The organism is Paenibacillus sp. MER 180, assembly GCF_023713665.1.
Classification (GTDB): domain Bacteria; phylum Bacillota; class Bacilli; order Paenibacillales; family Paenibacillaceae; genus Paenibacillus_B; species Paenibacillus_B suaedae.
The window spans coordinates 57,672-115,342 of the sequence record NZ_JAMAVT010000016.1; the positions used below are offsets into that span (position 1 = coordinate 57,672).

Annotated in this window: 54 protein-coding genes, 1 pseudogene and 2 riboswitches (2 of these 57 cut by a window edge); of the genes and pseudogenes, 25 read left to right on the top strand and 30 right to left on the bottom strand. The window is 47.3% G+C overall.

The window, feature by feature from the left end; all coding sequences use genetic code 11:
* Both M3661_RS22750 and M3661_RS22755 read right to left on the bottom strand, forming a co-directional pair.
* On the bottom strand, window positions 1-563 hold the 5' portion of the coding sequence (locus M3661_RS22750; protein WP_251488849.1) for a polysaccharide biosynthesis protein. Its footprint begins 469 nt before the window's first position; the window shows 563 of its 1,032 coding nt (coding positions 1-563); the start codon lies at window positions 561-563; the stop codon falls past the left edge of the window.
* A 220-nt stretch (window positions 564-783) separates the two neighbouring features.
* Window positions 784-1,152 (bottom strand): hypothetical protein, encoded by a 369-nt coding sequence (locus M3661_RS22755; protein WP_251488852.1) that lies wholly within the window; start codon window positions 1,150-1,152, stop codon window positions 784-786.
* Between the two features lie 202 nt (window positions 1,153-1,354).
* On the opposite strand from M3661_RS22755, the gene pepV reads away from it, so the two are divergent.
* Complete coding sequence (gene pepV, locus M3661_RS22760; protein WP_251488854.1) at window positions 1,355-2,785, top strand: dipeptidase PepV; 1,431 nt, start codon at window positions 1,355-1,357, stop codon at window positions 2,783-2,785.
* A 68-nt stretch (window positions 2,786-2,853) separates the two neighbouring features.
* Here the strand turns inward: pepV and M3661_RS22765 are convergent, their stop codons facing one another.
* Window positions 2,854-3,219, bottom strand: a complete 366-nt coding sequence (locus M3661_RS22765) for a YybH family protein (protein ID WP_251488857.1) — start codon at window positions 3,217-3,219, stop codon at window positions 2,854-2,856.
* Window positions 3,220-3,477: 258 nt separating this feature from the next.
* Window positions 3,478-4,941, bottom strand: a complete 1,464-nt coding sequence (locus M3661_RS22770; RefSeq protein ID WP_251488860.1) for a PAS domain S-box protein — start codon at window positions 4,939-4,941, stop codon at window positions 3,478-3,480.
* Between the two features lie 688 nt (window positions 4,942-5,629).
* On the opposite strand from M3661_RS22770, the pseudogene M3661_RS31075 reads away from it, so the two are divergent.
* Window positions 5,630-5,883 (top strand): annotated as a pseudogene (locus M3661_RS31075) (IS30 family transposase); the annotation flags it as partial.
* Between the two features lie 102 nt (window positions 5,884-5,985).
* On the opposite strand, the gene M3661_RS22775 reads toward M3661_RS31075, so the two are convergent.
* From M3661_RS22775 to M3661_RS22790, 4 genes are read right to left on the bottom strand one after another with little or no spacing between them, the layout of a single operon-like run.
* Window positions 5,986-6,738 carry an iron ABC transporter ATP-binding protein gene (locus M3661_RS22775; protein WP_065292817.1) on the bottom strand — a complete coding sequence of 251 codons (753 nt, stop codon included), beginning with the start codon at window positions 6,736-6,738 and terminating at the stop codon, window positions 5,986-5,988.
* The gene (locus tag M3661_RS22780; protein WP_065292816.1) at window positions 6,735-7,799 is read right to left on the bottom strand and encodes an iron chelate uptake ABC transporter family permease subunit; all 1,065 of its coding nucleotides are present in this window, start codon (window positions 7,797-7,799) and stop codon (window positions 6,735-6,737) included. The genes M3661_RS22775 and M3661_RS22780 overlap by 4 nt, the downstream gene beginning before the upstream one ends.
* Entirely contained in the window at window positions 7,796-8,806 is a 1,011-nt protein-coding gene (locus M3661_RS22785; RefSeq protein WP_094183184.1) for an ABC transporter permease, read from the bottom strand. Before M3661_RS22785 ends, M3661_RS22780 begins: the two co-directional genes overlap by 4 nt.
* A gap of 34 nt (window positions 8,807-8,840) precedes the next feature.
* Window positions 8,841-9,854 (bottom strand): siderophore ABC transporter substrate-binding protein, encoded by a 1,014-nt coding sequence (locus tag M3661_RS22790; protein ID WP_251488863.1) that lies wholly within the window; start codon window positions 9,852-9,854, stop codon window positions 8,841-8,843.
* Between the two features lie 247 nt (window positions 9,855-10,101).
* Between M3661_RS22790 and M3661_RS22795 the strand changes: the two genes are divergently transcribed.
* Window positions 10,102-10,656 (top strand): endonuclease/exonuclease/phosphatase family protein, encoded by a 555-nt coding sequence (locus tag M3661_RS22795; protein ID WP_483874665.1) that lies wholly within the window; start codon window positions 10,102-10,104, stop codon window positions 10,654-10,656.
* A 212-nt stretch (window positions 10,657-10,868) separates the two neighbouring features.
* On the opposite strand, the gene M3661_RS22800 is transcribed toward M3661_RS22795, so the two are convergent.
* From M3661_RS22800 to M3661_RS22820, 5 genes are all read right to left on the bottom strand, one after another.
* Window positions 10,869-11,603 carry a MerR family transcriptional regulator gene (locus M3661_RS22800; protein WP_251488870.1) on the bottom strand — a complete coding sequence of 245 codons (735 nt, stop codon included), beginning with the start codon at window positions 11,601-11,603 and terminating at the stop codon, window positions 10,869-10,871.
* Between the two features lie 19 nt (window positions 11,604-11,622).
* Window positions 11,623-11,937: a DUF4870 domain-containing protein gene (locus tag M3661_RS22805; protein WP_065292813.1), complete on the bottom strand. Its 315-nt coding sequence runs from the start codon at window positions 11,935-11,937 to the stop codon at window positions 11,623-11,625.
* Window positions 11,938-12,446: 509 nt separating this feature from the next.
* Window positions 12,447-13,286, bottom strand: a complete 840-nt coding sequence (locus M3661_RS22810) for a DNA alkylation repair protein (protein WP_251488873.1) — start codon at window positions 13,284-13,286, stop codon at window positions 12,447-12,449.
* Between the two features lie 213 nt (window positions 13,287-13,499).
* On the bottom strand, window positions 13,500-14,429 hold the full coding sequence (locus M3661_RS22815; protein ID WP_065292812.1) for a manganese-dependent inorganic pyrophosphatase: 930 nt from the start codon (window positions 14,427-14,429) through the stop codon (window positions 13,500-13,502).
* A 117-nt stretch (window positions 14,430-14,546) separates the two neighbouring features.
* Complete coding sequence (locus tag M3661_RS22820) at window positions 14,547-15,179, bottom strand: NAD(P)-dependent oxidoreductase (RefSeq protein ID WP_251488876.1); 633 nt, start codon at window positions 15,177-15,179, stop codon at window positions 14,547-14,549.
* A 263-nt stretch (window positions 15,180-15,442) separates the two neighbouring features.
* Between M3661_RS22820 and M3661_RS22825 the strand changes: the two genes are divergently transcribed.
* The 7 genes from M3661_RS22825 to M3661_RS22855 all read left to right on the top strand — a co-directional run bounded on the left by M3661_RS22825 (window position 15,443) and on the right by M3661_RS22855 (window position 22,308).
* Window positions 15,443-16,537: an ABC transporter substrate-binding protein gene (locus tag M3661_RS22825; RefSeq protein WP_251488879.1), complete on the top strand. Its 1,095-nt coding sequence runs from the start codon at window positions 15,443-15,445 to the stop codon at window positions 16,535-16,537.
* A complete protein-coding gene (locus tag M3661_RS22830) occupies window positions 16,527-17,387 on the top strand; it encodes an alkaline phosphatase family protein (protein ID WP_251488882.1) in 861 nt (286 codons plus the stop codon). Before M3661_RS22825 ends, M3661_RS22830 begins: the two co-directional genes overlap by 11 nt.
* A gap of 331 nt (window positions 17,388-17,718) precedes the next feature.
* The gene (locus M3661_RS22835; RefSeq protein WP_251488884.1) at window positions 17,719-18,564 is read left to right on the top strand and encodes an ABC transporter permease; all 846 of its coding nucleotides are present in this window, start codon (window positions 17,719-17,721) and stop codon (window positions 18,562-18,564) included.
* Window positions 18,561-19,418 carry an ABC transporter permease gene (locus tag M3661_RS22840; RefSeq protein ID WP_251488887.1) on the top strand — a complete coding sequence of 286 codons (858 nt, stop codon included), beginning with the start codon at window positions 18,561-18,563 and terminating at the stop codon, window positions 19,416-19,418. The genes M3661_RS22835 and M3661_RS22840 overlap by 4 nt, the downstream gene beginning before the upstream one ends.
* Entirely contained in the window at window positions 19,419-20,435 is a 1,017-nt protein-coding gene (locus M3661_RS22845; protein ID WP_251488890.1) for an ABC transporter ATP-binding protein, read from the top strand.
* Window positions 20,419-21,204: a DeoR/GlpR family DNA-binding transcription regulator gene (locus tag M3661_RS22850; RefSeq protein WP_251488893.1), complete on the top strand. Its 786-nt coding sequence runs from the start codon at window positions 20,419-20,421 to the stop codon at window positions 21,202-21,204. The genes M3661_RS22845 and M3661_RS22850 overlap by 17 nt, the downstream gene beginning before the upstream one ends.
* An 87-nt stretch (window positions 21,205-21,291) precedes the next feature.
* Complete coding sequence (locus M3661_RS22855; protein WP_251488896.1) at window positions 21,292-22,308, top strand: histidinol phosphate phosphatase domain-containing protein; 1,017 nt, start codon at window positions 21,292-21,294, stop codon at window positions 22,306-22,308.
* 88 nt (window positions 22,309-22,396) lie between these two features.
* Here M3661_RS22855 and M3661_RS22860 read toward each other — a convergent pair whose 3' ends face one another.
* Window positions 22,397-23,323, bottom strand: a complete 927-nt coding sequence (locus M3661_RS22860; RefSeq protein WP_251488899.1) for a MerR family transcriptional regulator — start codon at window positions 23,321-23,323, stop codon at window positions 22,397-22,399.
* 200 nt (window positions 23,324-23,523) lie between these two features.
* A riboswitch (TPP riboswitch) is annotated at window positions 23,524-23,626 on the top strand.
* A gap of 128 nt (window positions 23,627-23,754) precedes the next feature.
* Between M3661_RS22860 and tenA the strand changes: the two genes are divergently transcribed.
* From tenA to M3661_RS22885, 5 genes are all read left to right on the top strand, one after another.
* Window positions 23,755-24,456, top strand: a complete 702-nt coding sequence (gene tenA / locus M3661_RS22865) for a thiaminase II (protein ID WP_036591583.1) — start codon at window positions 23,755-23,757, stop codon at window positions 24,454-24,456.
* Window positions 24,453-25,298: a hydroxyethylthiazole kinase gene (gene thiM / locus M3661_RS22870; RefSeq protein WP_251488902.1), complete on the top strand. Its 846-nt coding sequence runs from the start codon at window positions 24,453-24,455 to the stop codon at window positions 25,296-25,298. Before tenA ends, thiM begins: the two co-directional genes overlap by 4 nt.
* Window positions 25,298-26,113: a bifunctional hydroxymethylpyrimidine kinase/phosphomethylpyrimidine kinase gene (gene thiD / locus M3661_RS22875; protein WP_251488965.1), complete on the top strand. Its 816-nt coding sequence runs from the start codon at window positions 25,298-25,300 to the stop codon at window positions 26,111-26,113. The genes thiM and thiD overlap by 1 nt, the downstream gene beginning before the upstream one ends.
* The gene (gene thiE, locus M3661_RS22880; RefSeq protein WP_251488905.1) at window positions 26,110-26,823 is read left to right on the top strand and encodes a thiamine phosphate synthase; all 714 of its coding nucleotides are present in this window, start codon (window positions 26,110-26,112) and stop codon (window positions 26,821-26,823) included. Before thiD ends, thiE begins: the two co-directional genes overlap by 4 nt.
* A gap of 127 nt (window positions 26,824-26,950) precedes the next feature.
* Entirely contained in the window at window positions 26,951-27,955 is a 1,005-nt protein-coding gene (locus M3661_RS22885) for a linear amide C-N hydrolase (protein WP_251488908.1), read from the top strand.
* Between the two features lie 81 nt (window positions 27,956-28,036).
* Here M3661_RS22885 and M3661_RS22890 read toward each other — a convergent pair whose 3' ends face one another.
* From M3661_RS22890 to thrS, 4 genes are all read right to left on the bottom strand, one after another.
* A complete protein-coding gene (locus tag M3661_RS22890; RefSeq protein WP_251488911.1) occupies window positions 28,037-28,762 on the bottom strand; it encodes a polysaccharide deacetylase family protein in 726 nt (241 codons plus the stop codon).
* A gap of 4 nt (window positions 28,763-28,766) precedes the next feature.
* Window positions 28,767-29,354, bottom strand: coding sequence for a YkoP family protein (locus M3661_RS22895; RefSeq protein WP_251488913.1), 588 nt, complete (start codon window positions 29,352-29,354; stop codon window positions 28,767-28,769).
* A 263-nt stretch (window positions 29,355-29,617) separates the two neighbouring features.
* A complete protein-coding gene (locus tag M3661_RS22900) occupies window positions 29,618-30,556 on the bottom strand; it encodes a GNAT family N-acetyltransferase (protein WP_251488915.1) in 939 nt (312 codons plus the stop codon).
* 47 nt (window positions 30,557-30,603) lie between these two features.
* Entirely contained in the window at window positions 30,604-32,517 is a 1,914-nt protein-coding gene (gene thrS, locus M3661_RS22905; RefSeq protein WP_251488917.1) for a threonine--tRNA ligase, read from the bottom strand.
* A 577-nt stretch (window positions 32,518-33,094) separates the two neighbouring features.
* Here thrS and M3661_RS22910 point away from each other — a divergent pair.
* From M3661_RS22910 to M3661_RS22920, 3 genes are all read left to right on the top strand, one after another.
* Window positions 33,095-34,543 carry an FAD-dependent oxidoreductase gene (locus M3661_RS22910; protein ID WP_251488919.1) on the top strand — a complete coding sequence of 483 codons (1,449 nt, stop codon included), beginning with the start codon at window positions 33,095-33,097 and terminating at the stop codon, window positions 34,541-34,543.
* Window positions 34,544-34,751: 208 nt separating this feature from the next.
* A complete protein-coding gene (locus tag M3661_RS22915) occupies window positions 34,752-35,273 on the top strand; it encodes a TetR/AcrR family transcriptional regulator (RefSeq protein ID WP_251488921.1) in 522 nt (173 codons plus the stop codon).
* A 106-nt stretch (window positions 35,274-35,379) separates the two neighbouring features.
* Entirely contained in the window at window positions 35,380-36,552 is a 1,173-nt protein-coding gene (locus M3661_RS22920; RefSeq protein WP_251488923.1) for a YhgE/Pip domain-containing protein, read from the top strand.
* 112 nt (window positions 36,553-36,664) lie between these two features.
* Here the strand turns inward: M3661_RS22920 and M3661_RS22925 are convergent, their stop codons facing one another.
* The 4 genes from M3661_RS22925 to M3661_RS22940 form a co-directional block, all read right to left on the bottom strand.
* Window positions 36,665-37,762 carry an iron-containing alcohol dehydrogenase family protein gene (locus tag M3661_RS22925; protein ID WP_251488926.1) on the bottom strand — a complete coding sequence of 366 codons (1,098 nt, stop codon included), beginning with the start codon at window positions 37,760-37,762 and terminating at the stop codon, window positions 36,665-36,667.
* Window positions 37,763-37,767: 5 nt separating this feature from the next.
* Entirely contained in the window at window positions 37,768-38,613 is an 846-nt protein-coding gene (locus tag M3661_RS22930) for a MetQ/NlpA family ABC transporter substrate-binding protein (protein WP_251488929.1), read from the bottom strand.
* 140 nt (window positions 38,614-38,753) lie between these two features.
* Window positions 38,754-39,419 (bottom strand): methionine ABC transporter permease, encoded by a 666-nt coding sequence (locus M3661_RS22935; RefSeq protein WP_072727524.1) that lies wholly within the window; start codon window positions 39,417-39,419, stop codon window positions 38,754-38,756.
* Window positions 39,409-40,422 carry a methionine ABC transporter ATP-binding protein gene (locus M3661_RS22940; RefSeq protein ID WP_251488933.1) on the bottom strand — a complete coding sequence of 338 codons (1,014 nt, stop codon included), beginning with the start codon at window positions 40,420-40,422 and terminating at the stop codon, window positions 39,409-39,411. The genes M3661_RS22935 and M3661_RS22940 overlap by 11 nt, the downstream gene beginning before the upstream one ends.
* A 95-nt stretch (window positions 40,423-40,517) precedes the next feature.
* A riboswitch (SAM riboswitch) is annotated at window positions 40,518-40,625 on the bottom strand.
* 648 nt (window positions 40,626-41,273) lie between these two features.
* Here M3661_RS22940 and gnd point away from each other — a divergent pair.
* The 4 genes from gnd to gntK all read left to right on the top strand — a co-directional run bounded on the left by gnd (window position 41,274) and on the right by gntK (window position 46,063).
* Complete coding sequence (gene gnd / locus M3661_RS22945) at window positions 41,274-42,173, top strand: phosphogluconate dehydrogenase (NAD(+)-dependent, decarboxylating) (protein ID WP_021259604.1); 900 nt, start codon at window positions 41,274-41,276, stop codon at window positions 42,171-42,173.
* Between the two features lie 140 nt (window positions 42,174-42,313).
* On the top strand, window positions 42,314-42,991 hold the full coding sequence (locus M3661_RS22950) for a GntR family transcriptional regulator (protein WP_028532157.1): 678 nt from the start codon (window positions 42,314-42,316) through the stop codon (window positions 42,989-42,991).
* A 128-nt stretch (window positions 42,992-43,119) separates the two neighbouring features.
* Window positions 43,120-44,481, top strand: coding sequence for a GntP family permease (locus M3661_RS22955; RefSeq protein ID WP_251488935.1), 1,362 nt, complete (start codon window positions 43,120-43,122; stop codon window positions 44,479-44,481).
* A gap of 34 nt (window positions 44,482-44,515) precedes the next feature.
* The gene (gene gntK / locus M3661_RS22960; protein ID WP_251488938.1) at window positions 44,516-46,063 is read left to right on the top strand and encodes a gluconokinase; all 1,548 of its coding nucleotides are present in this window, start codon (window positions 44,516-44,518) and stop codon (window positions 46,061-46,063) included.
* A 94-nt stretch (window positions 46,064-46,157) separates the two neighbouring features.
* On the opposite strand, the gene fabF is transcribed toward gntK, so the two are convergent.
* A complete protein-coding gene (gene fabF, locus M3661_RS22965) occupies window positions 46,158-47,393 on the bottom strand; it encodes a beta-ketoacyl-ACP synthase II (protein WP_251488940.1) in 1,236 nt (411 codons plus the stop codon).
* 219 nt (window positions 47,394-47,612) lie between these two features.
* On the opposite strand from fabF, the gene M3661_RS22970 reads away from it, so the two are divergent.
* The 3 genes from M3661_RS22970 (at window position 47,613) to M3661_RS22980 (ending at window position 49,858) form a co-directional block, all read left to right on the top strand.
* The gene (locus M3661_RS22970; protein WP_251488942.1) at window positions 47,613-48,026 is read left to right on the top strand and encodes a class I SAM-dependent methyltransferase; all 414 of its coding nucleotides are present in this window, start codon (window positions 47,613-47,615) and stop codon (window positions 48,024-48,026) included.
* Between the two features lie 185 nt (window positions 48,027-48,211).
* Window positions 48,212-49,072: a helix-turn-helix transcriptional regulator gene (locus tag M3661_RS22975; RefSeq protein ID WP_251488946.1), complete on the top strand. Its 861-nt coding sequence runs from the start codon at window positions 48,212-48,214 to the stop codon at window positions 49,070-49,072.
* A 360-nt stretch (window positions 49,073-49,432) separates the two neighbouring features.
* Window positions 49,433-49,858 carry a hypothetical protein gene (locus M3661_RS22980; protein WP_065290105.1) on the top strand — a complete coding sequence of 142 codons (426 nt, stop codon included), beginning with the start codon at window positions 49,433-49,435 and terminating at the stop codon, window positions 49,856-49,858.
* Between the two features lie 277 nt (window positions 49,859-50,135).
* Here the strand turns inward: M3661_RS22980 and M3661_RS22985 are convergent, their stop codons facing one another.
* The 7 genes from M3661_RS22985 to M3661_RS23015 form a co-directional block, all read right to left on the bottom strand.
* Window positions 50,136-51,029, bottom strand: coding sequence for a DUF2268 domain-containing putative Zn-dependent protease (locus M3661_RS22985; RefSeq protein WP_065290104.1), 894 nt, complete (start codon window positions 51,027-51,029; stop codon window positions 50,136-50,138).
* A 122-nt stretch (window positions 51,030-51,151) separates the two neighbouring features.
* Window positions 51,152-52,291, bottom strand: coding sequence for a Ger(x)C family spore germination protein (locus tag M3661_RS22990; protein ID WP_065290103.1), 1,140 nt, complete (start codon window positions 52,289-52,291; stop codon window positions 51,152-51,154).
* On the bottom strand, window positions 52,288-53,397 hold the full coding sequence (locus tag M3661_RS22995) for a GerAB/ArcD/ProY family transporter (RefSeq protein ID WP_251488949.1): 1,110 nt from the start codon (window positions 53,395-53,397) through the stop codon (window positions 52,288-52,290). The genes M3661_RS22990 and M3661_RS22995 overlap by 4 nt, the downstream gene beginning before the upstream one ends.
* A gap of 19 nt (window positions 53,398-53,416) precedes the next feature.
* Window positions 53,417-54,871: a spore germination protein gene (locus M3661_RS23000; RefSeq protein WP_065290101.1), complete on the bottom strand. Its 1,455-nt coding sequence runs from the start codon at window positions 54,869-54,871 to the stop codon at window positions 53,417-53,419.
* Between the two features lie 171 nt (window positions 54,872-55,042).
* Window positions 55,043-56,692 carry a methyl-accepting chemotaxis protein gene (locus tag M3661_RS23005; protein ID WP_251488951.1) on the bottom strand — a complete coding sequence of 550 codons (1,650 nt, stop codon included), beginning with the start codon at window positions 56,690-56,692 and terminating at the stop codon, window positions 55,043-55,045.
* 168 nt (window positions 56,693-56,860) lie between these two features.
* Window positions 56,861-57,220: a hypothetical protein gene (locus M3661_RS23010; RefSeq protein WP_021254824.1), complete on the bottom strand. Its 360-nt coding sequence runs from the start codon at window positions 57,218-57,220 to the stop codon at window positions 56,861-56,863.
* A gap of 243 nt (window positions 57,221-57,463) precedes the next feature.
* Window positions 57,464-57,671, bottom strand: the 3' portion of a protein-coding gene (locus tag M3661_RS23015; protein WP_251488967.1) for a non-ribosomal peptide synthetase. Its footprint extends 6,524 nt past the window's final position; 208 of the gene's 6,732 nt are visible here — the last part of the coding sequence; its start codon lies off the right edge, out of view; its stop codon occupies window positions 57,464-57,466.

Below are 57,671 nucleotides of genomic sequence, written 5' to 3' on the forward strand. Positions count from 1 at the left end.
ATACTAACAAGCTTCTTATTCTTGATCTGATCCAGCAGTACATGAGGTACACTCCCGTGTGTTCCTAGAACATTACTGCTGCGAACAGCGATAAATCTCGTGGATTCGCTTACGATGTTGGCGTTCATTATTATATTCTCACCCATCGCTTTCGTCATTCCAAAGCAGCTCGTAGGCTCCACGGCTTGATCCGTCGATGCAAATATAACCGCCTTAACCCGATTCGCAATAGCGGCCTCAATCACATATTGTGTACCAACCACATTCGTCTTCAACGCTTCTTGCGGATGCTCCTCACAAAAGGATACATGTGTGAGCGCAGCGAGATGGAAGATATAGTCGACCCCTTGGCATGCCTGATGGAGGGAGTCTTGATCGCGCACATCGCCAATCCAGAACGCCAGTCTTGCATCCTCAAATTTGCGGCTCATAATGAACTGGCTCGTCTCATTGCGCGAATAAACGATGATGCGAGCAGGACGATGCAGCAATAATTGTTCAACGAGGGCATAGCCCAATGAACCGGTTCCGCCTGTTACTAGAATCGTAGCATTAGCTAACACGCCGTTCCCTCCTATAGACATAGGTTGCTGGTGCAAAATGAAGATTATACTACTTATAAAATGCACCCATAGATAGAAGGGATTGGACAAACGATAGGTAGGCATCGAAAATAGGCCGCCTTATCCCTACCCGAGGGCAAAGCAGCCTTCCCTTCCTTATCGTCATGCATATGTACAATCCATCTTCTCAAAGTTAATCGGTGTCTTGTCTGTCGGTTCTCTATTGCGTCATATACGCATCTATAAGTGCAATTCCTTCCTCTATATTGAAACACAACTTCAACTTCACGCCCTCTCCAATGTCCCGGTCACGATTTATTTCCTCCATCAAGTTGTTCAGAACCCCTCGCACCGATTGAACACTGTTCTTATCCCACTCCTTCACTTGACGCACAATAGTCGACATGTGATCGATCCATTTCATATAACGGTTCGCCGCCTCTACCTCTATCCCTTGAAGTGGGAGATAAATCGAGCGGATCTTGCGTGATATCTGTTCAAACAGCAGAGCTACTGGTTGAGCTGAACGATAGTCTGGAAGGATGGCTGGACTTCGATATAAGCCCATCCACCACAGAGCCCTCAGCACCAATATAAACATCCGTGAACATATTCTGGGTGATACTGAACCCTACAATCTCTGCGATTCGCCAGCTCCCTGTATGTTGTTACTGGACTTCACCTGTTATAATTATGCCAAGGCGGCAATCATATGTTCATGGATGAGCGTCGCATATACACGACCACTATTAACACATGTTCAATTTTCAATACAAAAGGAGTGCGGCTTGATGAACTGGATGGAAGAAGTATTGAAGCGCAAGGACGATCTGCTGCAGGATCTGAAGGGATTGCTCAGCATCGAAAGTGTGAAGGATGCCAGCACGAGCGAACCTGGCAAGCCTATGGGGCAAAATGTAGCTCGCGCGCTTGATTATGTGCTGGACATGTCCCGTCGCGACGGATACCGTGTGACGAACCTGGACGGATATGTAGGCTACGCCGAATATGGCGAATCGACGAGTGGCGAATATGTCGCAGCACTATGCCATGTTGACGTCGTCCCTGCAACCGGACATTGGACAACCCCGCCATTCTCCCCTGACATTCGTGAGGGCAAGCTGTTCGCGCGTGGCGCCATTGATGATAAAGGGCCTACACTTGCAGCTTATTACGGCTTGAAGATTGTGAAAGAACTCGGCTTGCCATTGAAGCACAATGTGCGCGTTATCTTCGGTGCAGATGAAGAGAGCGGGATGGAATGCATGAAGACCTATACGAAGCGTGAGAAAATGCCGCTATACGGCTTCGCTCCAGATGCCGACTTCCCCATTACACATGCGGAGAAGGGTCAAATCAATACCCGCTTCCTGCTGAAGCCAGACGATTCTGCTTCCGGGCGTCAAGAGGGGCAGCTAGAGCTCGTATCCTTCCATGGCGGCGGTGTTGAGAACATGGTGCCGGAATCTGCAACAGCAACGATCTCTGGTGAGTCTGCTGCTCTTGCAGAATTGGCAGCCAAGTTCGAGAGCTATTACACAGAGCAGCAATTGAAAGGTTCTTCCGAAGTGAATGGCAATCAAATGACGCTCAGCCTCAAAGGGAAATCCGCCCATGGCATGGAGCCTCATCAAGGCATCAATGCTGCATTGAAGCTGTTCGGATTTTTGCGTTCGTTCTCCTTCCAAGCCGATGCTGACCGCTACATTCGCTGCGTCGATGCTTATTTGACGGACGATCACTTGGGCAGCAAGCTGGGCATTGCGTATGAGGATGACATTACAGGGCCATTAACCGTCAATGCAGGTATTTTCGAATTCGGAGCGGACAAGCAGCCATTCTTCCATCTGAACATTCGCTTCCCAGTCACACAGGATCTACCGACGATTCTGGATACATTGGCAGCGAAGATGGATGCATTCGGCTTCCTCGTAGAGGAGCCTGACTTGAAGGAGCCGCATCATGTCGATGCAGAGCATCCAATGATCAAGGTGCTGCAGAAGATTTATGCGGAGGAAACACAGCTTGAGCCTACCTTGCTGACAACAGGCGGCGGTACATACGCTGCATTCATGGAATATGGAGTCGCATTCGGCGCCTTATTCCCAGGAAGAGAAGAGATGGCTCACCGCGTAGACGAATACATCGAGATCGAGGATTTGTTGAAAGCAACTGCGATTTATGCCCGCGCCATTTATGAATTGGCGAACTTGGACGCATAACAATAACAGAGGTGTCATCCTGCTGAATACCATCAGCGGATGACACCTTTTCTACGTAAAAGACATTCTTATTTCAGTGCACTCAAATGTTCATGCACAAGCTTCCATTCGCCACTGGTTTGCTTGAACACATTGGTCGCTCTTCCGCTCCCTGCTGCCTGCTTTCCTTGATAAAGGCCGCTCCACTGATACGTGTACAAACAGACAGCCGTCTGTCCGTCCACGGCGATCCACTCCACATCTGTCGCACAATAGACTTCATCCTGAATCACGTCCCACGCATGTTCGAAATACGCCCTAATCTCAGCCATCGTTGAGCAGGTACGATCAGAGAACCAGTAGACTGCACCATCATCCAAACATGCTTGCACATTTGTGAATTGATGCGTATTTGTCGCTTTGATGTAACGTTCCAATGCTTGCTTATGACCCATTGTACTGTTCACCTCTCATATATCTCATCCCAATATTTTCAATAACCAATTCGCTAGAATCCATCCAGAATCCTTGTCTCCATCTCAATCGCCAGCTTCCATGCACCTGCTTCAAATGATTGGAACCCTCGACTGCTTGTGGTAAGGTTACGTTAGGAAAATATCGCAACATTCTGGGAGTCCTTAGATTCGATGATTGCAAATACAACAAAGCGATAATGCGCAATAAGGTTACAATAGCAGCAAGGGGAGAAGCTGTTACAGAGCGTCTTCCCCATCCTTGACTTGGACAAGCGGTAATCGAATGATGAATGTGGTTCCTACACCAATCACACTATCCACCTCAATGGAGCCGCCATGCTTATCAATAATATTGTAGCTCACCATCAGTCCTAGCCCTGTCCCCGTATCCTTCGTCGTATAGAAAGGCTGACCCAGTCTGCTCACTTTATCTGCTGGAATCCCACAGCCTTCATCCTGTATGGATATAGCCGCATAGTCGCCCTCCAGCTTGGCTCGTACATAAATATTGCCTCCCCCTGACATCGCTTCGATTGCGTTTTTGATCAAATTAATGAACACCTGCTTAATCTGATTCGGTTCACAATCCACCCAAAGCGCCTCTTCCGATAAATCGGTTACAATATTGCTGTTCTTCAAAGTGGATTGCACACTCATAAAGGCGATGATTTGTTCCATGAGATGGATCAGATCTGTCCTTCGACTATTCACCACATTTGGCTTCGCGAGAATGAGCAGCTCATTGGCAATTACTTCGATGCTCTTCAGCTCGGATTCCACGATATCGAAATACTGCTCCTTATCTGTCTTCATCGTACGCATCAGCTTCAGGAAGCCGTTAATCGACGTCAGTGGATTCCGAATTTCATGCGCAATGCCGGCAGCAAGCTGCCCCACGATGGACAACTTCTCGGACTGCAGCATTCGCTCCTCTTCTTTGCTCCGATCGGTTATATCTTGATAGACCCCTATAGTCGCCTTCTCCCCATGAAATGTCGTGGGCAGCGAGAAACCTTCAACCCGCTTCATCTCTCCGTTTGCACATCGGATATCATATTTTACTGGCCCGAGCTTAATACCCTCCCGATACTTGCGTCTTCGCTCATACACAAGGTTGTGATTCGTAGGCTCAACAATATCAAGCACTGGCTTGCCAAGAATGCCGGCTGCTTCATCCGCACAAATTAAATTAATCGAGGCACGATTCATATAATGTATAATTCCATTATGCGTCACGATGACAGCGAGGGGCAGCATTTCCAATAACGATTGGAAGGAATCCTCCTTCTCCTTCAGGATCGCTTCCGTCTGCAGATGCACTCGTTCTGTCTGTTTGCATACCGTAATATTTTGAAATTGAGAAAAAAAGAAAAGCGGCTTGCCGCTCTTATCCAGGACAAGCGATACGGTAAGCAGCATCCATATCACTTCTCCTAACTTGCCTATGTAACGTTTCTCAATATGAAAAGACGAAATCTGTCTGTCCAGCAGCTGCTGAATATGTAGGATACTCTCTTCCAGATCGTCTGGATGGGTAATATGCTGATAGTCCAGAGAGAGCAATTCACATTCTGTATAGCCGATCATATCGCATAAGGCATGATTTGCTTTCATAAAGCGTCCTTCCAGCGAGACGATCGCCATTCCGATCGATGCATTGTTAAAAGCTAAATCGAACATATCAATTTGCTCCAAATGCATGTAAATCTCCCCTCCAATTCATCACAAACCCACATTTACCCATTTATCATTATAAATCGCTCTTCCTATCATCATCAATTAAAATCTTGCCAAATTCCCACAATCGGCGCAAAGAGGTACCAGCTCACCTGCATCAATATAAACTGGTACCCATAAAGCGAGTGGATCAGTGCGCAGATTGTGGGAAGAAAGCCTACGAGAAGGACGGAATTCAAGGGACTAGCGACTTGCGCAAGAACCAAAAGCGTTAAAAAGGATGACCCCTGTACGATACAGGAATCATCCCTTAAGTGTGGCTTAACTTTTGTTACGGCTCCAACAGGCCGTATTTCGTTTTGACCCGGTCCAGCTTTTCAAGCATAGACCTAGAGAGTGTGAATCAGCACACTGTGTTCCGATCCATTTTTTTAGATGACGGATTGTACTATGGAGTGCGACAACTAAAAAGGCTCATGTCAGTTTCGTGTAAAATGGGAGTTACCATACACCCATTCATACAGGATAACCAACATGAGCTTCACCCATCTTAGCATAATTGAACGTAGTAAATTAGAAGCTCTGCATAAGAAGTCGAGTGCGGCAGCTTAGAACAGGGATGCGAAGCACAGTCAGCTCAACAAGCTTATCGTTACCGCAGGGCATCCTGTGTTCCCGTCAGCAAATATACTCCTGAGCTTGCAAGCGATAAACCTTCGGTCACTGGGAGTTGGACACCGTTGTCTCCAGCCGTGGCAAAAACAAGGCCTGTGTAGACGCTTTCATATAGCGCAAGACTCGTCACTTCATGGCCTTGAAAATACCCGATCGCACCGCCTAGATGGTGGCAGCCAAGTCAATATCCTCAGGCTGCCTTTCAAACTGTTACTGTGGATCGTAGGGAAGGGTTTCTTGTTATGCCAAGCTTGAGACCGTTCATCCCTAAAAGTTTACTTTGCAGATCCAAGGCTTCAATGAGAACGGCAATCGCCCTTGTAAATATCTAGGTTGGATACCTGCTAACGAAGCTTGAATGAGCTGTCGCACTTTGCTTGACAATCCGTCTAACTAATAAACTGCAATTGGCCCATAGGGACCATCAATAATTTCTATTTTCGTTTCAAAAATATCTGTCAAAACCTCTGGATCCATAACCTCTTCTACTGTTCCAAAAGCGGCAATTTGTCCATCCTTCATTGCACAAATTCGATCAGAATATTTGGCTGCAAAATTAATATCATGCATAACAGTCAGAATTGTTCTTCCAAATTCATTAGCAGCAAGCCTCAAATGCTCCATCATTTGAACAGAACGTGCAACATCAAGATTGTTCAGCGGCTCGTCCAAAAGTACATATTCAGTCTCTTGGCACAAAACCATCGCTACATATGCCCTTTGCCTTTGACCACCAGAAAGCTCATCTAAATATCTATTTTCTAGATCAGTCAAACCCAAAAAATCGATATATTTAGAAATAATAGCCTCATCCTCTTTCGTTAATCTTCCCTTGGAATAAGGAAAACGTCCAAATCCAACGAGTTGTCTAATCGTAAGCCTCGTTACAAAATGATTTTCTTGACGTAAAATCGTTAAAATCTTTGCTAAGTCTTTTGATTTAGATTCAGTAACATCCATATTCGCTACCTGAATTTGGCCTTCATCCATATCCAAAAGTCTTCCAATCATCAAAAGTGTCGTAGACTTTCCAGCACCATTTGGTCCAATTAAAGAAGTAAGACCCGCTTTTGGTATTTCAATATTCAAAGGCCCTATCTTTACCTTATCCGTATACAATTTTCTAACATTATTAATCTTTATCATAGAGCCCTCTTCCTTAAAATTGCAATTAAGAATATGATTCCACCAAATAATTCAATTATAACGGAAACGACGCCTTGAGCATTGAATACATGATACATTAAGAAGTATGCACCGGTTATTATCAAAAACCCTATAGCAAGAGACATTGGAAAAACATATCTATGATCATAGGTTGGCGCTGCTTGATAAGTCAAAGTTGCAACTAAAAATCCATAGAAAGTAAGTGGTCCAATCAAAGCCGTTGAAATTGACATCAAAATAGAAACTAATATAAGCGTATAAATGATACTCGATTGATGCTTTACTCCAAAAGAAGTAGAGACATCCTTTCCAAGTGACAATACATTTAGATTCTTAGAATGAGCAAGAATTAACAATGCTACAATGATTACTATAGGAATTACAATAGGAAAATAGGCAGCGTCTGCATGATTAACAGAACCAAACAATCTAGCCTGTAAGATATCAAACTCAGAAGGCGAAAGAAGTCTTCTCATAAAAGCTGACACAGATTTTAGCCCTGTGCCAATAATAATTCCAACCAAAAGCATAATCTGCAAATTTCCGTACTTTCCAGAAAGCAACCACCCATAAAGGATCAAGCTCATCAAGACCATAACAATAACTTGAATGATAAAGGGTACAATACCAGTAAAATTCACCAATGCACCAACACCAAAGAAAAATATGGTACTTGTATGAATGGTTGAGTAAAGTGATTCAAAGCCTAAAAGAGAAGGGGTTATAATTCTATTATTCGTAATCGATTGAAAAGCAACAGTGGACAAACTCTGACAAACGGCAGCAATGATCATTGCGACAAGAGCTACCATCCTTCTTTTAGCAACTGGGATAAAAGAAGGTGAATCGATCGGAACTGGATTGTTATAAACTAAAAGTCCATATGAAGAAAGGATGCCCAAAACAATTAATGTTATGAGCAACATCCAATAACGTTTTTCTGCTTGCTTAGAACGAAAAGCTCTAGCTGATCTATTTTTATTATGAAGGCTAGAATCGATAACGACATTGTCGTTATTTCTATATTCCAATGCGTTCATCTTAGCCTCCTTGGTTTTCTTTGTCTCAATAAAATAGCAATAAATACGACTGCACCCATTATCCCGAGTATTAAAGATACTGGTACTTCAAAAGGCATGATAATTGTTCGAGAAATGATGTCACAAACCGTTATCGTACCCATTCCTATCACACATACCCAAGGCAAATTACTCCTAAGATCATCTCCCCTAAACATGGAAACAATATTGGGGACAATTAATCCTAAAAAAGGTAAGTTTCCGATAACTGCTGCAACAATTCCAACTGCTAACGAAATAAGACCCGTACCCAAAAGAACGACTCTATTGTAATTGACTCCAAGACTTGTTGCAACATCTTCCCCTAGTCCAGCTAAAGTCAGTCTATTCGCATACATAAAAATAAGAAAAGTAACGACAACAATGATCCATAAATATTCATATCTTCCAATTTGGACTGCCGCAAAAGAACCTACAAACCAAGATTCAATACTTTGCGTACTTTGAAAAAGGAGCCCAATAAAAGTGGAAACTGCAGAAATGACTGCTCCAAGCATCAGTCCAATAATTGGGACGATTAAAGACGATCGAAGTTTCACTCTTTTTAAAAATAAAAAGAAAATCATAGTTCCTATAAAAGAAAAAACAATTGCACCAGTCATTCTTAGAACTAACGTAGGTGCAGGAAATACTAAGTAAACAAAAAGAAGTCCGAGCCCCGCCCATTCAATAGTTCCTGTTGTGGTAGGTTCAACTAAACGATTCTGTGTAATAAGTTGCATAACGAGTCCCGCCATGGACATGGCAGCCCCGGTAAGCATTAATGCAGCTGTTCTTGGAACACGAGTAATGAAAAACATCTCCATTCCATCCTCTTGTCCGCGTATATTATAAACTCCAGTAAATAGAGATATAATTCCTAAAATAATAACAACGATAATCGCAAATATAAAGGGTTTTGTCCATAACTTGTTATGGTTATAAAGCCGGGGTTGAGAATTATTCTCAACCCCAGAAATTTTTTGTATTGTCTTTTTCAGCACGATGTTATGCTCCTTTAGACTACTTAGCTAAAGTACTTGCCATGTTTTTAAAGATCTCAATGAAAGTTTGGATTGATTCATTTGTATAAGTGTCATTTGGTGCAAATATAATCTGTCCTTTAGAAACAGCAGTCACTTTTTGAAGAGCAGGTGAATTATTAATCACATCTTTTGCGGGAACAGCTTCACTTTCAGAAGATATTGCAGCATCACGATCTAGTACGAAAATCCAATCCGGATTACTTTTTGCAATAGCTTCAACAGAAATCTCATCACCTTTATGACCTGATGTAGCATTTGCAATTTCTAAAGCTGGTTTCCATCCAAACATTTCAAACATAGGTCCCCAAACACGTCCAAAACGTGGAGCGGAGAATCCAATATTCCCACCAGAAACTTCAACACCCATAACTGTAGCCGTTCCGTTATAGGCAGACTTAGCGTCTTCGATAGATTTATCAAAATCAGCTACCAATTGTTTAGCTTCTTCATTTTTATCAAAAATTTGTCCCAAAATAATTGTGGAATCCTTAAGTCCTTTTACTAAGTTTTCCCCAGGCTTATCAGCTTTCTCAGAAACATCAAAATTCAGGTCAATAACGGCTGCATTCGGCACTAATTTTTTGATCGATTCATAATGGTTAGCAAATCGTTGACCGACAATGACAAGTTCAGGGTTTGCAGCCGCGATAATTTCAAGATTTGGTTCACGGTGGTTCCCAATATTTTGAACTGCTTCATCTTTTACATACGGTGATTCCTTAGGCATTACATCCTTTGGAGCAGCCGCTAATTTAATTTTCCAATCCGCTAACGTTTCAAAAGTTCTGCTATCCAGAGCAATTACATTTTTAGGATTTACAGGAACAGTAACCTTTCCATGAGCATCAGTGATTTCAACCGTTGAAGCTTTAGCAGCTTGATTTTCTTGCCCCGTCGTCTCCGTCTTTCCATTTCCATTACTTGGATTCGAGCAAGCTGCCAACATCAACACAAAAACTGCTAAAAATACTGTTACTTTAAATTTTCCCATTTCCCATACTCTCCCCTTATATAAGCTTAATAGTCAAACAGATTATTGAATTGATGAAATTATTATCTATGTATGTTTTTATGCGTGACTTAATTATGATTATCTCTATTTCACTATGGTGCACAGCGACAATATAAAAACAGGATCGATAATGATTATCAATTGCAACACTATACTTAGTATATCAATTCAAAATATATTGTCAATTATTTATTGCCAGCTTACATAAATTTATGGAGAGGATACCATCGCGGTGCTCGCTGAACAATTAGGAATGCATTGGTGTTATGGAGACAACGTGATTCACGAGCCTGAGCCTGGGCGAATGCAGAAAAGGGAATATGGAATAGCCATATTGAGCAAGTACAAGATCCTCTCACATCAGCATTACCCGCTCAGCAGCGATGAGAGTGAACAGCGCGGTCTGCTTGCAGCTGTTCTTGATGCAGACGGAATAAATCTACATTTCTACACTACACATTTGGGATTAGCACAATCGGAACGGGTCGAACAAGTGAAGGAGATAATCAACATTGTCGCGAGCCATACTATGGAACCGTGCATCATTACGGGAGATTTCAATGCACATCCAGACTCTGTTGAAGTTGCTAGCATGTCTCCAGCATTCTGCAGCGCTTTCGCAGATGAGCATGATGCCTTCACCTTCCCTGCAGGCAATGCTGTCGAGACGCTCGATTACATATTCGTCAATCATCAATCGGGAGATATCGAAGATAGAACGGTTATTCATTCTTCACTTGCATCGGATCATTATCCGCTTGCAGCCAAGCTGCTGCTATAGCGCCGAACCGTTATAGGGTTCATATCGCTCATCCACCCGCACAACAAGAGGCTGCTCCAGAGATAGAATCTCATTGAGAGCAGCCCCATTTAACGATAGGCCCGATGAGCGACAATCCCGGGGCTCCATAGGAATGGAAATATCCCTGCGTTCTCTGAAAGCGTTTGTTGCAAAGAGCCCGTTCGCCGCCAAGCCTAATGTATCCATTACCTCTATTGCGTACAAGACATCACTTGGAATGCTTCGATTAGAAATACCTGTTCTTCCTCTGTAAATGGAATGAGGATGTTTGATAAATCCGTTGGTGCATCTGCCTGCGCCACCGATGCAGGGCTTATTTTCGCAACGGTATATTCGTACAGCTCCATAAATCGCTTCATGAAACTCTGTGCTTCCCCCGAATCTGGACTTACCTGGCTTGCAATCAGCTGTTTCAATTCCGTAAGCAATGCAAAATACTTTCGATCCAGTTCTGCCCGTTCTTCATTGCGAAAATTATAAATTGGATTGCCCTCTAGGTTGTGCGACTCTATGTGCTCTTCTTCCCACATAATCGAATGCACGATAAAGCAGAACAACCGCAAATCAATGATAGGATGATTCGAAATGATCGTCCCCATATGATCCAATTGATCTATCATGAGCTGAATCCGCTCCTGCTCCGCTATAAGCTCCTTCTTCTTGAACGCAATCACTCTGCGAATATGCGCTTCTTCTACCTGTGGCTTGTCTAATAAATCAGCGATATCTTTCAATGAAAAACCGATGAACTTCAATGCTTGGATTTGCTGCAAACGGCTGAGATCATCTGCATTGTACAACCTGTGTCCGCCCTCTTTGTAATCACTTGGTGTTAGCAATCCAAGCTTGTCATAGTATCTAAGCGTTCGAATGGTAATTCCTGTGCGGGCAGACAACTGCCCGATCGTCAGCATATCGGTTGTCATGGGGTATCCTCGATTCTGTCTACTTTTTCAGGTAAGGTATGGCTGGATAACGATAGGCTTTCTTAAGCGCAATCCTTATCATTGCATATAAAATGATCACCGTTTCAACAAGTAAGACTATGTACTTGAACCATGGCGGCAGTGCATAGCTCACAATAAAGAACGGCAAAATGGTCAGATGAAAATTCAATGCTGTGCGGCTAGCATCACGATAATACGATTCTGTCCTTCTTGTCACGAGGAACATTACAAGAGGTGGCAGGACGCCAAGAATTAATGAGATGGCCAGCATGAATTGGACGATTGCAATTTCTTTGCGTGTTGGTTTGTTCATCGATTGTCACCTTTCTACTTGAATTTCTCAAGTACTAGCATAAAAGGTGACGCGAGTAGAGGTTCAACCCCTTGCCTATAAGCGGTATGACAAAGCAACATTACGGTCATTGAGTCCTTCTGGACTCATGGAATTAGTTTATTTATAACTGATAGGCTCATATCAAAAACGCCGACTGGGGGGAAAAGCATAAAGAGAGAGTTCTTGATACTAGAACGATGGAAGACGAAAAGCTCTAAATAAAACAAAGAGCAACGCAAAAAGAGGGAGGGATACAAGAAAAACTGTACAGACCGAACAAAGAAAAATTCAGAGGAAGCTTCGGAGATAGATTGATAAGGGGGAAACTGAATTGAAAACGGAAATGCGAATCGAGCAAGTACCTAGAGATTCGAAATAGTCGCGAAAGAATGGGGAAGCGGATCAAAATAAAATATCCGCTGGATAAGCTGCCAGCGGATACGATATGACATCGGTAAAGTCGACCAAGCTGCTGCTGTTCCGGTCTGCTATACCTGCTTCTGCAAGGTTCGCTGAGCCTTGCTTACAATTCGCGCTGTTGCCTTTGAGTCAGACTCATTCGTCCAGCGCTCGCACAGCTCCCTTACCCAGTCCGGATTCGTCTTGCTCGCATCATTCAGCCAGTTGCCAACCGAATCCTGCACATACTTCGCCGGATCAGATCTGAGAGGCTCTAGCAACGGAAGCGCCTGCCAAGGGCTCTGCTTCAATGCCTCAATATGCTTCGTCCACACGCCTCGTGGACGCGTCGCTTCCGTAGCGAATCTCCGTAAATTGGCATCCGTATCAGATGTCCAAGTGGATAAGATGGATATGGCCCCCGACAAATTCGACTCGATATGAGCGCGCACAGCCATCCATGCAATCTCCCTAACGCCAAAATGAGAGTCAGCCGCAAATCGGTGAATACGTGACAATGCTTCGTCGATAGACATGGAGTCATCACCGCCTGCCATGTAAGCCCCCCAGCATCGAACGGAATCCGAGCGATGTTCGGCGATCGCCATAAACGGCTTGGAATCTGTAACGGGCGCATCCTCGGTGCTGCAAAATTCATAGAGTCGCTGCCCAATAAGCCGTATCGCCTTCATGCCGCGTATACTATCCGTTTCCTTTATTTCCAGAAGCAGATCGGAAAGCTTCTTCTCTAAACCAACTTCCGGCAATACATGTTCCAGCAAAGTCATATGATCTACAGCAAGCCACTCTGTTAAATTCACGCTTTCTAACCTTCCTGTATGTAATAGCTGCTGGACTTCAACTGGAATATTTGCTTCTTTTGTTGCACCCTTGCGCTGCAAAATCGTATCTGGGATGGAACAATCCAATTCAATTTCCTCCTTTACATCAAGACGAGGTAAATCTGGCTCATCTTCTTTGAGAACATATCCCTTACGTATTCTACAAATGGAAATGGATCCCTCTATCCTGTTCCCTTCCCCTCTGCTCTCTAACCTCCTCCAATAAAAAACGACCGTTTCCCATCAGGGAAACAGCCGTTGTATAACAGATGAAATCTGCTTCATATAGGATGACATCAATTACTTGCTAAGCGTATCTGTCAGTACAGGCACGATTTGCTTCTTACGGGAAACAACGCCCTTCAGCAATGCCGTATTGTTTTCCAACGTAACATTGTACGCTTTCTCAACTGCTTCTGTCTTTGAACCAAGTGCCAGCGCCACAGAGTCACTGTTCAATATATCTGTTACCACGAATACGAAGAGGTCAAGACCTTTCGTTGCGATAATGTCGTTCAAAGCCGCTTCCACTTCAGCTTGACGGGACAGTACATCGTTCACGTCTACTGCGTTTACTTGTGCGATTTCAACCTTGGAGCTGCCCATGGAGAATTCTTTCGCATCAAGAGAAATCAACTCAGCAATTGTTTTCTGGCTCAAGTCAGCACCAGCTTTGAGCATGTCCAATCCGTACTTCTCAACGTCTACACCAGCGATCTCAGCCAATTCGCGAGCAGCTGCTACGTCTTGCTCCGTGCAAGTTGGGGATTTGAACAGCAAGGAATCCGAGATGATTGCGGACAGCATCAAGCCAGCGATGTTTTTGCTGATCGTTTTGCCGTTTTCTTTGTACATTTTGTTCAAGATCGTCGCTGTGCAGCCTACAGGCTCAGCACGATAGTACAAAGGGCCGCTTGTCTCAAAGTTCGCAATGCGGTGGTGGTCGATAACCTCAAGAACTTCCACTTGTTCGATATCGTTTGCACTTTGCTGACGCTCGTTATGGTCAACAAGAATAACCCCTTTTACTTCATTCGCTACCGTCTCTACCAGACGAGGCGCTTCTGCTTGGAAGGTATCCAATGCAAATTGTGTTTCTCCGTTCACGCTGCCGAGACGAACCGGCTCAACGTTGAAGCCCAATTGTGTTTTCAAGTCTGCATATGCGATTGCGGAGCAAATCGTATCGGTGTCTGGATTTTTATGTCCGAAAATAAGTACCTTTTCCATTTCGCTAACTCCCTTTTTACACGAGATTTGTAGTGAGAAGAGTATAACGTAGATCGTCTTCTTCATTCAAGATTATACCGCAAATGTTGGTAAAATCCCATTCCATTAGTAGGAATATTATTGTGAAATAAACGGTGTTTTTCGTAGAAAAGCAGCCTCTTGTACCTGATCTACGAGAAACCGTGCAATATGGGTATTTGATATTTTCGTACCCGGCATATCATATTGGTCAACCTTTACTGGCTTCATGACATCGCGTTCATGCACGAACGGCAATCGCACAAGCGTCCAATCCAGATCGCTATCCCGAAGCACGCCGAGCTCACGCTGCCTGTCCCGAATAAAGTCCCCATATAGTAAGCGAAATAAGCGTGCACCCATTCGGTTCATCCAGGACTTGCGATCCCCTTCAATATCAAGCGATCCTCCTGACACGCCGACATATCTGCGAATACCGGTTTCCTTCATGCCTTGGAGCAAACGTGCCGCAACTTCGCTATAAATCGGCTTGTCCTTCATCGGCTGTCCAAAAGCATTGATCACACCGTCACATCCCTCAAGGAGGGAGTGAATGGCAGTTTTATCTGTTACGCTTCCTTCTATTATAATGGCGTGCGGTGACTTCAATTGGACTCGCTCCGGACGACGAGCTAGAATGCGAACCGAATATCCTTGTTTAATTGCTGTCGCAGCCACATGCTTCCCTACTGTACCTGTTCCTCCTACGATCGCAATCGTTTGCCTAGACAATATCCTTCTCTCCCATTCTTAGAAATGCCAATATTCTTTGATACGTGTCCACCCATAAAACGATCCATATTTTTCATATAAATGCCATACTCCCCCCATACTCCCCCCACCATGTCATTCTGACGCCGAGAACTTGTTTCGGTTCTGCCTTTACAATACCTTATCACCCGCTTGATGTTGGTTTAACTTTGTTTGTTTATGATTAGAGACGTAAACAGAAGGAAAACAAAACGAAAACTAAATGAAAAAGGAGTCATGAACTCATGCGAACTCATCGTTTCATGAAATGGACAGCAACCGTACTTGCTTCCGCATTTTTGCTTGCAGGCTGCTCATCTGGACAAGCTGCGAACGAAGCAGTCGACGCTTCCAAGCTGACCTTGGATCAAATTGTGGAAAAGGCCAAACAAGAAGGGCAAGTCAACTCGGTCGGCATGCCTGACACTTGGGCGAACTGGGTGCAAACGTGGAACGATTTAGGAACGAAATATAGCTTGAAACATACGGATACAGATATGTCCAGTGCTGAAGAACTGGCAAAGTTCGAGTCGGAGAAAGACGACGCAACCGCTGATATCGGCGATGTCGGCATCGCATTCGGACCGCTTGCGAAGCAAAAAGGCCTCACGCTGCCATACAAAACGTCTTACTGGAACGACATTCCGGACTGGGCTAAGGATGATGAAGGACACTGGCTGCTCGGCTACACGGGTACATTGTCCATCATTACAGATAAGAACAAAGTGGCAAACCCGCCGAAATCTTGGGCAGACATTAAAAATGGAACATTCAAAGTCGCTGTTGGCGACGTGATGAAGGCAAACCAGGCACAATTCGCTGTTCTTGCGGCTGCTTACGCATTCGGCGGTGACGAGAAGAACATTCAACCGGGCATCGACTTCTTCGCAGAGCTGGCGAAGCAAGGCCGTCTTGCTTCCAATGATGCAGGTCTTGCGAACTTGGAAAAGGGCGAAGTCGAAGTTGGATTCCTGTGGGACTTCAACGCACTAGGCTACCGTGACAAAATCGACAAGAACCGCTTCGAAGTTGTCATCCCGCAGGAAGCTTCTGCAACAAGCGGCTATGCAACGGTTATTAACAAGTACTCGAAGCATCCGCATGCAGCGATGCTGGCACGTGAATACATTTTGTCCGATGAAGGACAATCCAACTTGGCTCGTGGCTATGCTCGTCCAATCCGCTCCAACGCGAAGCTGGCTGTCGATGCAAAGGCAATGCTTCTCCCGGATGAAATGTACAAAAATGCACAGCCCGTGAAAGATTTGAAGGCATGGGAAGAAACAACGAAGCAGCTTCCACAGCTGTGGCAGGAGCAGGTACTCATTCATGTCAAATAACATCACGAACCGCTCGCACAATCACAATAAGCTCATCTTCATCATGCTGGACGGCCTGCGCCATGACACCGCCGTCACGCAAATGGGGTATATGCATCACTTGGTGGAATACGGCAAGGCAGCGCGCTACAAAGTGCGCTCCGACCTGCCAAGCCTGTCTCGCCCGCTCTATGAGGTGCTGATGACCGGAACTCCGGTATGGCGCCACGGGATTGCAACGAACCAGACTGTGCGGTTATCGCACGAGCGCAGTCTGTTCCACTTAACGCGGGAACATGGACTTACAAATGCGACTGCCTCTTACTATTGGGTAAGCGAGCTGTATAACTCGGCTCCATTCCACCCAGCTGTTGATCGCATTCAGCTCGATACAGACAAGCCGATTCAGCATGGCATCTTCTACTTCGAAGATCACTATCCTGACTCGCACTTGTTCGCTGATGCGAACTTCTTGCTCACGCAATATGCTCCAGACTTCTTGTACGTCCATTCGATGAACATTGATGATGACGGACATAAGTTCAGTGGGGATTCGGCGCAATACCGCAACCGGGCACTGGCGGCGGACATTATTCTTGCAAGCGTACTGCCAGCTTGGATGGAGGCAGGCTATCAGATTATTGTTACGGCTGACCATGGCATGAACAATGATGGCAATCACGGCGGAACGACAGACGCCGAACGCCATGTTCCACTGTTCGTCATTAGTAATTCGGTGACCCCTGGCGTCTATGAACAGGAAGTACCTCAATTGCAGTTGGCGCCGCTCGCCTGCCGCTTGCTCGGCATTGCCCCATCGGAAGCGATGCAGCCGCTATCTATGTTGGAGTTCAGGCCGGCGTCTCCGTAAGGGGGCGCCTTTTGTTCACCAATTCGCTTTTGATCACGAAGTAAATCATGAGGTAACTCGACATCGAATCTTGCACTCACTCTCGAACTCCGCTGCTCATGTAGTCTCGCCTACACTCCGCTGCTCGTTCTTCGAGTTTATGCAACCTTCTCGGTGCTGAAAAGCGAACTTTTGATCATTCTAGAAAGTTAACGTGCAGTGAGGCACGAAGGCTTTCTAGAATGGAAAAAAACATACCTTTAGACGCGGTCGCTCATCATGAGTTACCTCGATAGAAGTTTTTTATCACGGAGTGTCTCAGGATGTAACATTACAGGAAAGGAGTACGCACATGAAACGGATCAACAGCATGCTGTACATCACGATTATCCCGCTCCTTATCTTTGTGGCGCTATTCATGTTCGTCCCGCTCTTCACGATGATTTCGGGAAGCTTTCAAGAGGATGGCGGCGGGGCATTTACTTTCAATCAATACAAAGAAATTTTTACGAACCCCTATTACTGGAAGGCATTTGAGAACAGCATCCTCATCTCCCTGCTGTCCAGCCTTATCGGCATCATTGCCGCCGTATTTGCAACGTATGCCATTACCCGCTTTCCGAAGCGCGTACAAGAGCGGCTGCTTGTCATTACGAACCTGACATCGAACTCCGCAGGCATCCCGCTCGCCTTCGCCTTCATTGTCCTGCTTGGCAACAGCGGACTGTTCACGCTGCTGTTCCGCCAATTCGGCATTGACATGACGGCATCATTCAATCTGTATTCATGGTCAGGATTGACCGTTATTTATGTGTACTTCCAGCTTCCGCTGGCCATTATGCTGCTCTATCCGATGTACCATGCGATTCAAGACAACTGGAAGGAAGCCGCTTCCCTGCTGGGCGCATCGCCCTTTCAATTTTGGAAGCGTATCGGTCTGCCAGTGCTTCTGCCGGGCATCGCGGGCACATTCAGTATCTTGTTCGCGAATGCCATGGGTGCATATGCCTCCGCTTATGCCCTGACAGGAAGCAACTATAACCTTGTACCTGTACGTATCGGCGCACTCGTATCGGGAGACATCTTCGCTCGTCCTGAGCTCGGCAGCGCCTTGGGCGTACTGCTCGGCTTGACGCTGCTTGCAGCCATGCTCGTCAATGAATGGCTGACGCGCAAAGTTCGGAGGGATCTGCTATGAAACGATTGGCTCATTCTCTGCCAACGCTCGCCTTTGCAGCGGTATTGCTCTATTTGTTCATTCCGGTCATCGCTACCATGCTCTATTCCTTGGCGACATCATGGAATCAAACCATTCTGCCCGAAGGCTTAACATTGAAATGGTTCGGCGAGCTGTTCCAGGATACACGCTTCATGCAGGCGTTCGGTCGTTCCCTGCTGCTCAGCAGCGCAGCTACCGTAACAGCGGTAATCGTTATCGTGCCGGCTACGTTCGCGATTTCCCTGTATGCACCAAAGCTAGAGCGCTGGGTTCAGACGCTCGTCATGCTTACCTATGCCGTTCCTGGCGTTATTATGGCTGTCGGCTTGATTCGCGCCTACTCTGGCAAAGGCTTCTCCATGATTATCATCGTCTTCGGTGCCTATGTCATCGGCATGCTGCCGTTCATGTATCAAGGGACGCGCAACAGCTTGCGCGCTGTTCAGGCAGGATCGTTGATGGAGGCTGCCGAGCTTCTAGGAGCCAGCCGCATAAAGGCATTCCTGCGCGTGATTGTTCCGAACATTATGCCGGGCATTCTCGTATCCGCACTCCTCTCCTTCTCGATTCTATTCGGAGAGTTCGTGCTCATTAATATTCTCGTCGGAGGACGCTTCGAGACCATGCAGCTCTTCCTGTATGCACAGCTGAACAAGAGCGGCCATATCGCGAGCGCCATTACCGTAACCTACTTCATTCTGATGGCCATATTGAGCGCGTGGATCGTGAAGCTGACGGGCCGTACTTCCAAGCCAGTCGCAGAGCCAGAAGAAGACATCGTGGGCAACAGCATTCCGACTACCCAAGCAACAATGAGCAGGGAGGCTTCTTAAATGAGCTACGTACAGATGAATCAAGTAATCAAGACGTTCCATAAACAAAAGGTGCTGAACAGCATTGATCTTCATATTCAAAAAGGCGAGCTGGTTACACTCCTCGGCCCAAGCGGCTGCGGCAAAAGCACATTGCTTCGCATCCTGTCTGGACTGACTCCGCTCGATGGCGGGACGATTCACATTGATGATAAAGATGTGACAGGGATCGAACCGAAGGATCGGGAGATCGGCATGGTGTTCCAGTCCTATGCGCTGTTCCCGAATATGACGGTAACCGACAATATTGCCTTCGGCTTGACGATGAAGAAGATGCCGCGTGATGCGATTCGCCAGGCAGTTGGCGAAATGATTGAGCTCACCGGGCTTCAAGGCAAGGAGAAGTCTTTCCCCCGTGAGCTCTCTGGTGGGCAGCAGCAGCGTGTCGCACTTGCCCGCTCGCTTGTTACGAAACCAAAGGTATTGCTGCTGGACGAACCGCTTAGTGCGCTTGACGCGCAAATTCGTAAAAACCTGCAGCAGCAGCTGCGTTCCATTCAACGTGAATTGAACATGACAACAGTACTAGTTACGCATGACCAAGAAGAAGCGATGTCCGTCAGTGATCACATATACATCATGAATGCAGGCAATATCGCGCAGCATGGCTCACCGCAGGAGATTTATACGCAGCCAAGCAGCGAGTTCGTCGCAAGATTCATTGGCAGCTATAACGTATGGAACGCCGAAGCCTTAGGGCAAATCGTACCAGACTACACGCTTGCAGACAGCAAGCTGTATGCCATTCGGCCAGAGACGTTCTGCGAGCAGCCGCTCGTTGGCGGCATGGCCGTAACAGGAACAGTACGCAATGTGACCATGCTTGGCAACATTACGCGTATGGAACTAACGGTTCAGGGTCAGCATGTCGTCGTCGATCAGATTCATCGCAATTCCGATTGGGTGAGCGTCGGCTCTACCACGACGGTATACCTCCATCCGAAGGACGTGATTCCGCTTCATGATGCTACTGCCTGAAGAACGTAGACAGCATATTTTAGAACAGCTGAATCGACATGGCAAAATTCAAGTTGCTTCCCTCGCCAGCGTATTAACGGTTACGCCCGAGACCATTCGCAGGGATCTCGACGAGTTGGAAGCAAAGCAGATGCTTAAGCGCGTGTACGGAGGCGCGGTTGCGTATTCGCATGTGAAGATTGAACCTCATTTTGATAAAAAACGAAGCATCGAGCAGTCGGCAAAGAAAGCAATCGGGGAAGCTGCGGCCGCGCTCATTCAAGATGGAGATACAATCGTGGTCGATGTAGGCACGACGACTGTTGAGCTTGTTCGCGCCATACGCGGTGTCGTCGGCGTTACGATCGTGACGAATTCTATTCCTGCTGCCGAACTACTCATGGAACGGCTGGAAGCCAAACGATTTGACGGCAAAGTCATCGTACTCGGGGGAGTTACGCATCCAGAGCAGAAATCGATTGCAGGCGCCTTAACCTGTGAACTGCTTACACGCTTCCACTTCGATAAGGCGTTCATCTCCTGTGCAGGGATGACACCAGCGGGAATCAGTGATTACGACATGGAAGAATCGATCTGCTCCACCTTAATGATTGAGCAATCCGAGCAGGTATATGTGCTTGGAGATTGTACCAAGCTCGGGGAGACACAGCTGTGCCGCATCTGTGACATGAGCAAGGTCACCGCCATCATATGCGATGCACCTATGCCAGATAAATGGAAGCGCAGCGGATTGCAAGTAGGTTGGATTACGACGGCTTGCGAGCCATAAGAACATAGCGAAGTTATATGTCGAAGTAACACATCACTTCATACATCACGAATGAGCCACTATGACATAGGATGGGATGCGATCATTATGCTGTATTATGTAGACTACCATATGCATTTGGAGGAAGGCCCTTATTCGTTCCGCTGGCTTGATCGTACGAATCAAGCATTCGATCACTTCCATCCAATTGTTGAACCACGCCATTCCCGTGCATGGCTCGAAGCGAGTTATGCGCGTATGCATACAAGACTGCAGCGAGGAGCTTATGACGAATCATGGCTCGATCTCTATTTGCAAGAAGCGCTGCGCAAAGGACTGCGGGAGGTCGGAATCGTAGATCATCTCTATCGGTTTCAAGAGACGCTCCCCTACTTCGAACGTCATCTCGATATCGGAGACTCCCCGCTAGGCCGCCTTCAGCATACATGGCTGCATCAAGTATGCACCGAGCGGATGGAGGATTTCGCAGCTGCCATTCAGACCGCAAAGCCCAGATGGGCCGAGCGGGGAGTCGAGCTACGTCTTGGATTAGAGGCGGATTATTTTGCAGGTGGAGAGAAGGACTTGGAATCATTCATTGCAATGGCGGATTGGGACTACGTGATCGGGTCGATTCACTATGTGGATGGATGGGGATTCGATAATCCCGAGACTCAGTTCCGCTTCGATCAGGTTGATCTGTGTGAACTGTACGGACGCTTTTTCGATGATGTCGAACGAATGATTAACAGCGGTCTGTTCGATATTGCCGCCCATTTGGACAATTTGAAAGTATTTAATTATCGCCCAGCTGAGGAGCTGCATCTCCCGTACTACGAGCGAATCGCACAAGCATTAAAACGGACAAATACAGCTACAGAGGTAAATGCAGGACTGTTCTACCGCTACCCGGTCAAGGAGATGTGTCCGAGTTCCTCCTTTATCGATGTTCTGCTTCGACATGATGTCCCCTTTACCCTGTCATCGGATTCTCACTTTCCAGACGACGTCGGCAAATACGTGGCGGACAATACCCTTATGCTTCAGCAGCGCGGTCTAGCCGAAATTGCCACATTCCATCAACGCAAACGCATCATGCGACCGCTCGTAACTTCGACTTCTTAATAAAGAAACCGCAAAGCGAGCTGCCCTCTCTCCTATCCCATGAAAAGCAATCCCCGGCGCAACGACTGCACCGGGGATTTCATGTTTATTATTTTATTTTCTTTCGAACCGGTTCGAATAACTGCAGCCAATAAGCGTTGCTGCTTCCTGCTGGGTTGGCATTTCGTATGTGCTCCTCCAAACAGAATCTTGCCTCCGAATCAGGCTCGTAATCAGGATGCTCGTTCAATTTCTCCATCAATAATTGCCACGATCCCGTAATATCATCTGTACTCTCCATCATGGCATACACCCCGCCGGAGAACCTAGCCTCCGCCAAATGACTTGGTATATCGATATTTTCTGGAATGGAGGCATATGCACCATAACCGTAAACGTTCGATTCAACGTCAGGGAGTGGTTCTTCATTTTTTCCAAATAGCCGTGCCGTTCCTTGCAGTTCAGCTTGCACGAGCCAGTCCACTAATGATTCGATCGCTTCTTCTTCTGGTGATGCGCTTACGACAACATGGCAAGCCATTCTCATTGGTGGAAGGGTTACGAATTTGATCGATGCTGGAGAATAACTCCACTGATTACTCATCGGCATTGTCACCTCATGTTTCATATTTGAATGTAGGAACGGTTCATGACATAATTGCAGCAGCAATTGAGCCGTAATCGGTTCATTGAGGTACTTGTGCAACTGCTCCAACCATTTCTTCAATGTTAGTTCCTTCGTTATGCACTCATTCTTGTGCTCAATCATCTCGTGTGCATACTGAGTCATTACCTGATGTGCGGTTCGGAACGTCATATCCGCCAGCACCACTTTAATCTCTCTAATCCCAATATCGAACCCTCTTAACCAGGCTGTAATGCGGATTGCAAGCACGGTCTGTTCATCATACATCCTCCAGCCAGAACTGGTATCGCGTTGACTCGCAAACAACCCTTGCGACTCCCAATGGCGCAGGGTTCGGCTCGTCACACCGATTTCCTGCGATAATTTGTCGATTCCTATCATGTTGCTCATCACTATCATCAACCTCTATCACTTGACGTATCATAAGGCGCCTTATGAGGTTATTGTATCAGTTGTCGCAGCGTCAATTGCAATACGAATCTTCACTCCAAGCACTAACAAATTATCGTTTTGACCGAATGGTTCAGAAAACTAACGTTTTACAATTATCTCCATCAATGCTAAAGTAGTTCGTAAGATGAATATGACGTGAAATCCACTAGGGGAGCCGCATAGGCGGCTGAGACAAGAATTCTTGGACCCTTTGAACCTGATCCGGGTAATACCGGCGGAGGGAAGTGGAGCCGGCCTCATGGTCTTTTTGTATGGACATGATGAAGCCGCTCCATTTCGGGGCGGCTTTTTTTGGCTGCCGCGAAGTGCTCCTTGACCAGATTTCAGCATGCATTCATCATCTATCCAATCATGCGGAGGTGCTGTTCATGCTTACATTTACGGAGGAACTGAGACACGAAGCAGAGCCGATATACGATGCCATTATGGATCATCCATTCGTTCGGGGAATTGCTGAAGGTACTGTCAAGAAAGAACAGTTGATTCACTACGTAAAGCAGGATTTTGAATATTTGAATGCCTTTATTCGGATTTACGGCATTGCGATTTCCAAATGTAACAGCCGAGAGACAATGGCTCTTTTCAACGAGCAAATCTCGTTTGTGCTGAATAGCGAGATACACCCCCATCATAATTTTTGTAACGTGGCAGGCGTAACGTTCGAAGAACTGCAAGGCTACCCGCTCGCCCCTTCTGCGAGCCATTATGTGTCCCATATGCTTACCGTGGCCCACGAAGGAACCCTAGAAGATATTATTGCGGCTTTGCTGCCGTGCCCATGGACATATACGGAGATCGGACAACGTCTGCTAAAAGAAGTGAATCCAGATGAGACCCATCCGTTCTATGAGTGGATTCATTTCTATGGAGACCTCGGCGGCGGAGTTACGGACAAAATGCGCCGAATGCTGGATGAATGGGCAGAATCGCTGTCGCAAGCACGCAAGCAGCAGCTGAAGAAGCATTTTCTGACTAGCTGCCAGCTGGAATATATGTTTTGGGACATGGCTTATCAAGTAGAAGACTGGCCGGTACGCTTGGCGGAGAAGACAGAGGTGAAACAAGGATGATCGATATGCAGTTCTTCCCCCAACGTATTAAGGAACGGCGCCCCCTCATCCACAATATGACGAATATCGTCGTCGCCAACTTTACCGCTAACGGTCTGCTAGCCATTGGCGCCTCCCCTGTGATGGCTTCAGCCAAGGAAGAGGTAGCGGACATGGCCAAGGCAGCAGATGCGCTCGTATTGAACCTTGGCACGCTCGATACTGACATGATAGAAGCTATGCTAATTGCAGGACGGTCGGCGAATGTACATGGCATTCCCGTTATTCTCGATCCAGTAGGCGCAGGCGCAACGCCGTATCGGACAAAGGTGTCGGTGAAGATGCTAAAGGAATTGCGCATCTCGATTATGCGCGGCAATGCCGCGGAAATTGCCCAGCTTATGGGGGAGGCTGGCGAGATCAAGGGCGTGGATTGCGTGGAGTCTGAAAGCTCCCTTCGCTCCCCTGAAGCGTTGTTCGATCTTGCTGCGCGGGCAGCCGAACGATTCGGCACCATCGTTGCTATTTCAGGAAAAGAGGATGTTATTACGGACGGCACAACCGGCTATATCATTAATGGCGGTCATCCGATGTTGACGAACATTACAGGAAGCGGGTGCCTGCTGACATCGGTCATCGGCGCATTCGCTGCGGTAGAATCTGATTTATTGCTGGCAGGAGCCGCAGCGATGTCTTATTATGGGGGCGCAGCCGCCCATGCCTATCGAACAGCCGGCCACCGAGGTCCTGGTAGCTTCCAAACTGCATTTCTTGATGCCTTGGCAGAGACCGACCAATTCGATACAGCAGCTTCAACGATCACCCCTCGCCAAGCCTCCGCTAGAAGGAAGGTATGGCTATGATGGTCGCACGAGCATTGACGATTGCCGGTTCCGATAGCGGTGGCGGCGCCGGCATTCAAGCTGACATCAAGACCTTCCAAGAGCTGAACGTATTCGGCATGTCAGCGATTACGGCTGTGACGGTACAGAACACGCTTGGTGTTCACGGCGTATATCCGCTATCTCCTGAAGCCGTTGCTAAACAGATAAATGCCGTCGTAGAAGATATTGGGGTCGATGCTGTCAAAACAGGCATGCTGTTCAGCGCAGACATTATTGAGACAGTGGCGAATCGCATTGAAGCATTCGGTTTGAACAACGTTGTCGTCGACCCGGTCATGATAGCCAAGGGAGGCGCAGAGCTGCTGCAGCAAGATGCCATAGAGGCGATGAAGAATCGCCTGCTGCCGCTTGCGCTGATTGTCACGCCTAACATCCCGGAAGCAGAAGCGCTTGCAGGAATGAAGATTGTCACCCTGCAAGATCGGTGCAAGGCTGCGATAAGAATTGCTGATTACGGCGCCAAAATGGTCATCATCAAGGGAGGCCACGACATGCCGACCGAGCTGGCTGTTGACCTGTTCTATGACGGAGCCCGCTTCACACTGCTGGAAGGCCGCAGAATCATGACCAAGCATACTCATGGCACGGGCTGCACTTACTCGGCAGCGATTACGGCAGAACTTGCGAAGGGCACTGCTCCCAATGAAGCGGTTCGTACTGCGCGGCATTATATTCAGGCAGCAATTGAGGAGACATTCGGGCTTGGGGGCGGCAACGGCCCGACAAACCACTGGGCATATCGGCGGCGGCAGATGGATGAGGTGGTCAGATGACAAGTGTAGAGAGTCGCGTAGCAGATGCCCGCATGCGTTCCTATTTGCGGCTGTACCTTGTGCTCGGCAGCGCCAATTGCAAGGCAGACCCTGGATCGATTGTCGAGGAAGCCATTCGCGGAGGGGCTACGATGATACAGTTTCGGGAAAAAGGCGCAAACGCGCTGAAGACAACAGCTAAGAAAGAACTCGCAATGCGCATTCAGTCGGTATGCAGAAGACACAGCATCCCCTTCCTCGTGAACGATGATGTAGAGCTGGCGCTTGCCTTGAATGCGGACGGGGTTCATGTCGGCCAGAACGACGAGCCAGCGGCGCAAGTCAGGGATCGCATCGGCAATAAAATACTCGGCGTGTCCGTTCATTCGGCAGCAGAGGCTCTGCTGGCTGAGGAACAAGGCGCCGATTATCTCGGCGTTGGGCCGATTTATTCGACTGCTTCCAAAGAGGATGCTCTTGAGCCGCAAGGCACTGCAATCATTCAGCGACTAACAGAGATAACATCACTGCCGATCGTAGGCATTGGCGGCATTACGGCAGAGCGTGCGCCACATGTAATTCGAGCTGGTGCAGACGGGATCGCTGTTATCTCTGCCATTACCCATGCGGAGAATGTATGTCATGCCGCGAGAGGACTTGCTTCCGGAACTGTTCTCTCGGCAGCAGGATCGAGTCACCCGAGCGTCGCTTGCCTTTCTGTCATACCATGAATATCGTTGTCGTTCCAATTGTCGAACATTATGGAGGAGTCCGCCGGAAATAGGCGGATTCTTTTTGTGTGCCGCTAATAAGATATAAAAGTACGCCGATTTAAGAAAATGAAAAGGAGGAATTGGAATGTGCACAAATATATCGATACCGCGAAAGTCGAAGAATGGCGGCATCGTCTCTGCAAGAACAATGGACTGGACATTGAAACTCAATTCCATCGTCAATTTTGTACCTCGCGGGCAGCCTTTTCCTGAAGCCAATCTTCCTGGAAACGAAATGAAATGGAAAAACAAATACGGGTTTGTTGGAGCAGGCGATCTGATTGAAGACTTCATCTTTTACTCCGACGGCTTGAACGAGCATGGACTTTCCGTTGCCGGGCTGTGGTTGTCCTGCAGCAAATATCCCATGCCTCGACCAGGTACCCCCCTCCTTTATAACTCCAATTTTGTTCCGTATCTATTGGGGAATTACAAAAATACCCATGAGGTAAAGGCTGCTTTAGCTGATTTGAACGTCATTAATATTTCAGAACTATATCCGTCCGCCTATGCGCTACTGCATTATATTATTAGTGATGCATCAGGCAATCATTTAATCGTAGAGTTCACTGAGGGGGAGATGAAAATTTACCCGAGCAAACTGGGCGTGTTGACGAATGAGCCTACATATCCTTGGCATCTTGCCAATCAAGAGCTATATCAGCACTTAAGCCTGGAAAACAATGCGCAAACCAGCTGTGGAAGCGACCTCTACGGCAGCGGACAGCTTGGAATTCCAGGCGATCCGACCCCCCAATCCCGCTTTGCTCGATCTGTATTCCTGCAGAAAACGACTTTTCGTCCTGCCAACACGAAGGAAAGCATCGGGTTAGCTAGACAGCTCTTGCAAACACTCACGGTCCCTAGCGGAACGGTCTATAAGAAGGGCTCCAGCACCATATACGATTGGACACAGTGGTGTGTATACCGCGATCATACCAATCGCAGCTACTACTTTAACACAGACTTTAACAGCAAGCTTTACGGGATACACCTTACCCAATTAAATCTCAATGCCTCTGAACAAAGCCGAATCCAAATAGAAAAGCCTGCTTGGTACGAGGACATTACCGAGGCGTTTAACGCCTGACACGTATACCGTATGACCAATGAGTTCTCTCAGGCTGAAGTATTAAGAATAATACTATATTCTCAATACCTTCCCTATTTACTACGCATGCTCCAGCCTGATCAATTCATCCGTGCGTACGCATTTTAGCCCTCTACGTTCGGCCTCGTGCAATATATCGCGCAGCACCGTTAACATTTGTCCAGGGGCTTCCTTATCAGCGCCGAACGTATCCCCACTGTCATGGAGTACGATAACTGCACCTGGCTCAATACGCTCAGACAGCAGCTTGCGCAAGTTGCGTTCCCCCGTATCCAGCTTCCAATCCCGCGCAATAATCGACCATAATACGAGCCGATACGATTTGCGCAGCAGAAACAGATCTCCTAAATTCAGTATCCCCCATGGAGGACGATAGAAGGTCGGCCGCTCTCCTGTAATGCGTTCAATGATGTCCGCAGAACGTTCCACATGCTCGCGCCTGATGTTCCGGGGTGTCATGACCCAATTCGGCATATGCGTATAATTGTGAATGCCAATCTGATGGCCTTCCTCATGCATGCGTTTCACAAGCTCGGGATACTTCTCTGCCTTGCTGCCCAGAACAAAAAAGGTAGCCTTCACGCCCCGCTCACGCAATAAATCAAGCAGCACTGGCGTGTAATCCGGGTCTGGTCCATCATCAAACGTAAACGCGACATGACGATGTGCCCGCTTCCGTCCCGCCTTGCGAAATACACCCCATCCGCAGATTCGTGTTAATAAAAAGGGAAGCCCCATATAAATAGCGATTAGTGCAATTAATATTCCTGCGATAAGGTTATCCATGTTCTTATCCCTTCTCCCCGTTTACATATCGATTCACAAGTGCTGAACGTGACATCAACAGCATCTTCGGCACCAGCTTCGATCGCTGCTGCTTCAGGCGCTTGGCTCCCTCTGGATTCAGCATACGGAGCAGCAAGCGCAGATATATGGTGGATACTCGCTGCATCCACTTCGTCTCCAGAGGATGCAGCTCGAAGCCTAATCCATAAGTGATGCCGCGATGAAGCAGTGTTATCCCAGTCAGCGCCTTTACCTTAGCCAATTCCGGATTCGTATTCACAGCATGGCCGACCTGCTTCAATGCATCACGCAGCCTGCGCGCCGTAACAAGTGCAGCCCGATCCGCACCAATGGAGCGAGACAGCTCCAGCACCTCCCGATTATCAAGATGAATCTCGCATACATAGTCGCCTTTATGAATATAGCTTCCATCCTCACAGCGAATGGAGGTGCCTCGATGCGTCCGTACAACAACTTTACATATTCCGAACTGTGACTGATATATACTTCGAAGAGGCGTGATCAATTCAAATACAGCCTCCCAAGTCATCCACAGTGATTGCAGCATTTTGTTGCCCAAGGTTGAGATCATGTACAATCAAATCCTTCCTGTATGAAAATCGTGATCTGCTTAACTTACTTTCATCGTACAGCCTGGAGTTCTCTTTTTTCTTACTCCATTCTTACGAGTTTCTTAAGTAATTGAGGTAAACAGAGTCCTTTATATCCAAACCTTTCCTTTAGACAACAAAAAAGCAGTACAGCACTTCAAACTCTGTGCTGCACTGCTTATGCAAATTAACGAATCTCTTCGCCTTACCTTATTTAACGGCTTCATAACATCCGTTACTTTGGCTATTTGACTACAATATTGTCGGAAGCTGCATGTTCCACTCTCTCCGACGTTAGCTCTAATACGTAATAATCATTGACATTCCGCACGTGGAACCCGCATGACGTGTATAACCCCAGTGCCCGCTCATTCTCAACGGCAACTTCTAACTCAATCTTGGCAGTTGGCTGCTGATCCTTCACGCGCTCAATAATACTGCGAAGAATCCAGCGTCCGTATCCTCTGCCTCTGTGCTCAGGTTGAACACTGAAGCCGAATAGAAATGCACTGCCTTCTTCCCGCATAACATGAATCTTCCCGATAGGCAGCCATTCTCCGTTCTCCTGCTGGCAGTCTGCAATAAAAATATAATCCTGCTGTGAGAGCATCGCCGTCTCTACATACCCTCTTGCATCTTCCTCATTCATATCGAATCCGTCCATGTTCAATCGCGTGAGAAGAGCCATATCCCCCATCTCTGCCTGACGTAATTCAATTTTTGCAGGGGGATGATCGACATCTTGCACATGCTCTCCAGTAAGTGTCATCCAATATTCGGAGAAGCTGCACTTCGAACCGATGCTCTCCAAATATTCCTTGCCGGATAAGGAAGGTCGAGCGCAAATGAAGATAATTTTCTCCACCTGACGTCTCCTACACTCCTGCTGAGCTTCCTTAACAAGCTGACTGAATATGCCCTGACGCCGATAGTCGGGATGCACCATCCCGCTTATCTCTACTTCTGAGACACAGAACTGATAGATGCCGAGAAATCCGACAATTTCACCATCTACAATATACACATAGTCGTTAGCGACATCACCCGTGCGTGCACGAAGTGAATCCCAGTTCAACTTCAAAATGATTTGATCGTGTTCATTGCAAATGTCTTCCAATCTGTGCAGTGCTTCAAGCTGGTCAGCATCCAATTGTGTATAGGTTCGCAAGCCTGTATTATTCATGCTACTCATCTCCTTCGCTTTCAAATGCGAATTCATGAGATTGTATTCTACACCTTCGCTATTATTTCCTTTTCAATCAGTTCAGCAAGTTGTTGAATTGGCTGCGTTCCCAGATCGCCCTCGCCCCGCTTGCGGACGGACACGCTTCCGCTCGCCTGCTCCTGCTCTCCTACAATGAGCATGTAAGGAACTTTGCTATGCTGCGCTTCGCGTATTTTGAAGCCTAGACGCTCATTGCGCGCATCCACTTGTACCCGAATACCCGCCTGTTCCAGCGATTCCTTCACTTCATACGCGTAGTCGGCGAAGAGATCCGATACAGGCAGTACCGCCACCTGAACGGGCGCAAGCCATGTCGGGAATGCTCCTGCATAGTGCTCTGTCAATATGCCAATGAACCGATCAATCGAACCGTACACCGCACGGTGAATAACAACAGGCCGATGCTTCAGGCTATCTTCTCCGATATAGGACAGGTCGAATTTCTCCGGCATCTGGAAGTCCAGCTGAATCGTGCCGCACTGCCAGCTCCGCTTGAGTGCATCCAGGATGTGGAAGTCGATCTTCGGCCCATAGAAGGCCCCGTCCCCTTCATTAACACGATATTCGACGCCGCGCTTATCCAACACGTGCTGCAATGCCTGCTCCGCCTCATTCCACAGCTCCTCTGAGCCCATCGAATCCTCCGGCCGCGTAGATAACTCGATCTTATACTCGAAGCCGAACACCTTATAGATGTGATCGATTAAGGCCATAACCTTGCCGATCTCCTCTTCGATCTGATCCGGACGGACGAACAGATGAGCATCATCCTGACAGAACGTACGAACCCGAAGCATACCGTTCAAGGCGCCGGACATTTCATGCCGATGTACTTGACCGAACTCGCCAAGTCGAATTGGAAGCTCACGATAGGAGTGCTGCCCATTTTTGTAAATGAGCATATGCCCCGGGCAGTTCATCGGCTTCAGTGCAAACGTCGTATCATCTACTTTCGTAAAATACATATTGTCCTTGTAGTGATCCCAGTGACCCGACTGCTCCCACAATCGGTTGTTCATCATAAGCGGTGTGCGCACCTCGTCATAGCCGCGTCTTCGTTGAAGTCCTCGCGCGAAATCCTCAAGCTCTGTGCGAATCGTCATCCCGTTCGGCAAGTAGAAAGGCATACCAGGCGCTTCCTCGGAGAACATGAACAGTCCAAGCTCTGTTCCAAGCCTGCGATGATCGCGCTTCTTCGCTTCTTCAAGCATATGCAAATATTCTTCCAGTTGATCCTTCTTCGCAAAGGCAGTTCCGTATACGCGCTGCAACATTTTGTTATTCGAATTCCCACGCCAATACGCGCCGGATACCTTCATCAGCTTGAAGGCCTTAATGCGGCCTGTGGACGGAACATGTGGGCCTCGGCATAAATCCACGAATTCACCCTGCTTGTAAATGCTGATGACCGCATCCTCTGGCAGGTCGTGAATCAGCTCCAGCTTCAACGGCTCCTTCAATTCCGAAAACAAGCGAATGGCTTCTTCTCGGCTGACCACCTCGCGCTGAATCGGCAAGTTTTCCTGAATGATGCGAGACATTTCTTGTTCAATTGCTACTAGGTCCTCTGTCGACAATGGCTGCGCGATATCGATGTCGTAATAGAATCCATCTTCAATGACTGGGCCGATCCCCAGCTTGACTGTATCGGCTCCATATATGCGTTGAATGGCTTGCGCCATAAGATGTGCTGTACTGTGACGAATGATGGCCAGACCATCCTTGCTATCTGCCGTGACGATCTCGACGAGGCTGTCATGCTCGATCGCTGTGTCAACATCCACGAGCGTACCGTCCATTTTTCCGGCCAGTGCTTGCTTCTTCAAGCTTGTGCTAATCGATGCTGCAACTTCTTCGATGGTCGTGCCTTGCAAATACCCCCTGTTCGATTCGTCTGGAAATGTTACCTTGATCTCCATGCTTCAGCCTCCCTTTCCTCATATTCGTACCTGAAATGATGAACGCCCCTGGAGAACGCAAAAAAACGCATCTCTCCCGAAAGGGACGAGTGCGTTCTATCTCGTGGTTCCACCCTAATTCAATCCTGCATTGCATGTTGGAACGGGATAAGCCGCCATTCGCTGCAATTGCAAGATCCTTCATTGGACATCCGGTAACGAGGATGGGTCGGTGATGCTTACTGCTGAGAAGCGGATTGCAATGGTACCAGTACCATTTCCAAATGATCACCCTCAGGTTCAACATCACGGCTGCAAAGGGGTAATTCCACAACCGTAACTGAAGAAGCTTGCACCAATCGCTTCTCTCTCTGGACAGCTCGTGCTGGAAATCATGTCTTTGGTCATCGCCTGATGAATATGGGAATAATGTTACACACATTCAGGAAGAAAAGTCAAGTTCAATATTTCCAAAAATAAATTTCCCCTGCTTCGCTACAGGAACCATATTGATCTGCATATAGGGCTGTGCTAGCATGACGTCGTAGGTAATTTTTTCATGTTTTTACACTTTAAGAAGAGGAGGCATCCCGCCTTCATGAACTACGTACAGAAGGGAATACACGCCTTATTTTCCATCCTGATTGCAGCTCTTTTTACCCACACGATTACCCCCGCATCTTCCGCTCAAGCCTCTTTTCAATCCCATTGCGGTACTCTATGCAGCCACTACGATATTGTCGTTATCGGCAGCGAAATTCAAGGCATTCTGCTTGCCAAGGCAGCCCATGATCTTGGCTTGAATGTACTCATCCTGGATCCCCGCAGCAAGCCAGGCGGAGAGCTCATCGAAGGGGAAATGTGGTTCCTCGACGAACCCTTCGACAAGCATGGTCACAGCCTTGTACAAGGCAGCATTAAGCCTCTCTTCGACGGGTACGATAAGGGCACGATTCGCAAGCCCGTGGAGTTCGAGAATTATTACGAACACCTCATCCAAGGCATCCCTCTCCGAAGCAGCATTGCGATTCAATCTGTACAATTTGAGCTAGAAAAAAAGGGAAAATCAATCCACTCCCTCACCTATACTGCTGCAGACGGAAAAATCTATACGGTTCAGTCTAAATATTGGGTGGAGAACACCGACTTCAATGCCCTCACCAGCAAGCTTGGCGAGAAGCGAATTCCAGGCATGGAGAGCCTGTACGACGGCAAGAACAATAAGCCAGACTACATGGCCGCTACGCTGATGCTCAAGTTCAAGCACGTGAATTGGAGTATGCTTCACCAAGCCGTCCTTGCCAGTTACCCTCTCCAGAACCTCATCAAAAAGTACGGTCCAAACACCTATGTGGATGGGAGCGAAGCTACCGGATTCAGCAATATTATGCGTACCTACAAGCCGCACGACAATGGACTTATGCTCCGTGGGATGAACACGGTCTATCAGCGTAATGGCGAGGCCATTATGAACGCGCTGCTCGTATATAACGTTGATCCTGCCAATCCGGCATCTGTGCAAGCCGCCTTATACAGGGCGAAGACCGAAGCACCGTATATTTTGAATTTTCTGCGTCAACATATCTGGGGTTTCTCGAAGGCAGAGCTGAACGGCTTCCCTGATTATTTATACATTCGGGATTACAACCGATTCGAGACTAAATATGTGCTGAATGAACACGACGTCTTGAATGGCAGCATGTTCTGGGACAATGTGAGCATCGGCGGGTACTCGCTTGACTTGCAAGGTACAACGCGCATTCGGGAAGGAATCGGATTCGGCCAACCTGATCGCTATGGCATCCCGCTTCGTTCCTTTCTGCTCAAGTCCTACAACAACGTCATCGTCGCGGGCAAAAATATTGGAGCCACCATCAAAGCCTATGGCAGCGCCCGCATCATGCCCAACACCGCCCTTGCAGCTGAAGCGATTGGCATCATATTGGGCAAGGAACGGAGTAAATCACTGGCTGAGCTAACGCCTGATGATTTCAAGCGAATCCACTATTATTTACAGACAAAATATCACATTGTACTATTTAAATGAACCGGCTGAATATATGTAGATACTACGTTATGAGTTAACAAGAGTCTATCGCTTCTATGTGAACGGAAGGGCGAGCTACTAAAGGGATCTTACCTACAGGTTCGTCCTTCTTCGATTTGCTTGTTAATACACACTTGACAAATAAACCCTCATACATTAATTTATTGATTAATAAATAACAAAAATTCTGACAAGGTGTTGAACCAACATGTCACCAAAAGACCCATCTCTATCTCGCAAGGATCAAATCATTGATGCTGCTGTCTCCTCCTTTGCGGAACATGGCTTTTACAAGACGACAACCGCCAAAATAGCCAAATCAGCTGGTGTAACGCAGCCATACGTGTTTCACTTTTTTAAATCCAAAGAGGAATTGTTCATCGCAGTTCTCGACCGCGCCACAGAGAAGATTGAAGAGGCCTTCTCCAGCGTGGATGCTCCTCCCGAACAGTTTGTAGAGACAATGGGACGCGCCTTCGGGAAGCTCATTGAGACCCATCGCGATGAGATGCTCGTGACGATGCAGGCATTTACAACTTCAGAGCCAGCAATCCGCGATTCGGTGCGCGACCATTTCACTGCGATACACCAGACGGTCATACGGCGCTTTGAACAAGCCGGGATTCCGAATGCCAAATTCGCAGCCAGCATGTTCATCGGCTCAGGTCTAATTATTACGATGTCAGAAGTGCTCGAAGCGCCTAACTTATCTCCGTGGCCATCCAAATAAAACATAGTGAAATCACTTTCTTCTGCTGCCTTTTTGAGGTCGCACTTTTTTTGGCATCGTATTTATTGATTAATAAATAAATATTAATAATGAGGTGTGTTAATTCATGAACAAAATGTCTGTAAAATCCACTTTTCTTCACCTGTTACAGTCGCCGTCAGTCATTATCGGCCTTATTACTGCGCTTACTTTTCAAGTACTGTTCAGCCTGATCTGGCTAACCGGGTACGATCATTTGACAGACAATGTGAATCGGTTAGCCATTGCCGTAGTGAATGAGGATCAAGTGGTTGGCAAGCAAGCGGTGCAATCGATTATGGGGAAGCTTCCATTTCACATGAAAGAGGAGGCGAGTCTTGATCAAGCTATGACACAGCTTGAAGAACGCAAGGTGCAAATGGTAATGCATATTTCAGGGAATTTCTCTAAGCAGCTAACGGATCCGACACAGAAAGCTGTCGTCACGTATGCTGTGAACGAATCCAATCCAAGCATGGTCAAAAGTGTAATGCAATCTGTCTCCAGCCAAATTACGACTTCACTCAATGAACATGCGGTTCGTACGGGCATGACCCAAGTACTGGAGCAGGTACATGTTCCACAGCTGCAAGCAAGCAGCCTATCCGAATCCATGTCTGCACGCGTCGTAGCCGAAATGAATAACGTTCATCCCATCTCGAACTTCTCGTGGACGATGGTTCCCATGATGCTGCTGCTGGCTTCCTTCGTTGGCTGCATGCAGTTCACCATGGAAATGAATAAGGCTGCCAAAGCTATCAAACAAAAATGTGGCCAATGGACACTCCTGACAGCTCGCTCCCTGCTCAATATTGTCGCCTCCCTGATCATTACAACGGTTGGCACGGGAATGGTGTCGCTGATGGGTGTTCATTCCGAACAAGGCTTCGGTAAGATGTGGCTATTCCAACTCGCTTACGTTATCACGTTTCTATTTGTCGCTCAGTTGTCCTTTTACATCTTCAGCGATGCCGGTGCATGGGTCAATATTGCACTGCTGTCGATCCAGTTGATCACCTCGGGAGCTCTGCTGCCGCGCGAGCTGCTGCCATCTTTCTATCAGAAAATCAGTGAATTCTCCCCTGGTACCTATGCCGTAACTGGCATTATGAACTTAGTGAACGGGGGTCCAGCCATATCGGATTCAATTCATGCGCTCTTGCTTATCTTGACTGCGGTCATCCTACTGACGACTGTTATTGTTGGAGGGGTACAGTTATTGCAGCGCAAACCGAAAGAACATGGACAGCTAGCTTCGTAAGCAAACTTATATATGATGCGTAGACACAACGAGATACCGCGAAACACGCATTACATGACAATAAAGCGCCGTCCGCCGCATTTTTACGGACAGATGGCGCTTTATTCCTTACTCACGATTCAATTTGCTCCAGCTTCACGATTGCCTCATATACCTCATCCGAGGTTACGCCTTCTGGCTTCATGAGCTGAATGGATTCCTGTGGGAGAGTCGCTTGCCGCGCAATGCACTCCAACGTTGGACGGTCTTCCGCAGATAATCCAAGGTCACCTAGTCGATAAGGTAAGCCCAAATCTTCGTAGAACGGCAACAAATCCTTCACTTCCGCAACATTATCCTCCAGCACCAATTGAACGAGGATGCCGTACGCGACCTTGTCTCCGTGCAGCAAATGATGTGTCGCTGGCGCGGCGGTCAGGCCATTATGGATCGAATGTGCTCCTGCTATTCGACCAAGGTGATCGCCGAAGCCGCCAACAAGGCCGCCAGTCATTATGATCGTCTCCGCTACCTCTACGAACGCATCGGATAGCTGCTTCTGCTCTGCGTCGTGAATGCTCTGCCGTCCATGCTCCAGAAGTGCAGTCTGGCATAGACGAGCTGTAAGATGCGCAACCTGCACAGCGGCTGAACGATGCTTCAAACCACGAATGAGTACATCCGCCTCATACCATTTTGCTAATGTATCGGCAATCCCTGCACGCAGATAATCAACAGGTGCATGCAAGGCAATGCGTGGTTCAAGCAGCACCATAAGTGTGCTTTTCGAAAAAACGGTATAGTGGGTGAATTGTCCTTCTTCGTTATAGAACACGCTGAGCGGCGTCCATGCTGCGCAATTCGAGGCGAGCGTTGGCACGAGAATCGTATCCAGCCCCGATGTATTCCCTGCTGCCTTGACCAAGTCCATTACCTTGCCTCCGCCGAGTCCAAGAATGGCATCCGCTCGTTCGGCCTGGGCATAGCATGCAATCCGATGCGCTTCCTGCAATGTGCATTCCCCTTGATAACGGAGATATAACAGTGTTGTGTTCGTCTCCTTCGGCCAATAGGGCTGCGCCGCCTCCAAGGAGCGATCACCATGCACGACAATCACTCGCTTGTATTGATACGGTGCCAATAATGTATCTAGCTTGTCCAAAATGCCCGCTTCACAATGATAGACTGCCGGCGTACCTCTAACGACGATAGCTTTCTCTTCCTTCGTCATCGATGTCACTTCCTTTTCAGCATCCACTCTGGTTTGCCGAAGCCTTTGAACTGTTCATCTATTGTTTTCTCGAATTCGGCGGATTCAACAGCTTCCTTCAAGTCCTTCGCGAATTGCTTGTCCAAATCAGCTGTATTCACAACGACACGATTGCGGTAATCATCCGGCATATTTTCGAGCTTCAGAGCATCGAGCAGGTTCATTTTCGCAGCAAGTGCGAAGTTGCCCGGAACAAGAGACAGGTCAGCGCTGTCTACTGCGCGCGGAAGCTGAGCAGCCTCGATTGGCTGTAGAACAAGATGCTTCGGATTGTCCTTCACGTCCTTCTCCGATACACGCAGTGGATCGATGTCCTTATTCACTGTAATGAGTCCTGCATCTTGCAACAATCCCAATGTACGCGCCAGGTTCGTCGGATCGTTCGCAATCGCTACTGTACTCCCGTCAGCAACTTCATCCAAAGATTTGAACTTGGACGAGTAAATGCCCATTGGAGCCGTCGGTACGGAAATAAGCTCGGACAACTCAATTTTATTTTCTTTCGCGAAGTTCTCCATGTAGATTTTGTGCTGGAACAGGTTCGCATTCAAATCTCCATTCGACAATGCCAGGTTCGGCTGCACATAATCACCGAATTCGACCACCTCAATGGAATAGCCTTTCTTCTCCAAAATCGGCTTAATCGCCTTCGTTATCATATCGCTATAAGGGCCGGCTGTTGCCCCGATCTTGATTGCTTTGCTTTCTTCCTGCTTTGCGTCTCCTGAACCCGTTGATGCGTCTTTGCTGCCGCATCCAGCCAGCAAGCTAATTGCTAGAATAAGAGAAAGAATGAGAGCTGTTTTCTTCATGTTGATGACCTCCGTATATGTTTTTAGTAAAGGTTTGGTTCCCTGTGTCCCTTTTTCAGCACCAAGAAGGTGGCGTGATCTTGAAATTATTCTTCCGTTGCTTCGTAAGGGTTGACTTCAAATGATCAACAGCGAATGCATTATCGCTTATCTACTTTCTTTGCAATAAAGTCTCCGCCGTACTGAATGATCTGCACCAAGCAGATTAGAATGATTACCGTAGTAAACATTACAGTGTTGTCGTAGCGATAGTAACCGAACCGAATCGCCAAATCGCCGATTCCACCTCCACCGACTGTACCGGCCATTGCCGAATAAGCGACAAGGCTGATTGCTGTAATGTTCACGCCTTGAATGATGCCTGGCTTCGCTTCAGGGAGAAGTACATCCTTAATGATCATCCACGGTGTTGCACCAATGGAGATTGCCGCTTCGATGACGCCTTTGTCAATCTCGCGCAGCGCCGTCTCTACCAGGCGGGCGAAGAACGGAATTGCCGCAATCGAGAGCGATACCGAAGCAGCCGTCGGGCCTATCGTTGAGCCGACAATGAGCTTCGTCAGCGGCAGCAGCGTCACCAGCAAGATGATGAACGGAATTGAGCGAATCATGTTGACGATGAAGCCTAGCACATTTTTCGTAAACGCATTTTCGAGGAATAGCCCCTTATCGGTTACAAATAATAGAATTCCAATGGGAAGACCCAGAATTATGGCAGCAAACAGCGAAATTCCAACCATATAGAGCGTCTGGACAAATGCCTTGCCCAAGTCTGGCAGCAGTTGGATGATCGAATCACTCAGCATGATGGATGACCTCCAATCGATAGGTTCGTTCTTTGATGTAGTCGAGTGCCTGCCGCAGCTCTGATACTTCTCCATTCAGCTCCAGGATCAGAATGCCTAGCGGGTTGTCATGGATGTATTCAATTTTGCCATGCAAAATATTTGCTCTAACCTTGAAGTTCGTCATCACATCAGTAATGATTGCTTCCTCCGCTTGCGGTGCCACGAAGTGAATCTTCACGATCGTTCCCTTGCAATACTGAATCAATCGTTCTGGAAGATCGAATTGGAATAGGCTGCTGATGAACGAGCGCGTCATCGGATGCTGTGGATCAGAGAAAATGTTATATACTGGCCCCTCTTCTACCACATTGCCGTTCTGCATCACCGCCATCCGGTCACAGATGTCCTTCACCACTTCCATTTCGTGCGTAATCAATACAATCGTCAGGTTCAACTCGCGATTGATTTTCTTCAGCAGCTCCAAGATTGACTGTGTCGTCTCGGGATCTAGCGCAGATGTTGCTTCATCGCATAGCAGCACATGCGGTTCATTCGCCAGCGCTCTGGCAATGCCTACTCTCTGCTTCTGACCACCGCTGAGCTGAGCAGGATATACATCTCGCTTGTCAGCCAAGCCGACCATTTCAAGCAATTCAAGGACACGCGGTTCAATCTCTGCCTTCGACTTGTTGTTGGCCTTCAGAGCAAATGCAATATTCTCAAATACCGTCTTGGAGCGGATAAGATGAAAGTGCTGAAAAATCATGCCGATCTTCAGTCTTGCCTGTCGCAAGCTCTCTCCTTGCAGCTTCGTCAAATCAACGCCATCGACGAGGATACTCCCGGATGTAGGTTCCTCCAGCAGGTTGATGCAGCGCAGCAATGAGCTCTTCCCCGCCCCGCTTCGTCCGATAATCCCGTAAATTTCTCCCCTATTGATTCGAAGAGAGACGTTATTTACGCCGATGACGGTCGATGTCTTGCTTCGATACTCCTTAACCAAACTCCGAATTTCAATCATTTCACACACCCCGCCATTCTGTTGCTATCACCTGGATGAAAACTAAAAAGCCTCTTTCCCTAAGAGAGAAAGAGGCTGAATTGGCAGTATCGCCACACTTATCTCTCAGAATGGAATCATTCCGTAGGATTTAGCACCGTTTACTCACAGGTAAGGTTGCCGGACGTCATAGGGCCTAGTCCCTCAGTCACTCTTGATAAGGTAGTATGAAGTTGTCATTTGTTGTTGAAGATAATACATCTGAAAATATGAGTTGTCAACAATATTTTCATTTCACTTTCAGAAACAGTACTTCAACAAACAGAAATAGACCGCCCTAGGTCAAAGGATGCGGTCTATTTTTGCTCCAAAAAGCCTTCCGCCCTTAAAAGCGGCTATTGTGTAGGGTGTAGGGGTCGGTTGCCGCCGACTCCTTAATTTATTCTTATTATAGCACTGGGAATATATACATGATCACAAACAGAATACCTCACCTCACATTATTTACTTCTTTGGTATCCTAACACATCAACACATTCTCTGAATAATCGTTAATGTCTTCGTGATCATGATGATAGCTGGAGAGATGGATTGAATTCCCCTTTTCAATTAGCACGATCGTCTGCTGGCTGACATGGACGGCGTTGGCTAATTCCTGCTATGTCATGTTTTTATCCACACTTACTATATAGATACATAATTTCCGCCACTAAGAATCACTCTAAAAGAGACAGCATACCCCTGAGCCGAGATACAGCGCTTACAATTTCCACTTTACAGATAGGCAAGAAGACAGTAAGATAAGATCACACTAAGTTGTATACAAGTATACTTGTTGTACTTTACAGCATGATCACAGGAGTGAATACAGCATGAAATTAGGCATGATTGGCCTTGGAAAAATGGGTTTCAACCTCGTAGATAACATATTGCAGCACAAGCATCAGGTAGTCGCTTTTGATGTAAATGCTGAACAACGTCAAAAAGCAGCTGACCTAGGAGCAATTCCTGCAGATACAATTGAAGAACTCGTATCGAAGCTGGATGCTCCCAAGATCATCTGGATGATGGTTCCAGCTGGAGAAATCGTGGATCAAGTGGTAGACACACTGCTTCCTCTTCTCTCTCCAGGTGACATTGTCATTGACGGAGGAAATTCACATTATAAACAATCCATCGCTAGAGGCGAGAAAGTGCATGCACTGGGTGCTCATTACTTCGATATCGGAACATCCGGCGGAGTATCTGGCGCAGCTGAAGGCGGCTGCTTCATGATTGGCGGCAACCAAGAAGTATTCGCTACACTTGAGCCACTGTTCAAGGACATTGCGGTAGATCAAGGATATTTGTATGCAGGCAAGAGCGGAAGTGGACATTTCCTGAAAATGGTTCACAACGGTATTGAATATGGAATGATGCAGGCGATCGCGGAAGGCTTCGAAGTATTGGACAAGAGCGACTTCGATTTCGATTACGAACAAGTTGCACGCGTATGGTCTAACGGATCGGTTATCCGCAGCTGGTTGATGGATCTGACGCAAAATGCTTTCTCCAAAGATCCGAAGCTGGACAGCATTCGCGGCGTTATGCAAAGCTCTGGCGAAGGCAAATGGACAGTGGAAACTGCACTGGAGCTGCAAGCAAGCGCACCAGTTATCGCGATGTCCCTCTTCATGAGATATCGTTCGCTTGAGTCCGATTCCTTCCACGGTAAGGTAGTTGCTGCACTGCGCAATGAGTTCGGCGGACATCAAGTGGTAACGAAGGAATAGTCATTTCCTATTTCGATAGCGAAGATAGAATCACCACAAGCCCGATGGTCGCGCCATGCAGCACTGTGGTACAATCAGAACCAAATCTGTTAAGTGAGATATGGGTTCAGGAAACCAATCATGAGGAGAGTTCACGCATGATACACTATCCGAAACAGTGGCTGCAGGGCGCATCCCTTGGGGAATCCATCGCCTGTGAGCTGCGATTGCAAATTATTAACGGCTCCATCAAGCCGGGCGAAATTATATCAGAGAATCGAGTGGCTGCCGACTTCGGCACCAGCCGCTCTCCCGTTCGCGAAGCATTGAAAACGCTCTCTAACGAAGGGCTTATTCGCTTGGAGCGCATGGGTGCTGTTGTCTTAGGGCTTAGTCTTATCGATGTCGAAGAGCTGTACGATGTTCGCTATCTCATTGAGAGCTTTGTCCAGCAGCGGCTCGCCATCGTGAACACAGATGGTCTGATTCTGACGCTTCTGCAGATTATCGACAAGATGGAACTCGCGGTTAAGTACAATGATGCCGTTGAATTCGCATATCAGGATTTATCGTTCCATGAAGCGATCATTGCTGCAGCGGAGCATAAACGGATCATGCATCTGTGGACGAGCATTCGACTGATCGTAAAGACCGTCATGCTGATGACAACGGAAGAAATATTCTCTGAGGGAGAAGCGAAGCTGTTCACTGTAATTGAGAAGCACCGTACGATCGTAAGAGGACTCCAGTCGAAGGATACTCATACGATCCAGCAGGTTGTCTCAGCCTACTTCGCCGACTCGAACCGTACCTTGCATGTCAGCTTGCCGCATTCGTAACGGCAAGCTGCAAGGATACAAAGTTTTTTTAATTCAAGTTGTCGACAAGTATTCAAGTTTGTTTTGGAAACGCTATATTTGGAATCATTCATAACAATCGGCACTCTTCAAAAGGAGGCTCGTACATCATGAGCACACTATTCGGAATGAGTCACAATGTTACATTACTATTTTGGACACTTCTTACCATCGTATTTCTCATTGTGTTCATTGCCAAGCTAAAATGGAATCCTTTCGTGACGTTGCTTATATCAGCATTAATGCTCGGTCTGTTAACAGGCATGAAACCGCAAGATGTTGTGCAATCGGTTACACAAGGCCTTGGCGGCACACTTGGCACGATAGCCATCGTCATTGCGCTCGGTACCATGCTGGGCAAGATGATGGCGGAATCAGGCGGTGCAGAGCAAATCGCCACTACCCTTATTGATAAATTCGGAGAATCACGCGTTCATTGGGCAATGCTCCTTGTTGGTTTTATTGTAGGTATCCCAGTATTTTTTGAAGTTGGCGTTATTTTATTAATTCCAATTGTGTTCACTGTAGCACGCAAAACAAACAAGTCATTGCTGCAGATCGGCATTCCAATCTTGGCGGGGCTATCTACCGTGCATGGACTCGTACCGCCGCATCCGGCACCGATGATTGCCATCGACGCTTATCAAGCGGATCTCGGTCGTACGATTCTCTACTCTCTGCTCGTCGGAATACCAACAGCAATTATCGCAGGGCCGCTATTCGGCAAGTTCATTGGTAAACGCATTCAATTACAGCCGCCAGCGAAGCTCGCTGAGCAATTCGCGCAGAAGAGCGATCGGCCGCTCCCAAGCTTTGGCATTACGCTGTTCACCATTTTGCTGCCTGTCATTCTTATGCTGATTGGCTCCGTCGCAGACATCGTCGATCCTGAAGGCATTAGCAGCTTAGCCGTACTGTGCAAATTCATCGGCCATGAAATTATCGCGCTTCTGATTGCAGTCGTCTTCTCCTTCTTCTCGCTCGGTTATGCGCGCGGCTTCAAGAAGGAAGAGATATCCCGCTTCACCAGCGAATGTCTCGCTCCTACCGCAACGATCATCCTTATCATTGGCGGCGGCGGTGCGTTCAAGCAAGTGCTCATTAACAGTGGTGTTGGCGGTGCGATCGCAGAGCTTGCCACACAAGCGAACATTAACGTCATACTATTCGCCTGGTTCGTCGCAGCATTGATTCGTGTCGCAACTGGTTCTGCAACCGTTGCCATGACGACCGCTGCTGGTATTGTTGCTCCAGTACTGGCGATGACTCCAGGTGTTCCTGTAGAATTGGTTGTACTGGCAACCGGCGCAGGCTCGATCGTTCTGTCCCACGTCAATGATGCAGGGTTCTGGATGGTGAAGGAATTTTTCAACATGTCCGTCCCAGAGACACTTAAGTCATGGACAGTGATGGAGACGATTCTATCTGTCGTCGGATTAGCATTGATTCTGCTGTTGAGCACAGTAGTGTAACATATATGGCAATGAAAGAAAGAAGGTTATTCCTATGAATCATCCCAACTACATGATCGGAATCGATATGGGAACGACGAGCACGAAGGCAGTCGTATTCGAAGAGAATGGCAAAGTCGTATCCACCGGCAGCCAAGGCTATCCACTGCATACACCGAACGCAACGATAGCCGAGCAGGATCCGGAACGGATATTCCAAGCCGTTGTCTCTTCTGTAAAGCAAGCGATGAGCGCTGCGCAAGCCCGGCCTGAGGATATACTGTTCCTGTCCTTCAGTTCAGCGATGCATAGCCTCATCGCTGTCGATGCAGAAGACCATCCGCTCACCCCTTGCATCACGTGGGCAGACAATCGGAGCAGCAAGTATGCAGCCCAGCTCAAGAAGGATCCGCAGGGACATGCCTTATATTTGCGGACAGGCACTCCCATCCATCCGATGTCCCCGCTTACGAAGTTGGTGTGGATGCGGCATGAAGCTCCGGAATTGTTAAATAAGGCGGCTAAATTCATTTCCATTAAGGAATACGTACTCTTCAAGCTGTTCCATACGTATGTTGTCGATTACTCGATTGCGTCTGCTACAGGGATGATGAATTTGCAGCAGCTCGCTTGGGATGAAGAAGCGCTTGAACTTGCGGGCATATCGACTAACAAGCTATCCGAGCTCGTTCCTACTACGCATCAGCTGACAGGAATGGATGAAGTCTACGCGCGGGAGATGGGACTCTCCCCTGCTACCCCAACGATTGTGGGAGCCAGTGATGGTGTGCTCTCCAATCTTGGTGTAAATGCGATCGAGCCTGGTGTTGTTGCAGCAACGATTGGAACGAGCGGCGCGATCCGTACCGTTGTGGAACAACCGCTTACCGATCCGAAGGGCAGAATCTTCTGCTATGCCCTGACAGACAAGCACTGGGTCATCGGCGGACCTGTGAACAATGGCGGCATGCTGTTCCGCTGGGTACGCGATGAGCTGGCTGCTTCCGAGGTTGAAGCAGCGAAGCGGCTTGGCATTGATGTCTATGATCTGCTTACTCGCATTGCCGAGCAGGTTCAGCCGGGGGCAGACGGGCTGCTCTTCCATCCTTATCTAACTGGCGAACGAGCTCCGCTCTGGAATGCGGACGCGCGCGGCTCCTTCTTCGGCCTCACGATGCATCACAAGAAGGAACATATGATTCGTGCCGTGCTGGAAGGCGTCATCTTCAATATGTACACTGTGTTGCTTGCAATGGAAGAGCAGATGGGACGCCCTAGCAAGATTCACGCCACTGGCGGATTCGCTCGTTCACCGCTCTGGCGGCAGATGATGGCCGACATCTTCGATCAAGAAGTTGTCGTCCCTGAGAGCTACGAGAGCTCCTGCCTTGGTGCTGTTGTGCTTGGTCTATACGCAACTGGAAGAGCCGATTCACTCCGTATCGTATCTGATATGGTAGGCGCTACGCACAAGCATGAACCTAATCCGGAGCATGCAGCGATTTATCATGAACTGCTTCCGATCTATATCTCGATATTCCGCAAGCTGGATGAAGAATACGAAGCGATTGCCCGCTTCCAACGTAAGCGTCTTGAATCCTAAGCCTGCTGATAAACGCCAAGCCCCTGAATTTGCGGATATGCCGCAAGTCAGGGGCTATTTTGTACCGAACCGATTATCCGGTTATGCGTCTCAATCACTCATACTTCTTCAACACGATCACGGCATTATGACCGCCAAAGCCGAAAGAATTAGATAGTCCCACCTTCACATTGGCCTTGCGTGCTTCATTCGGCACATAATCCAGATCACAGTGCGGGTCAGGGTTCTCAAGGTTAATCGTCGGCGGAATCATTCCCTCCTGTAAGCTCTTCACGAGCGAAATGGCCTCTACTCCCCCAGCAGCACCCAGCATGTGACCCGTAATGGACTTATTTGCTGTTATCGGAATCCGATAAGCATGCTCGCCGAACATTCTTTTAATCGCCGTTGTCTCTGCCAGATCGCCAACCTCCGTACTCGTTGCATGCGCGTTAATGACATCTACATCCTCGGCAGACACAGATGCATCCTGCAGAGCCGTTCTCATCGCAAGATAGGCACCTCGCCCTTCAGGATGGGTCGCAACAATATGGTAAGCATCCGAGCTTATCCCATATCCTATAACCTCCGCATAGATTCGTGCCTTTCTACGCAAGGCATGCGACAATGATTCCAGAATGAGTATGCCCGCGCCCTCAGACATGACAAATCCATCCCGCTCCGCATCGAAGGGCCGACTGGCCTTCGTCGGATCATCATTCCTTGTTGATAATGCCGTTGCATTACCGAAGCTGGCTAGCGATAAGTCGGTAATAGCAGCTTCCGTTCCGCCTGCAAATACAATGTCTGCTCCTCCCGAGCGAATGAGCCGGAACGCCTCGCCAATCGCAGTATTGCCGATCGCACAAGCAGAGACATGGGACATCGTAGGGCCCAGCGCTCCCCATTTGATACTGATCTGTGCAGACGCTGCATTCGCCATCATGGCTGGCACCAAGGTCGGACTGACCCTCCCTGGACCCCTGCTTCGCAAAATATCGACATTTTCAATCAAGGATTCAATACCGCCAATGCCTGATCCCACGTAGACACCTAAGCGCTCAGGGTCAATCTGATCCAGCACCAGCCCAGAATCCGTCCATGCCTGCTCTGCGGCAGCAAGTGCAAATTGAGTAAAGCGATCCAGCCGTCTTGCCTCTTTGCGTCCAAGAAGTCCATCTGCATCGAACTCGCGCACAAGACCGGCAATTTTCGTTTTATGACCGCTCACGTCAAATGTATCAATAGAGGATATTCCTGATTGTCCAGCAACTAAGTTCCTCCAAAATGTCTCTACATCATTTCCTATCGGGGAGATAACTCCCATTCCTGTAATCACTACGGGTTCCAACTCTAATTCCTCCTCACAGATCGTGATCGTACAAGCCTCTATAACGACACTGTCTTCATTGTGAAATATGAATCTACCTAGCTATTTGGATCATCCATGAGTCGCCTCATGCTTATTCATTGGTTTACGATATTGTCACACATGATTTATCCTATTACAAGTTGTTGGTTATACTAGTATAATTACTACCTGACTCCAGCAGTAAACAATAAATGCGGAATGCAGACAACCTGCATCGATCTATCCAGTGAATCGGTGAAGGAGTGCATCGAAAGAGGCTTGAATGCGAAAGTAATGGATTTTTATCAGTTGGACTTTGCCGATCATAGCTTTCAAGCTGTCTATGCGCTAAATTGCTTGCTGCACGCGCCGAAGAAGGATCTGGATCAGGTCTTGCAAGAAATGCATCGAGTGCTCGCTCCGAATGGACTGCTTTTTATTGGATTATTTGGTGGATACAACTCAGAAGGAGTATGGGAGGCGGATTGGTGCAAACCGCAGCGATTCTTTTCCTTTCACGCGGACAGTTCCATTCAGAAGACCTTATCCCGCTGGTTCCAAATCGTAGATTTCCACACTGTCCCATTGGATGATGACAACTTGCACTTCCAATCGATTACGCTGCGGAAATGATATACTAGATAAGTCAATGGATCCATGCTGCGGCATGCAAGTTGGGAATCACAAACAACAATGTAACCTTTCACGATTATTCCTGATCCGTTGTTAATCCACTGTTCTGATCTGGTTATTCACTCTACATAGTCGATATAAACAAAACTAAATGTACAACTGGCTTGCAGATAGGAGGGATAGCCATGTCCAACCAAACGAGATTAGAAGCCCTGTCCACCTTCCTAAAGTCCAAGCGCTCAAGCATTCAACCGCAGTCCGTAGGGCTGCCTGCTGGTACTAGACGTCGAACACCTGGCTTGCGCCGAGAAGAGGTAGCGCAATTGGCAGGAGTCAGTACGACTTGGTATACTTGGCTCGAGCAAGGGCGAGACATCACCGTGTCTCCATCTGTTCTGGACGCGGTAGCTGCCGCTCTGCAACTGAATCAGGATGAGCGGAAATATGTATACGATCTTGCGCTCGAAAAGCATATTAGTCCACCACAGCAGGAAATGAGCATTGCGAAAATTCCGCCATCGCTCGGGAAAATATTGAATGAGCTAACGCATTGCCCAACCATCATTACGGATAGGCACTTCCACATTGTTGGCTGGAATGCCGCTGCGGCATATGTATTTCTTGATTTCGATCAGGTTCCCTTAGAGCAGCGGAACTTGATTCGGCTCGTTTTTGTCAGAAAAGAGCTGCGCTCACTAGCCGTCAATTGGGAACACTTCGTCAGAGGCTTCCTCGCGATGTTCCGCGCCTACTATGGTCAGTACGTGGGAGATGAATGGTATACAGACTTCGTAGACGAAATGTCAGAGCTTCATCCCGAATTCCATGCACTATGGGAAGCAAGCCAAGTCAGCATTGCCCCCGACGTTACGATCGAATTCCGTCACGCGAAGGCAGGCAAGATGCTGTTCAACCTTACCTCGCTTCTCTTGCAGGGGAACATGGACTTGCGGTGCAGTGTATTCACCCCAATTGAACACTCCTCTACCGAGGAGAAGCTAGTCCGTTTTATGAGAAGAGATGAACTACTGAATGAAACTGAATGAATAGCCCTGCTGTAACTAAATTCCAGCAACGAAAGCAACAATAAACCGAATAAATATCGAACGAAAGACCTGAAGAACGAAAGACCCCAAGCAGATTTCTGCCGCTGCTCAGGGTCTTGCCTCATCCGAATATCGGAACTTTATTTTTCATGTAGAGATCTGGCAGTAGTTATTATACATAACGTATAAGGGACAGCAATTAATGCTGTCTTTTTTACGTAGAACTAGTCATTTTACCACTAGAAACAGTAATGATACTCCCCTGTTTATTTGATTTATTTATAGCTACAATAAACTCAACTTCAATAGTTCACTTCAAACTTATTGACTCAAATAACATTAAATTAGGAGGAACAGTTAATGAAAAAGTCATTAATTCTTATGACTGCGGCTGCTACGCTCTTGATGGCTATCCCAGCATATGCACAACCATCTATTTCAAATGTGGCTCAAGCTAAAAGCTCTGTTAACCCAGTAAATTACACGTGGGGTTTTGAAGTCAGAGTACGTAAAACACAGTCTTCTGACTCATTCTATCCAACTGGTGACAGATTAACTTTAAAGGCGACGCAATCCAGTGACGGAAACACAAAAATTGAATATACGCTTTATGAAGAAACAAATCGTAATACTGATACTGAAATAGCCAGTAAGACAGTGCGGGGAGACCATGATGAGAAACTTGTGTTTGATGATGTTCCAGTAAATAAAAATAAGAAACACTATGTAGTGGCTCACAACTTAGGTGATGAAACAACAAAAGGAGTAGCATACATCTCCCGCTAAAATTAATTCTATTGAAGCCCGTTATCCCCTTTTGTGGGAAGTGGGCTTTTTATTTGTTCATTATGCAATAAGGGGTGTTCAATGTAATGACACAGCCAATTGGGAGTAGCGAGTGTGAGATAAAAGCATTTGTTCACGAACCGCGTGTAGTGCAGTAGTTGTACAGAGAAAATAAAGTACTATATTTTCTCTGTATAAAACTTTATTTTTCAGTTGAGTACTTTATTTTCTTTTAACATTAAGAGCCTTACAAATCAATCGATAATCCTACAAAATCCTACACCATGCCGCTCCCCTGTATGATGGTCTCCGCCGGCAGCAGGGTCGCTTCATAAATAGATACATCGTTCCTCTTCAAGAAGGACTGTACAACATGATAGCCAACCGCATACCCTGCCCCCGCAGGCACTCCAACTGCCGGATAACCTTCCCGCGCAGCAGCTTCATCGCCGAACATATAGCTGCTCACCTCAGCGAAGCCCTTCGTATCCAATGCTCCTCGGATTACCTTGAAGCAATGATCCAGCTCCTTGCCCTGTATATTCGCCACCCATGGACCAAGCAGCTCCTCTCCATACATTTCAGTTGCAAAAGAATCTGCCAAGCCCTCAATGATAATATAGTCGCCTAGCGTTACATTGCCATGGTTCCAATCGAAATAGGAGAAGCGAACATTATGGTGGAACTCATGAGCGATCAGCGCCGGAAGTCGCGGAATATTGTAGCTGTTCGGATCCAGGATAATGAGGATATATCCTGGAATACCGCCAAATCCGGTATAACCCTGATAACTGCTTAACTTGTCAGGATCAGCAAGATACGCGCCAAATATCAATTCCTCTGCCTTGACTGCCAGCCCCGCTGAGTCTATTCGGTGGATACATCCCAACAATGTCTCCTTCGCGAGTTCCAGAATGCGAATATCCTGCAGACGCTTCCTTGCCTTCTCGATTCCTTCCTGATGCTGAAGCGGAAGGAAGCCCATCATTTGAGTAGCCATTACCACATCATAGCCGTTCGGCTGCTGCGCTGTTATAGGTACATGAATGGTCTCCCACATCGATCGAAACGGCTTCATCATTGTATGCCTGAAATAGCCATTTCTCTGCTCATTTGGCATAGTCAACAATGCTTCATACTGACGTAACGTGTCTTCCATGTGAATGTTCATTAGGTTCACCTGCATCTCTTCATGGTATGTTCCTCTCCGACAAGGCGGAATACCATTAGGCTACACGATCACGTTACGTGAGAGTCAATCATTCAGCGCATGTAACTCACAAAAAATTCCGATTACTCAATCGTACCTGTTCGAACAATGTTTACCTCGACTTGAGATTGAATGCTTGCCTCAGGGAACATCTTCTTCCACTTGTCAGCTGTCAGTTTGGAGTGCCTTACCGAGCTGCGGTAGACCTCGCCGAAGCCAATCGGATCCGAACCGAGGCGCTGGAGCTTTTTAATAAGCGCTTCAGTTTCCTTCGTCAATGCTTCTCCTATTTTTTGTTGAAGCAGTTTGTTTGCCTGGGGTTTGCTAAAATCGTACTCATCTGTAATTTCATGCAGCTCCACATTGATGCGTAAATTGGCTTGAAATTTCAGGGGAGAAGCTGATAGGAGACGAATATGTTTTTTACTGCCCAGGTTCGCGAAGACCACCCGTACATGCCCGTCCTCTTTCCGATTCTCATGCAAATAAGGACGCAGCTCATCGCGATCAATTTTGACCTCTTTCAATGTCGCTAATTTTCCAAGCAGCAGCTTGAGCAAATATCCTTCCCCTGGGCCGATCGTTCCGACTACTCGATCATTCTGAAGCAGGGCCAGTCCAAAAACCTCAACTCCGTTCGGCAGCTTGCGCAGCATTGGGAGTACCGGATCTTGTCCAGCACTGTAGAAGGCGCTCCGATAATCGTGAACCGTGCAGGAAGGAACCCAATCATCTTGAATATGCTGCTGCAGCATTTCATACAAGTAGGTTCCAATATTCGGAATCTGCTCATAACTGCCGGCCAGCAATTCATGAGACGGCCCTTCACTGACTGCGAGAAAAATCATATCACCGAAAAACGGATCCCTCGTCAAATTCTCAACAATATACGTAATCCCTTGCTTGGCCAGCTTATCATCGAAGACTACGACACGAACCTGACCGTTCACAAGTGTGTGGGACAATTGCTGGTTGTTGTTAATTCGAGCTCCCTTGGTGCTGCTTGCAATACCAGTGACGATCTTCGTCTTCTTCTTCGCTCCTGGCTCCGGATTGGTCAGAACTGAAGTGACATTAAACTTCTCTTCCGACAGAACGTCAAACCCGATCGCTACACTTATTCCCAACTTCTCCAGCACACTAGACTGTACACAGCCTACAAGAAGTGCCAGCACGGATAACACACCAACTACCCTGAACATCGGTTTGAGCAACGATCTCAATGCGCATCACTCCCCTTTTCACGTTTGCGCCACTTGTATACATACGTCAGAGCGAACAAGAGGAGCGGATAACAATAAGAGACAATCACAGAGTATATCCCGATAAAATCATTGAGTTGATTCACTTGTCCCCGATTATGGAGGGTGCTGGATGCCACGATCACAATAACAGCCAAGCCATACAGTGTCAGCTTCTCATTCCATCCAAACAGCTGCACAGTGCCCCGCAGCACGTTCCAAGCCAACTGCATGATACCGGGAAGCACAACTAGCATCCAGAAGGGAATTGCAATGAACTCGATCCGCTCCAAGAAGGGATACTTAATAATTTTCAATAAATTAATGGAGCCCCAAATCGTACGAAGTATCTGATTTTCACTGAAATAGATGATCGACACGATCATAATGAACAAGTACAGGATATTGGTGAAGAGCACGCTCGCTTGTGCATAGCGCATCACCTTATTTTTGTCCTGCACATGGCGATAGAGCATAAATATCACTTCAAACCCCGTAATCGTAAACCCCATCTTAATTGCCCCTACCCAAATATGTTGTACAGTCGTATCATAAATCGGCAATAAGCGGCTCCATTCCACATAGCGGATCGGATAATTGAAGAAAAGGGAGGTCGCGATAATCAGGAAAAAACTGATAAAGCTCGTTTGTAAAATGACTCGAATTCCGCCCAAGCTGCCATACACCATAAGCACAAGCAATATAAGTGAAAGGAGCCATGTCGGAAAATCGGGGAAAATCCAAGATTGGATCGCTTCAATATACGTTCTGACAATGGTCGTCATATTCGTCAGGAAATAGAGCATCATGCAGATGCTCAATACACCGCCAATCCATTTGCCGAACAGAACGTGTTGAATGCCGTACAAATCAAGTGACTTATGCATTTCCAAGGTCTTAACCATAATCCAGACGATCAAATGGGTAGCTATTCCTGCAAGCAGGACCGACATCCATGCATCATGCCCCGCCTCCTTATAGATGTACCGCTGAAATCCGAATATTCCTACACCGACCTGCACGTTGCATACGAGGAAAAGCAGCATGTAGGCTTTGAATTGATATTTGTGTGATGTTCCGCTATTCATCTTTTTCACCTACAAATGACTATTCATCAATCTTCCCGGTCCATAGCGAACGAAGAGAAATGGATCGGACGTATTTACGAACCCTGTGCCCTGTTGCAGTCAAGCCCTTCGGTTCTGGAAGCAGCACCTCATCATAAGCCAAGTCAGATTCCTTAATCGGGTGAACTGGTGAAAAATACGGCCTGCCTAAGCTCGTCTGACGAATGAGGTGCATCGTTACCAAGGAGGTTACAAACACAATACCGATGCTGCCCCAAATGCCCGCAAAGATCACCATCGGATATCGGACGAGCCGCAAGCTGCTGCTCATTAAATAGTCTGGTGTTGCGAAAGAACCAAGCGCCGCAAGTGCCACTAGCATAATGAGAATATTGCTTGTAAATCCGGCTTGAACCGCTGCCTGCCCAATGACAATACCGCCTACAATGCCCATTGTCTGTCCAACCTTCGTCGGCAGCCTCGCCCCCGCTTCCCGAAGCAGTTCCATGGTCACTTCCAGAATTATCGTCTCAAATAAAGGCGGAAAAGGGACTTTGGAGCGTGACTCAATTAAGGATACGAGCAAAGAGGAAGGAATAATTTCATAATGGAAAGTAAGGGCGGCCACATAGGCAGGAGTCAAGAATACAGAAAGAATTAACGCAACCATTCGCAGTGCGCGAATAAATGTCCCGATCCCCCATCCTAAATAGCGATCTTCCATGGATAAGAAGAAGTCAATGAATTCGCTTGGTCCTACGATCACAAGCGGACTCCCATCCAACAGAATAATGATCTTGCCTTCTATCAGCGAATGGCTAGCCAAATCAATCCGTTCGGTTAGCATCAATTGCGGGAAGACACTCAAATCATTATCCTGAATCATGTGCATGAGCTCTGAGCTGCCTGTCACATCATTGAGACGAAGCTGCTTAATTCGTTGACGTACCAGCTCAACCCGATCTGGATTCGCCCTATCTGCCATAAACATGAGATGGATCGTCGTATTGCGTTTGTTCCCCATCTTATATTCTTCACTGCATAGCTCCGTATCTGGAATAGAGGTTCTAAGCAAGGTCGTGTTCATGCCAATTGACTCCGTAAAAGCAACCATTGGGCCTAATATGGTCGTCTCATTCTCTGGCGAGGTAAGAGACCGCTTAGGCAAGTCCGCCACATTTGCCGCAATGCCTGCCTGAGGGGTCGCAATATAGACCCATCCCTTCACAATCAGCGGTGCGCATTCCGGGATAGCCGCAATATCCATGATTTCTCCGATAGGAAGCGAACTGCGAAGATCCTCGATCGTCGGTGTCTGCCCCAACTGCAGCAACGGAGATAGAATAGAGGTGTGAAGCTGCTTCGTATCGACATGCTGGGGCATATAGCATATGGCAACTGACGGCGAAATGCTTCTTACCACAAGATGGACGCGATGATGAAACAATGCCGATATTTGTTCTTGCAGGGAAGCTGCGAAATCAAAGTCCGCCATAAGACAATTCCCTCCTGTAATCACTTTGAAGATGACGAACATGCTGGATGATCAGACAAATTATTCCCTGCTGCACGCAAATTCATGCGTGATCGCCATGACATAAAAAAAACCGATACCTAAGTTAGGTATCGGTTCAAGTACGGTATAATCTAGTTGTCAAAATAAATATTAAAATTTAAATTTCGTCAATGAATCCTGCAATCCCATTGCCATGCGCTTAAATTCCTCGGCTGAGCTTGCCAGCTCTTCCATAACCGCATTCTGCTCTTCAGTAGCAGCGGCAATCGATTGCACACTTGATGCGGATTCCTCCGAAATGGCCACAACCCCCTGAACACGCTCGAGCATGTCTTGAGAGCTAATATTAACCTCCTGGACGATCGCCTCGACCATGCTGGCTAGATTGGATATTTCCTGCATCATCGCCACAATGGCATGGAAGACGTCACCCGTATCATTAACACTTTGAATGCCGGATTGGACGAAATGATGGCTCTTCTCCATTGTCTCGACTGCATTTCCCGTCTCGGATTGAACTTCTGCAATAATCTGCTGAATTTCGAGAGCGGCCTGATTTGATTGATCAGCCAGCTTGCGAACTTCATTCGCTACAACCGCGAAGCCTCTGCCATGTTCCCCTGCCCGAGCAGCTTCAATTGCGGCATTCAATGCAAGCAGATTTGTTTGCCCCGCAATATCCGTAATAATCGCTAGAATTTCGCCGACCTTATCGGATTTTTGCTGCAGGCTGCTCATCATGCCAGCACTTGCTTCCACATTATCAGACAGCCGTCTCATATGGGTGATCGTTTTATTGACGATTTCATTGCCATGCACAACCTTATCATTGGCCTTCGTGAATTCGCCTGTAATCGTCTTCACAGTTTGATCCACTTCGCCAATTGCCATCGTCACATCCTCGATCATTTGACCGACCTCAGCAAGCTTCTTGGCCTGCTCGTCCACGCCCATTGATATATCCTGCAGCGAGATTGTAATCTGTTCCGATGATTTGCTCGTTTCCTGCGAGCTGATTGCAAAGTCATTCGAAGTTGTATTAATGTTCTCACTTGTATCGACAACATGATCGACCAAGCCCTTCAGATTGACTCTCATTCTCGTAAAGCTGCGAGCTACATTGCCCCAAATATCTTTGCGTTGTTCCGTCATTCCCACTTGATGCGAGAAGTCACCCGAGCCAATATGTTCAACAGCACGCGATACCTTATGGATTGGCTTAATAAACAGGCGATCCACCAGTATCCAAGTTACGCCACAAATGACTAGCAAGGAGCTAATAATAACCGTCAACATGAGCCAATTATAAGAGACAAGACTATTGTCAAAATCATCATATTTCGAAACAGCGACTACCGTATAGTCCTCTGCTTTTGCAGCATATGCATATCCGCCAAGACCATCACTTAGCTTGACTTCATTCTGCTCACCTGTGAAGAGCGGCTGTAGGCTGCCCTCTATTTCCTTAGTCAAACTCTTTCCAGAGCGGGCAATTACCTTGCCATCCTTAACGAGCAAGGAGGAGCTGTTCTCCTTATAAGCGATCAAATTCAATACTGCCTTCGGATCATCCTTGCCTTGCTGAATGACCAGCTTTCCAATTTGCCGAACGGCTGTATGGGTATCTTCGATCATGATGTCAGTAACGACACTTCGAATAAAGCTGGCATTCACCATGCTGGTCGTTATAATGACAAGCAGAGTAATAAGACTGATAGGCAATAATATCCGCGCTAACAGTGATTGAAAGCAGCGATTCCATAACGCACGTATTCGTTCGTTCATAGATTGAGATTTCATTCCTGTCACACCTTTTATGTAATAGGGTATCTTCCGATACCACGCGTAGTCGTTCATTGCACTTGCTCAAGCTTGCTCGTCACCAAAAAAAAGACCTGCCCGTCCGGGAACGGGCAGGTCATATCATTCAGTATCCTTCAATAAGACGAAAAGATAAGAACTATAAGACTACAAGCTGTCCAAGTAGCGATCTGCTTCTTCGTAGCTTTGAGCTACGCCGTATGCACCGCCGAGATCTTTAACCAGGCGAGACAATTGCAGCTTCGTCAGAGCGGAGCTTACGATCATAGAAGATCCCTTTGTTTTTTTGTTTGCCATGTAGTCGCGCAATCCTGCCAAATAATCGTTCACATCAGCTGGTGCTGGTTGTGCCTTCGCCATATCGATGCAGAATGTGTAGCCTTCCTTCGCTTTATCAACTTCACGACGAACAGCTTGATCGTATTCTTTGGCCTCTTCAATTGTCATCATACCTTCAAGCTTAACATACACACGGTTTTTAGATGCTTCGTATTTCGTTTCGAACATGGAAAATCTCCTCCTAGATGTAATAAATTCATAAGTATGGTGTTACTGATTGTCTACTGCACATACTGAATATTACCCAATATGTCGTTTCATGCCAATGCTTTTTGCTTTTTGGCTGATTGCCGTATGCCTATCAAGTTATGATAGGGCGCTCTTCGAGCTGCATATGAACCGCAATCAACCTCTCTTCTGCCATTCTCGATGCCATCCCCCCTGCACATAATATCGCTCCGAATTGCTGGCCTACTTGTTCGTAAGAGATAGGAAGCCAACTTCGAACCCGTGTCGCAGCATATTCGTGACTTGAGCTTCACCAGGTACAGTCCAGGAAAAGCCTAATGCAGCAAGCGTAGATGCAGTCCGTTCTGCAGTTAGCTCGAACGCTGTCAGCGCAGCGCCTTCATCCATCCACCCGTTATGCAGCATCACATTCTCGACTGCCTCAAGCTTC

Excerpts from the sequence above, each read along its gene's own strand:
- pepV (WP_251488854.1), top strand. The coding sequence starts at position 1,355 with ATGAACTGGATGGAAGAAGTATTGAAGCGCAAGGACGATCTGCTGCAG.
- M3661_RS22765 (WP_251488857.1), bottom strand. The coding sequence starts at position 3,219 with ATGGGTCATAAGCAAGCATTGGAACGTTACATCAAAGCGACAAATACG.
- M3661_RS22770 (WP_251488860.1), bottom strand. The coding sequence starts at position 4,941 with ATGCATTTGGAGCAAATTGATATGTTCGATTTAGCTTTTAACAATGCA.
- M3661_RS22775 (WP_065292817.1), bottom strand. The coding sequence starts at position 6,738 with ATGATAAAGATTAATAATGTTAGAAAATTGTATACGGATAAGGTAAAG.
- M3661_RS22780 (WP_065292816.1), bottom strand. The coding sequence starts at position 7,799 with ATGAACGCATTGGAATATAGAAATAACGACAATGTCGTTATCGATTCT.
- M3661_RS22790 (WP_251488863.1), bottom strand. The coding sequence starts at position 9,854 with ATGGGAAAATTTAAAGTAACAGTATTTTTAGCAGTTTTTGTGTTGATG.
- M3661_RS22800 (WP_251488870.1), bottom strand. The coding sequence starts at position 11,603 with ATGACAACCGATATGCTGACGATCGGGCAGTTGTCTGCCCGCACAGGA.
- M3661_RS22805 (WP_065292813.1), bottom strand. The coding sequence starts at position 11,937 with ATGAACAAACCAACACGCAAAGAAATTGCAATCGTCCAATTCATGCTG.
- M3661_RS22815 (WP_065292812.1), bottom strand. The coding sequence starts at position 14,429 with ATGGAAAAGGTACTTATTTTCGGACATAAAAATCCAGACACCGATACG.
- M3661_RS22825 (WP_251488879.1), top strand. The coding sequence starts at position 15,443 with ATGCGAACTCATCGTTTCATGAAATGGACAGCAACCGTACTTGCTTCC.
- M3661_RS22830 (WP_251488882.1), top strand. The coding sequence starts at position 16,527 with ATGTCAAATAACATCACGAACCGCTCGCACAATCACAATAAGCTCATC.
- M3661_RS22835 (WP_251488884.1), top strand. The coding sequence starts at position 17,719 with ATGAAACGGATCAACAGCATGCTGTACATCACGATTATCCCGCTCCTT.
- M3661_RS22840 (WP_251488887.1), top strand. The coding sequence starts at position 18,561 with ATGAAACGATTGGCTCATTCTCTGCCAACGCTCGCCTTTGCAGCGGTA.
- M3661_RS22845 (WP_251488890.1), top strand. The coding sequence starts at position 19,419 with ATGAGCTACGTACAGATGAATCAAGTAATCAAGACGTTCCATAAACAA.
- M3661_RS22850 (WP_251488893.1), top strand. The coding sequence starts at position 20,419 with ATGATGCTACTGCCTGAAGAACGTAGACAGCATATTTTAGAACAGCTG.
- M3661_RS22855 (WP_251488896.1), top strand. The coding sequence starts at position 21,292 with ATGCTGTATTATGTAGACTACCATATGCATTTGGAGGAAGGCCCTTAT.
- M3661_RS22860 (WP_251488899.1), bottom strand. The coding sequence starts at position 23,323 with ATGAGCAACATGATAGGAATCGACAAATTATCGCAGGAAATCGGTGTG.
- tenA (WP_036591583.1), top strand. The coding sequence starts at position 23,755 with ATGCTTACATTTACGGAGGAACTGAGACACGAAGCAGAGCCGATATAC.
- thiM (WP_251488902.1), top strand. The coding sequence starts at position 24,453 with ATGATCGATATGCAGTTCTTCCCCCAACGTATTAAGGAACGGCGCCCC.
- thiD (WP_251488965.1), top strand. The coding sequence starts at position 25,298 with ATGGTCGCACGAGCATTGACGATTGCCGGTTCCGATAGCGGTGGCGGC.
- thiE (WP_251488905.1), top strand. The coding sequence starts at position 26,110 with ATGACAAGTGTAGAGAGTCGCGTAGCAGATGCCCGCATGCGTTCCTAT.
- M3661_RS22885 (WP_251488908.1), top strand. The coding sequence starts at position 26,951 with ATGTGCACAAATATATCGATACCGCGAAAGTCGAAGAATGGCGGCATC.
- M3661_RS22890 (WP_251488911.1), bottom strand. The coding sequence starts at position 28,762 with ATGGATAACCTTATCGCAGGAATATTAATTGCACTAATCGCTATTTAT.
- M3661_RS22895 (WP_251488913.1), bottom strand. The coding sequence starts at position 29,354 with ATGATCTCAACCTTGGGCAACAAAATGCTGCAATCACTGTGGATGACT.
- M3661_RS22900 (WP_251488915.1), bottom strand. The coding sequence starts at position 30,556 with ATGAATAATACAGGCTTGCGAACCTATACACAATTGGATGCTGACCAG.
- thrS (WP_251488917.1), bottom strand. The coding sequence starts at position 32,517 with ATGGAGATCAAGGTAACATTTCCAGACGAATCGAACAGGGGGTATTTG.
- M3661_RS22910 (WP_251488919.1), top strand. The coding sequence starts at position 33,095 with ATGAACTACGTACAGAAGGGAATACACGCCTTATTTTCCATCCTGATT.
- M3661_RS22915 (WP_251488921.1), top strand. The coding sequence starts at position 34,752 with ATGTCACCAAAAGACCCATCTCTATCTCGCAAGGATCAAATCATTGAT.
- M3661_RS22920 (WP_251488923.1), top strand. The coding sequence starts at position 35,380 with ATGAACAAAATGTCTGTAAAATCCACTTTTCTTCACCTGTTACAGTCG.
- M3661_RS22925 (WP_251488926.1), bottom strand. The coding sequence starts at position 37,762 with ATGACGAAGGAAGAGAAAGCTATCGTCGTTAGAGGTACGCCGGCAGTC.
- M3661_RS22930 (WP_251488929.1), bottom strand. The coding sequence starts at position 38,613 with ATGAAGAAAACAGCTCTCATTCTTTCTCTTATTCTAGCAATTAGCTTG.
- M3661_RS22935 (WP_072727524.1), bottom strand. The coding sequence starts at position 39,419 with ATGCTGAGTGATTCGATCATCCAACTGCTGCCAGACTTGGGCAAGGCA.
- M3661_RS22940 (WP_251488933.1), bottom strand. The coding sequence starts at position 40,422 with ATGATTGAAATTCGGAGTTTGGTTAAGGAGTATCGAAGCAAGACATCG.
- gnd (WP_021259604.1), top strand. The coding sequence starts at position 41,274 with ATGAAATTAGGCATGATTGGCCTTGGAAAAATGGGTTTCAACCTCGTA.
- M3661_RS22955 (WP_251488935.1), top strand. The coding sequence starts at position 43,120 with ATGAGCACACTATTCGGAATGAGTCACAATGTTACATTACTATTTTGG.
- gntK (WP_251488938.1), top strand. The coding sequence starts at position 44,516 with ATGAATCATCCCAACTACATGATCGGAATCGATATGGGAACGACGAGC.
- M3661_RS22970 (WP_251488942.1), top strand. The coding sequence starts at position 47,613 with ATGCAGACAACCTGCATCGATCTATCCAGTGAATCGGTGAAGGAGTGC.
- M3661_RS22975 (WP_251488946.1), top strand. The coding sequence starts at position 48,212 with ATGTCCAACCAAACGAGATTAGAAGCCCTGTCCACCTTCCTAAAGTCC.
- M3661_RS22980 (WP_065290105.1), top strand. The coding sequence starts at position 49,433 with ATGAAAAAGTCATTAATTCTTATGACTGCGGCTGCTACGCTCTTGATG.
- M3661_RS22985 (WP_065290104.1), bottom strand. The coding sequence starts at position 51,029 with ATGAACATTCACATGGAAGACACGTTACGTCAGTATGAAGCATTGTTG.
- M3661_RS22995 (WP_251488949.1), bottom strand. The coding sequence starts at position 53,397 with ATGAATAGCGGAACATCACACAAATATCAATTCAAAGCCTACATGCTG.
- M3661_RS23000 (WP_065290101.1), bottom strand. The coding sequence starts at position 54,871 with ATGGCGGACTTTGATTTCGCAGCTTCCCTGCAAGAACAAATATCGGCA.
- M3661_RS23005 (WP_251488951.1), bottom strand. The coding sequence starts at position 56,692 with ATGAAATCTCAATCTATGAACGAACGAATACGTGCGTTATGGAATCGC.
- M3661_RS23010 (WP_021254824.1), bottom strand. The coding sequence starts at position 57,220 with ATGTTCGAAACGAAATACGAAGCATCTAAAAACCGTGTGTATGTTAAG.